59 protein-coding genes, 1 other RNA gene, 1 pseudogene and 1 riboswitch (2 of these 62 cut by a window edge) are annotated in these 57,671 nt (G+C 31.6%); of the genes and pseudogenes, 30 read left to right on the top strand and 31 right to left on the bottom strand.

Translation table 11 applies throughout. The features are described 5' to 3' along the window. Together CKV65_RS00555 and CKV65_RS00550 are read right to left on the bottom strand one after the other, a co-directional pair. Positions 1-901, bottom strand: the 5' portion of a protein-coding gene (locus CKV65_RS00555) for an MFS transporter (RefSeq protein WP_036254565.1). It extends 299 nt beyond the left edge of the window; the window shows 901 of its 1,200 coding nt (coding positions 1-901); the start codon lies at positions 899-901; its stop codon lies off the left edge, out of view. 200 nt (positions 902-1,101) lie between these two features. Further along, positions 1,102-1,413: a thioredoxin family protein gene (locus CKV65_RS00550; protein ID WP_027889952.1), complete on the bottom strand. Its 312-nt coding sequence runs from the start codon at positions 1,411-1,413 to the stop codon at positions 1,102-1,104. Between the two features lie 170 nt (positions 1,414-1,583). Continuing rightward, a riboswitch (cobalamin riboswitch) is annotated at positions 1,584-1,779 on the top strand. 553 nt (positions 1,780-2,332) lie between these two features. On the opposite strand from CKV65_RS00550, the gene CKV65_RS00545 reads away from it, so the two are divergent. After that, complete coding sequence (locus tag CKV65_RS00545; RefSeq protein ID WP_027889953.1) at positions 2,333-3,934, top strand: xylulokinase; 1,602 nt, start codon at positions 2,333-2,335, stop codon at positions 3,932-3,934. Between the two features lie 57 nt (positions 3,935-3,991). On the opposite strand, the gene CKV65_RS00540 is transcribed toward CKV65_RS00545, so the two are convergent. Both CKV65_RS00540 and CKV65_RS00535 read right to left on the bottom strand, forming a co-directional pair. Further along, on the bottom strand, positions 3,992-4,888 hold the full coding sequence (locus CKV65_RS00540; RefSeq protein WP_027889954.1) for an ROK family protein: 897 nt from the start codon (positions 4,886-4,888) through the stop codon (positions 3,992-3,994). Between the two features lie 12 nt (positions 4,889-4,900). Further along, positions 4,901-5,356 (bottom strand): NanQ anomerase/TabA/YiaL family protein, encoded by a 456-nt coding sequence (locus CKV65_RS00535; protein ID WP_027889955.1) that lies wholly within the window; start codon positions 5,354-5,356, stop codon positions 4,901-4,903. A 129-nt stretch (positions 5,357-5,485) separates the two neighbouring features. Between CKV65_RS00535 and ssrA the strand changes: the two genes are divergently transcribed. The 3 genes from ssrA (at position 5,486) to CKV65_RS00520 (ending at position 7,311) form a co-directional block, all read left to right on the top strand. Beyond that, positions 5,486-5,835, top strand: a transfer-messenger RNA (tmRNA) gene (gene ssrA / locus CKV65_RS00530). 115 nt (positions 5,836-5,950) lie between these two features. Next, positions 5,951-6,463 carry a helix-turn-helix domain-containing protein gene (locus tag CKV65_RS00525; protein ID WP_157738437.1) on the top strand — a complete coding sequence of 171 codons (513 nt, stop codon included), beginning with the start codon at positions 5,951-5,953 and terminating at the stop codon, positions 6,461-6,463. Then, the gene (locus tag CKV65_RS00520) at positions 6,418-7,311 is read left to right on the top strand and encodes an IS3 family transposase (RefSeq protein WP_157738436.1); all 894 of its coding nucleotides are present in this window, start codon (positions 6,418-6,420) and stop codon (positions 7,309-7,311) included. The genes CKV65_RS00525 and CKV65_RS00520 overlap by 46 nt, the downstream gene beginning before the upstream one ends. A gap of 52 nt (positions 7,312-7,363) precedes the next feature. Here the strand turns inward: CKV65_RS00520 and CKV65_RS00515 are convergent, their stop codons facing one another. The 11 genes from CKV65_RS00515 to CKV65_RS00465 all read right to left on the bottom strand — a co-directional run bounded on the left by CKV65_RS00515 (position 7,364) and on the right by CKV65_RS00465 (position 16,807). After that, complete coding sequence (locus CKV65_RS00515) at positions 7,364-8,239, bottom strand: DMT family transporter (protein ID WP_027890369.1); 876 nt, start codon at positions 8,237-8,239, stop codon at positions 7,364-7,366. A 118-nt stretch (positions 8,240-8,357) separates the two neighbouring features. After that, a complete protein-coding gene (locus CKV65_RS00510; protein WP_027890370.1) occupies positions 8,358-9,407 on the bottom strand; it encodes a glycosyl hydrolase family 18 protein in 1,050 nt (349 codons plus the stop codon). Between the two features lie 81 nt (positions 9,408-9,488). Continuing rightward, entirely contained in the window at positions 9,489-10,340 is an 852-nt protein-coding gene (gene sdaAA, locus CKV65_RS00505; protein ID WP_331715169.1) for an L-serine ammonia-lyase, iron-sulfur-dependent, subunit alpha, read from the bottom strand. Positions 10,341-10,372: 32 nt separating this feature from the next. Beyond that, on the bottom strand, positions 10,373-11,035 hold the full coding sequence (sdaAB, locus tag CKV65_RS00500; RefSeq protein ID WP_027890372.1) for an L-serine ammonia-lyase, iron-sulfur-dependent subunit beta: 663 nt from the start codon (positions 11,033-11,035) through the stop codon (positions 10,373-10,375). Positions 11,036-11,061: 26 nt separating this feature from the next. Continuing rightward, positions 11,062-11,550 (bottom strand): hypothetical protein, encoded by a 489-nt coding sequence (locus CKV65_RS00495; RefSeq protein WP_027890373.1) that lies wholly within the window; start codon positions 11,548-11,550, stop codon positions 11,062-11,064. A gap of 247 nt (positions 11,551-11,797) precedes the next feature. Beyond that, a complete protein-coding gene (trhA, locus tag CKV65_RS00490) occupies positions 11,798-12,460 on the bottom strand; it encodes a PAQR family membrane homeostasis protein TrhA (protein ID WP_081654861.1) in 663 nt (220 codons plus the stop codon). A gap of 167 nt (positions 12,461-12,627) precedes the next feature. After that, positions 12,628-13,275: a phosphate signaling complex protein PhoU gene (phoU, locus tag CKV65_RS00485; RefSeq protein WP_027890375.1), complete on the bottom strand. Its 648-nt coding sequence runs from the start codon at positions 13,273-13,275 to the stop codon at positions 12,628-12,630. A 21-nt stretch (positions 13,276-13,296) separates the two neighbouring features. Next, positions 13,297-14,052, bottom strand: a complete 756-nt coding sequence (gene pstB / locus CKV65_RS00480; protein WP_027890376.1) for a phosphate ABC transporter ATP-binding protein PstB — start codon at positions 14,050-14,052, stop codon at positions 13,297-13,299. Further along, positions 14,053-14,931 carry a phosphate ABC transporter permease PstA gene (pstA, locus tag CKV65_RS00475; RefSeq protein ID WP_027890377.1) on the bottom strand — a complete coding sequence of 293 codons (879 nt, stop codon included), beginning with the start codon at positions 14,929-14,931 and terminating at the stop codon, positions 14,053-14,055. Continuing rightward, the gene (gene pstC / locus CKV65_RS00470; protein WP_027890378.1) at positions 14,931-15,848 is read right to left on the bottom strand and encodes a phosphate ABC transporter permease subunit PstC; all 918 of its coding nucleotides are present in this window, start codon (positions 15,846-15,848) and stop codon (positions 14,931-14,933) included. Before pstC ends, pstA begins: the two co-directional genes overlap by 1 nt. Before the next feature lie 74 nt (positions 15,849-15,922). After that, positions 15,923-16,807, bottom strand: coding sequence for a phosphate ABC transporter substrate-binding protein (locus CKV65_RS00465; protein WP_027890379.1), 885 nt, complete (start codon positions 16,805-16,807; stop codon positions 15,923-15,925). A 293-nt stretch (positions 16,808-17,100) separates the two neighbouring features. On the opposite strand from CKV65_RS00465, the gene CKV65_RS00460 reads away from it, so the two are divergent. Next, entirely contained in the window at positions 17,101-17,502 is a 402-nt protein-coding gene (locus tag CKV65_RS00460; protein ID WP_027890380.1) for an ATP synthase subunit I, read from the top strand. A 31-nt stretch (positions 17,503-17,533) separates the two neighbouring features. After that, entirely contained in the window at positions 17,534-18,025 is a 492-nt protein-coding gene (locus CKV65_RS00455; RefSeq protein WP_027890381.1) for a YajQ family cyclic di-GMP-binding protein, read from the top strand. 50 nt (positions 18,026-18,075) lie between these two features. On the opposite strand, the gene CKV65_RS00450 is transcribed toward CKV65_RS00455, so the two are convergent. From CKV65_RS00450 to CKV65_RS00415, 8 genes are all read right to left on the bottom strand, one after another. Further along, positions 18,076-18,564 carry a GNAT family N-acetyltransferase gene (locus CKV65_RS00450; RefSeq protein ID WP_231922686.1) on the bottom strand — a complete coding sequence of 163 codons (489 nt, stop codon included), beginning with the start codon at positions 18,562-18,564 and terminating at the stop codon, positions 18,076-18,078. Then, the gene (locus tag CKV65_RS00445) at positions 18,548-19,936 is read right to left on the bottom strand and encodes a phosphoethanolamine transferase (RefSeq protein WP_231922684.1); all 1,389 of its coding nucleotides are present in this window, start codon (positions 19,934-19,936) and stop codon (positions 18,548-18,550) included. Before CKV65_RS00445 ends, CKV65_RS00450 begins: the two co-directional genes overlap by 17 nt. Before the next feature lie 507 nt (positions 19,937-20,443). Next, positions 20,444-21,715: a type II secretion system protein GspD gene (locus CKV65_RS00440; RefSeq protein ID WP_036254814.1), complete on the bottom strand. Its 1,272-nt coding sequence runs from the start codon at positions 21,713-21,715 to the stop codon at positions 20,444-20,446. 37 nt (positions 21,716-21,752) lie between these two features. Next, a complete protein-coding gene (locus CKV65_RS00435) occupies positions 21,753-22,355 on the bottom strand; it encodes a hypothetical protein (RefSeq protein ID WP_027890385.1) in 603 nt (200 codons plus the stop codon). Between the two features lie 53 nt (positions 22,356-22,408). Next, the gene (locus tag CKV65_RS00430) at positions 22,409-23,872 is read right to left on the bottom strand and encodes a hypothetical protein (protein ID WP_027890386.1); all 1,464 of its coding nucleotides are present in this window, start codon (positions 23,870-23,872) and stop codon (positions 22,409-22,411) included. Between the two features lie 114 nt (positions 23,873-23,986). After that, on the bottom strand, positions 23,987-25,339 hold the full coding sequence (locus tag CKV65_RS00425; protein WP_027890387.1) for a phosphohexomutase domain-containing protein: 1,353 nt from the start codon (positions 25,337-25,339) through the stop codon (positions 23,987-23,989). A gap of 124 nt (positions 25,340-25,463) precedes the next feature. Further along, a complete protein-coding gene (locus CKV65_RS00420; RefSeq protein ID WP_027890388.1) occupies positions 25,464-26,822 on the bottom strand; it encodes an MATE family efflux transporter in 1,359 nt (452 codons plus the stop codon). Between the two features lie 76 nt (positions 26,823-26,898). Next, on the bottom strand, positions 26,899-27,657 hold the full coding sequence (locus CKV65_RS00415; RefSeq protein WP_027890389.1) for a YdcF family protein: 759 nt from the start codon (positions 27,655-27,657) through the stop codon (positions 26,899-26,901). Between the two features lie 126 nt (positions 27,658-27,783). Between CKV65_RS00415 and CKV65_RS00410 the strand changes: the two genes are divergently transcribed. Next, positions 27,784-28,134, top strand: coding sequence for a cupin domain-containing protein (locus CKV65_RS00410; RefSeq protein ID WP_027890390.1), 351 nt, complete (start codon positions 27,784-27,786; stop codon positions 28,132-28,134). Between the two features lie 61 nt (positions 28,135-28,195). On the opposite strand, the gene CKV65_RS00405 is transcribed toward CKV65_RS00410, so the two are convergent. Beyond that, entirely contained in the window at positions 28,196-29,518 is a 1,323-nt protein-coding gene (locus tag CKV65_RS00405; protein WP_027890391.1) for a UDP-glucose dehydrogenase family protein, read from the bottom strand. Positions 29,519-29,672: 154 nt separating this feature from the next. Here CKV65_RS00405 and CKV65_RS00400 point away from each other — a divergent pair, with 154 nt between their 5' ends. The 4 genes from CKV65_RS00400 (at position 29,673) to CKV65_RS00385 (ending at position 33,024) form a co-directional block, all read left to right on the top strand. Then, positions 29,673-29,927, top strand: coding sequence for a TIGR03905 family TSCPD domain-containing protein (locus CKV65_RS00400; protein WP_027890392.1), 255 nt, complete (start codon positions 29,673-29,675; stop codon positions 29,925-29,927). Positions 29,928-29,936: 9 nt separating this feature from the next. Further along, the gene (locus tag CKV65_RS00395; RefSeq protein WP_027890393.1) at positions 29,937-30,707 is read left to right on the top strand and encodes a histidinol-phosphatase HisJ family protein; all 771 of its coding nucleotides are present in this window, start codon (positions 29,937-29,939) and stop codon (positions 30,705-30,707) included. An 81-nt stretch (positions 30,708-30,788) separates the two neighbouring features. Beyond that, positions 30,789-32,000 (top strand): hypothetical protein, encoded by a 1,212-nt coding sequence (locus CKV65_RS00390; protein ID WP_027890394.1) that lies wholly within the window; start codon positions 30,789-30,791, stop codon positions 31,998-32,000. A gap of 58 nt (positions 32,001-32,058) precedes the next feature. Beyond that, positions 32,059-33,024, top strand: coding sequence for an AEC family transporter (locus CKV65_RS00385; RefSeq protein WP_027890395.1), 966 nt, complete (start codon positions 32,059-32,061; stop codon positions 33,022-33,024). A gap of 34 nt (positions 33,025-33,058) precedes the next feature. Here the strand turns inward: CKV65_RS00385 and CKV65_RS00380 are convergent, their stop codons facing one another. Beyond that, positions 33,059-33,694, bottom strand: coding sequence for an HAD family hydrolase (locus CKV65_RS00380; RefSeq protein WP_027890396.1), 636 nt, complete (start codon positions 33,692-33,694; stop codon positions 33,059-33,061). Between the two features lie 200 nt (positions 33,695-33,894). Here CKV65_RS00380 and CKV65_RS00375 point away from each other — a divergent pair, with 200 nt between their 5' ends. From CKV65_RS00375 to CKV65_RS00330, 10 genes are all read left to right on the top strand, one after another. After that, positions 33,895-34,527, top strand: a complete 633-nt coding sequence (locus CKV65_RS00375) for a precorrin-2 dehydrogenase/sirohydrochlorin ferrochelatase family protein (protein WP_027890397.1) — start codon at positions 33,895-33,897, stop codon at positions 34,525-34,527. Continuing rightward, entirely contained in the window at positions 34,502-35,782 is a 1,281-nt protein-coding gene (gene hemA, locus CKV65_RS00370; protein WP_027890398.1) for a glutamyl-tRNA reductase, read from the top strand. The genes CKV65_RS00375 and hemA overlap by 26 nt, the downstream gene beginning before the upstream one ends. Next, positions 35,782-36,720, top strand: coding sequence for a hydroxymethylbilane synthase (gene hemC, locus CKV65_RS00365; RefSeq protein WP_081654862.1), 939 nt, complete (start codon positions 35,782-35,784; stop codon positions 36,718-36,720). The genes hemA and hemC overlap by 1 nt, the downstream gene beginning before the upstream one ends. Before the next feature lie 21 nt (positions 36,721-36,741). Continuing rightward, the gene (gene cobA, locus CKV65_RS00360; RefSeq protein WP_027890400.1) at positions 36,742-38,247 is read left to right on the top strand and encodes a uroporphyrinogen-III C-methyltransferase; all 1,506 of its coding nucleotides are present in this window, start codon (positions 36,742-36,744) and stop codon (positions 38,245-38,247) included. A gap of 12 nt (positions 38,248-38,259) precedes the next feature. Next, positions 38,260-39,240, top strand: a complete 981-nt coding sequence (gene hemB, locus CKV65_RS00355) for a porphobilinogen synthase (RefSeq protein ID WP_027890401.1) — start codon at positions 38,260-38,262, stop codon at positions 39,238-39,240. A gap of 18 nt (positions 39,241-39,258) precedes the next feature. Next, positions 39,259-40,584 carry a glutamate-1-semialdehyde 2,1-aminomutase gene (hemL, locus tag CKV65_RS00350; RefSeq protein ID WP_027890402.1) on the top strand — a complete coding sequence of 442 codons (1,326 nt, stop codon included), beginning with the start codon at positions 39,259-39,261 and terminating at the stop codon, positions 40,582-40,584. Between the two features lie 129 nt (positions 40,585-40,713). Further along, positions 40,714-41,745 (top strand): glycosyltransferase family 9 protein, encoded by a 1,032-nt coding sequence (locus tag CKV65_RS00345; RefSeq protein WP_036254811.1) that lies wholly within the window; start codon positions 40,714-40,716, stop codon positions 41,743-41,745. Continuing rightward, positions 41,738-42,751: a Stealth CR1 domain-containing protein gene (locus CKV65_RS00340; RefSeq protein WP_027890404.1), complete on the top strand. Its 1,014-nt coding sequence runs from the start codon at positions 41,738-41,740 to the stop codon at positions 42,749-42,751. Before CKV65_RS00345 ends, CKV65_RS00340 begins: the two co-directional genes overlap by 8 nt. Before the next feature lie 21 nt (positions 42,752-42,772). Then, positions 42,773-43,801 carry a GDP-mannose 4,6-dehydratase gene (locus CKV65_RS00335; RefSeq protein ID WP_036254812.1) on the top strand — a complete coding sequence of 343 codons (1,029 nt, stop codon included), beginning with the start codon at positions 42,773-42,775 and terminating at the stop codon, positions 43,799-43,801. A gap of 156 nt (positions 43,802-43,957) precedes the next feature. Then, positions 43,958-44,608 (top strand): hypothetical protein, encoded by a 651-nt coding sequence (locus CKV65_RS00330; protein ID WP_027890406.1) that lies wholly within the window; start codon positions 43,958-43,960, stop codon positions 44,606-44,608. Positions 44,609-44,668: 60 nt separating this feature from the next. Here CKV65_RS00330 and CKV65_RS00325 read toward each other — a convergent pair whose 3' ends face one another. The 3 genes from CKV65_RS00325 to CKV65_RS00315 all read right to left on the bottom strand — a co-directional run bounded on the left by CKV65_RS00325 (position 44,669) and on the right by CKV65_RS00315 (position 46,916). Beyond that, positions 44,669-45,541: an IS3 family transposase gene (locus CKV65_RS00325; RefSeq protein ID WP_095197667.1), complete on the bottom strand. Its 873-nt coding sequence runs from the start codon at positions 45,539-45,541 to the stop codon at positions 44,669-44,671. Further along, positions 45,517-46,029 (bottom strand): helix-turn-helix domain-containing protein, encoded by a 513-nt coding sequence (locus CKV65_RS00320; protein ID WP_095197666.1) that lies wholly within the window; start codon positions 46,027-46,029, stop codon positions 45,517-45,519. The genes CKV65_RS00325 and CKV65_RS00320 overlap by 25 nt, the downstream gene beginning before the upstream one ends. Positions 46,030-46,100: 71 nt before the next feature. Beyond that, entirely contained in the window at positions 46,101-46,916 is an 816-nt protein-coding gene (locus CKV65_RS00315) for a polysaccharide deacetylase family protein (protein WP_027890660.1), read from the bottom strand. A gap of 91 nt (positions 46,917-47,007) precedes the next feature. Here CKV65_RS00315 and CKV65_RS00310 point away from each other — a divergent pair, with 91 nt between their 5' ends. From CKV65_RS00310 to CKV65_RS00280, 7 genes and pseudogenes are all read left to right on the top strand, one after another. Further along, the gene (locus CKV65_RS00310) at positions 47,008-48,084 is read left to right on the top strand and encodes a glycosyltransferase family 4 protein (protein WP_027890659.1); all 1,077 of its coding nucleotides are present in this window, start codon (positions 47,008-47,010) and stop codon (positions 48,082-48,084) included. A gap of 13 nt (positions 48,085-48,097) precedes the next feature. After that, on the top strand, positions 48,098-49,072 hold the full coding sequence (locus CKV65_RS00305) for a glycosyltransferase family 9 protein (RefSeq protein ID WP_027890658.1): 975 nt from the start codon (positions 48,098-48,100) through the stop codon (positions 49,070-49,072). Further along, positions 49,069-50,112 carry a glycosyltransferase gene (locus tag CKV65_RS00300; protein ID WP_027890657.1) on the top strand — a complete coding sequence of 348 codons (1,044 nt, stop codon included), beginning with the start codon at positions 49,069-49,071 and terminating at the stop codon, positions 50,110-50,112. The genes CKV65_RS00305 and CKV65_RS00300 overlap by 4 nt, the downstream gene beginning before the upstream one ends. Continuing rightward, complete coding sequence (locus CKV65_RS00295; protein WP_027890656.1) at positions 50,105-51,052, top strand: WlaTC/HtrL family glycosyltransferase; 948 nt, start codon at positions 50,105-50,107, stop codon at positions 51,050-51,052. The genes CKV65_RS00300 and CKV65_RS00295 overlap by 8 nt, the downstream gene beginning before the upstream one ends. A gap of 15 nt (positions 51,053-51,067) precedes the next feature. Then, the gene (locus CKV65_RS00290) at positions 51,068-52,039 is read left to right on the top strand and encodes a glycosyltransferase family 8 protein (RefSeq protein WP_027890655.1); all 972 of its coding nucleotides are present in this window, start codon (positions 51,068-51,070) and stop codon (positions 52,037-52,039) included. Positions 52,040-52,051: 12 nt separating this feature from the next. After that, positions 52,052-53,101, top strand: a complete 1,050-nt coding sequence (locus CKV65_RS00285) for a glycosyltransferase family 52 (protein WP_027890654.1) — start codon at positions 52,052-52,054, stop codon at positions 53,099-53,101. Between the two features lie 78 nt (positions 53,102-53,179). Beyond that, a pseudogene (locus CKV65_RS00280) lies at positions 53,180-53,533 on the top strand (transposase); the annotation flags it as partial. A gap of 32 nt (positions 53,534-53,565) precedes the next feature. Here CKV65_RS00280 and CKV65_RS00275 read toward each other — a convergent pair. Next, positions 53,566-54,561, bottom strand: a complete 996-nt coding sequence (locus CKV65_RS00275; protein WP_051177574.1) for a glycosyltransferase family 8 protein — start codon at positions 54,559-54,561, stop codon at positions 53,566-53,568. 27 nt (positions 54,562-54,588) lie between these two features. Continuing rightward, on the bottom strand, positions 54,589-55,803 hold the full coding sequence (locus tag CKV65_RS00270) for an O-antigen ligase family protein (RefSeq protein ID WP_051177573.1): 1,215 nt from the start codon (positions 55,801-55,803) through the stop codon (positions 54,589-54,591). A gap of 103 nt (positions 55,804-55,906) precedes the next feature. On the opposite strand from CKV65_RS00270, the gene CKV65_RS00265 reads away from it, so the two are divergent. After that, on the top strand, positions 55,907-56,704 hold the full coding sequence (locus CKV65_RS00265) for a Cof-type HAD-IIB family hydrolase (RefSeq protein ID WP_027889551.1): 798 nt from the start codon (positions 55,907-55,909) through the stop codon (positions 56,702-56,704). A gap of 76 nt (positions 56,705-56,780) precedes the next feature. Beyond that, a complete protein-coding gene (locus CKV65_RS00260; protein ID WP_051177572.1) occupies positions 56,781-57,386 on the top strand; it encodes a hypothetical protein in 606 nt (201 codons plus the stop codon). 58 nt (positions 57,387-57,444) lie between these two features. Here the strand turns inward: CKV65_RS00260 and htpG are convergent, their stop codons facing one another. Continuing rightward, positions 57,445-57,671, bottom strand: partial view of a molecular chaperone HtpG gene (gene htpG / locus CKV65_RS00255; protein WP_027889550.1) — the 3' portion only. Its footprint extends 1,723 nt past the window's final position; only the last 227 of its 1,950 coding nucleotides appear in the window; the start codon falls outside the window, past its right edge — the gene reads right to left on this strand; the stop codon is at positions 57,445-57,447.

Genomic DNA, 57,671 nt, shown 5'->3' with positions numbered 1-57,671 from the left:
TATTGACAAGTCCAACAGAAGCAACATTAACCGTAAATGGTATCGCAAATAATGCTATGCCTTGTACGATGTAAACAATAGGCAATTTTCTTATGCCACCTATACCAGCTAATCTACCTGAACCTAAATTACTGATAATCGTACAAAAACCGAATAAGCTCAAAACAAGACTGATATACATATCTGGGATATGCAAATTATTTTGCAAAATAGGAGTTAAATACGTATACATCGTATATGTTCCAGCAAAACTACAAACGAGCACTACCATGCCTAATTGAATACGCTGACTTTTAAACAAAGCAAACTGATGTAATAAATTTGATTTTTTGCCTGCTTCTACATTCGGCAAACTGCGCCATAACAATACTAAAACTATAAAACTAAATACACTTAAAAAGATAAATGTACTGCGCCAATTTATCATCTGACTTAAAAAAGTACCAAATGGTACACCAAATACAGCAGCTACACTAAAACCTGAAAATATCCAGCTTATAACTTTTGGTCGATTGCGCACACTTACTAATTCATTTGGAAAAGTCATAGAAATTCCCAATACTGTACCTGAAACAATAGCAATTATAATACGAGATACCAATAACATAGTGTAATTTACAGCCAAACCGCACATTATATTGCTCAAGATAAAAATAGCCGTCAACCCTATTAAAAGATAATAACGATTATACTGGCTAAGACAAGCGGTAACAAGTGGCGTTCCAATAGCATACGCTATTGCAAAAAAAGAAATCAAATTACCTATCATTACTATAGAACAGTCAATTCCAGCGGCGATATCTGGCAGGATACCGATAATTACAAATTCGCTTGTTCCTAAAATAAAACTTAATAAAATGAGTGCAAATACTGGTAATGTAAATGATTTTTCTCCAGTCAAAATATCATGCTCCTTTATAATAATATAGTTAACTACGATATCAATAATATATCACAAGGATGTGTGCATGATATAGATATAATATTATCTAAAAAATAAGTTGATAGTATCTTTTACTTATACAAAAAAATAGCCAAATACTAAATTGTATCTGGCTAATCATTATTTTAAAGGAAGTATAGGGGAAATATATATTAAATTTATTGCATATGAGCTTGTACTAATGCTCTAAATTTATCTTTAGAGAAAAAGCCTGATTCGCGATGGATTATTTCACCATCTTTGACAAATAATAAAGTAGGTACAACCATTACTTCATATTCTTCAGCTAATTTTACATTTTCATCAATATCTATTTTCAAAATATCATATGGAATTTCTGGAGCAACTTTTTCTAAAACAGCACCTAACATTTTGCAAGGACCACACCATGTTGCAAAGAAATCCACGATAAAAGTACCTTTACCTTCTAAAAGTTTATTAAAAGCATTTGCATCTGCATGAATTAACATATCAAAAAACCTCCCAAAATTTATTTAAATCATTTCATATCATCTTTTGTTGACTTTATTATAGACTTTTTTATATATCGTTTCTGTGACTACATCACAAAACCTAAAAAATATTTAAATCATATCTAAATTGACAGATATCAATGTTAGTGATATTATGAAGGAGAACTTTATAGTTTAACGAATCAGGTGTCCATTTGGACTTAATAGGGAATTCAGTACACATACAAAATGTAAAGCTGAAACGGTCCCGCCACTGTATGAGGGAGACTGTTCAAAATCATGTCACTGGAAAATTTTTTCTGGGAAGGCTTGAACAGGACAATGAACTCGAGTCAGGAGAACTGCCTGATTAACAATCACCGTGAGCAATCGAAAGATTGCCGTACCTGCGAGCGATGGGAAGGGGATTAGACAAAAATCATTTTTGATTTTATAATGCGTCTATTCACCTCTTTTCAAAGCGAAAAGGGGTTTTGTTTTATCGTTTTTACTTTATATCTTCAGCAAATATAAAGTATTCATTGCTCATTTCCAAACTATTTTATTGTGTTTATTGTATTATGCGTCTGGCGTGCCTTAATCGGCACGCTTTTTTTATATCTTCATAAACTACTATTATCTAATCTTTCCAAATACAATCACTTATTATCCATTCTAGTTATCATACAATTTCTAATGCGTATAACAACAATAGTAAAATAAACACTATTTAGCATAAAAACTATCATAATGAATTTTATCAAGTTATTTCTCGTATTATAAGCAACTAATATTTATAAAAAATTTTTACAAAAATAATTTAAATTAATTATCAAAAAAATTGCAATAGTTATTTATATGATGTATAATATTATCAACAAATATTTATCATACAACTTTCGACATCAAAAATATAAATTTCATGGAGGAAATAGATATGCAAACAAAAGAAAATATCATCGCGAGTATACAAAACGGCTTGACAACACTCGGTATTGAATTCGGTTCCACTCGTATAAAAGCCGTACTCATCGATAAAAGCCATGAACCAATTGCTGTAGGCGCTTATGATTGGGAAAACAGTTTAATTGACGGTATCTGGACTTATAGCGAAGCTGAAATTTGGCAGGGCTTACAAGGCTGCTATAAAAACCTTGTAGAAGAAGTTCAGAAAAAATACGGCGTTACTCTAAAAAAACTTGCTGGTATCGGTTTTAGTGCTATGATGCACGGTTATCTTGCTTTTGATAAAGATGACAATTTGCTCGTTCCATTCCGCACTTGGCGCAACAATATCACAGGTCAAGCATCTCATGAACTCATTAAATTATTCAATTACAATGTTCCACAAAGATTTAGCATTGCTCATTTATATCAAGCAATCTTAAACAACGAAGAACACGTTAATAAAATCAAATTCTTCACAACTTTAGCTGGTTTTGTTCATTGGAAATTATCCGGTCAAAAAGTTCTCGGTATTGGTGATGCTTCCGGTATGTTCCCTATCGATATCGCTAAAAAAGATTACAATGAAAAAATGATGGCAGATTTTGATGCTCATATTGCAGATAAACATTTTGATTGGAAAATCAAAGACATTTTACCAAAAGTTCTCATTGCTGGTGAAAATGCAGGTTATTTAACTGAAGAAGGCGCTAAAATCTTAGACCCATCTAGCACTCTTGAAGCTGGTTGCCCAATGTGCCCACCAGAAGGCGATGCTGGCACAGGCATGGTAGCTACAAATACTGTTATGAAGAAAACTGGTAACGTTTCCGCTGGTACTTCTGTATTTGCTATGATTGTCTTAGAACACGATTTATCTAAAGTGTATGAACAGCTCGACATGGTAACAACTCCATCTGGCGATTTAGTAGCTATGGCTCATTCCAATAACTGCACAACTGACCTCAATAGCTGGATTAGCCTCTTCCATGAATGCTTAGCAAGCTTTGGCGTAGAAGTTGATGCTAACCATTTATTCTCTACATTGTATAACAAAGCACTTGAAGGCGATGCTGATTGTGGCGGACTTTTGGCTTATTGCTATCATTCTGGCGAACACATCACAGGCTTTACAGAAGGCAGACCTTTATTCGTTCGCAAACCAGACAGCAAATTCAATCTTGCTAACTTCATCCGCGTTCACTTATCCACTGCTCTCGGCGCTATGAAAACTGGTCTTGATATCCTCACAAAACAGGAAAATGTTAAAATCGAACAGATTTTAGGTCATGGCGGTTTATTCAAAACTAAAGGCGTAGGTCAAACTATCATGGCTGCTGCTATCGGCGCACCTGTAACTGTAATGGAAACAGCTGGCGAAGGTGGCGCTTGGGGTATTGCCCTCCTTGCAGATTATATGAACAATAAAGAAGATATGACACTTGATGAATATTTAAGCCAAAAAGTATTCAAAGATGCTGTATCTGAAACTATCGCACCAACAAAAGAAGACATTGACGGCTTTGAAGCTTTCATGGAAAGATATCGCAACGGTCTTGCTATTGAACGCAGTGCTGTAGAAAATTTAAAATAATTTAAGATTTAAGCTAAAAAATCCCTTTTAAGCATCATAAACTTAAAAGGGATTTTCTTATTTTATTTGCGATAATAAATTATATAAAGCACCAGTCATGCCAGCATCATTTTTTAATTTTGCAAATTCAATCTGCGTACTTTCATAGACATTTTTTGCTAATCGCATTTTCAAAGCTTCATTAATAATTGGTCTTAAATATTCGCCCTGTGCCATTATGCCACCGCCCAAAATCACCATTTGCGGATTTAACACAGCAGCGATATTTACAATGCCATCGGCTAAATGGTTCATTAAATCTTCTATTGCCTTTTGCGATACTTCATCGCCTGCTTTAGCCCATGCAAAGATTTTTTCACCGTTTAAATCTGTTTCATTCATTGATTTTACCTTTGCTACATCTTTTACAAGACGCGTTGTAGAAACTAATTCATGCATTGTGCCACCAGGAATTTTCATATAAGCAATCTCACCTGCACTATTGCTAACACCGTGGATTACTCTTCCCCCATAAACAGCACAACCGCCAATACTTGTGCCTATCGTCATACAAAAAAGAGAAGATTTCCCTTTGCCTGCACCTAGCCACATTTCACCAAGTGCCGCACAATTTACATCATTTTCTACACTGCATTTTATATTAAATTCATTTTCTACAATAGTTTTAAGTGGCGTATTGCTGTAATCTGGTATTGCTTCCGGCATGACATAGACCACAAGCCCAGATTTTGCATCAACAATGCCTGAAGTAGATATACCTACACCACCAATATTTTCAGCTTTGATATATTTTCGGATTATATTCTTAACTTTTTCTACAATACCCGGTCCGCCATACAATTTTGCTTCAGTTGGCATAGAATTTTTTTCAATGAAATTGCCATTTTCATCAGCCAAACCGTATTTTATAGCAGTACCACCGATATCTATACAAATATAATGTTCCTTATCCATAAATAAGCTCCATTAATCTTCCACTTTAATTTTAAAAATAGCTTTTTTCAAATGACAAGCTTCATCTGCTATGACACCTGTACGATGTGCATCTTCTGGATAACAGATTAGAAAATCGCCTGGATTTAATTTCACGCTTGCTTTATAATCTCCATCTAATGCCTGGAAATCATTATCCGCCTTGTATTCTCCAAGCTGCATATTATCGATAAAGTTCACATCTATAAATTCTTGTCCTTTAAGCATTACATGCACATCTATATATTTTTTATGTGCTTCCCAAAAACGGTCTTCACGCAATACTGTATCGTATTCATTCACATTGACAAAAAATTCATCACCATTTATCTTATATGAACCTTCTTCATAGCTCAATAAATCATGTTCTTGTACATACTTAAAGAATGCTTTTACTTTTTCTGGTAAGAACGCATATCTTTGCACTTGATTTAAATTGCCAAAAATCATCAAAATCAACTCCTTTTTTGTTTCATTATATCATAATATCATAAATAATATGGTATACTATAATTAGTCAAAAAATCAAAATCACATTGATTTTATATAAAATTTATGCTATAATATATTAACTCTCTCGGGGATGCAATGGTTTCGACGGGAGTAGTTGGTGCATGGTAAGCGAGCCGGGGGGTCATCAACCCGTTAGTAAGGTGAAACTTTTATTTAAATATAAAAGCTAACAAAGAATACGCTTTAGCAGCTTAATGCTAACCTCTTTTCGTTCTTTTCCCGCGTGAGCGAAAAAGAGGCCAACAGCGGGATACCTTATAATCAATTCTCGGAGATTTTAAGGGAATTTCATCGAGATATAAAAATTGTAGCCTGTCTATAGGCGACAGTTTTCGAATTTAATATATGGACTGCGCTCGGAGAAAGCTGTGTAGCAGTACTTTCGGACAGGAGTTCGATTCTCCTCATCTCCACCAAAAGCAATAAATGGTTAATCATGATTAACTTATATCGGATATAAAAAAGAGTAGGCAAATGAACTGCACCCCAAAAGTTGGACAAAAAAACAACTTTTGGTGGTGCAGTTTTTTTATGACTAAATACTCAAATGAATTTAAAGTTAAAGCAATTAAAATGGTTTTAAAAGGAGATTCTATTTATCATGTAGCTAAAATTCTAAACATGCCAAATACAGCTCCTCTTCGCAGATGGATATTTCATTATGAAAATGGTGGCATTTCACAACTTCTTCATAAAAATCGTAAATATACTCCTATCTTTAAGCAAAAAGTTATTGAATATAAATGGCTACATCATTTATCATTAAATCAAACAACAGCCAAATTTTCCATTCCTAATACTGGTACAATTTCTACATGGGAAAAATTGTATAGCTCTTATGGATTTTCTGGCTTAGTTTCTAAGAAACGAGGTAGACCATCTATGAAAAAATCTAAATCTAAAAACAAAGTTAACAAACCTAAAAAAGAACTTTCTTATGTTGAAAAATTAGAACAAAAAGTTTATCAATTAAGGATGGAAAATGACCTATTAAAAAAGTGGCATGCCTTAATGAAGCAATGGGAAAAGGAAGGAAGACACTAGTTCTAGTAATTGCTAAATTAAGGAAAAAATATACTCTAAAAGCCCTATTAAACTATACAAAATTAGCTAAAAGCACATATTATGATGCATTAAAAAAATTATCAAAAGAAGACAAATATAAAGGATTAAAAACATTAATTTATAATATCTGTAATAAAAATCATGGAAGATATGGATATAGAAGAGTAACTTTGCAGCTGCATAAACAAGGAATAAAAGTCAATCATAAAGTAGTTATGAGATTAATGAAAGAAGAAAATTTAACATGCAAAGTAAGAGCAAAGAAATATAAATCATATAGAGGGCAAGAAGGGAAAATAGCCAAAAATATATTAAATAGAAATTTCAAAGCAGAAAAACCAAACGAAAAATGGGCAACAGATGTAACAGAATTTGCATTATGCAATGAAAAAATATATTTATCACCAATAATAGATTTATATAACGGAGAAATAATAAGTTATAAAATATCGAAAAGACCAATACTAAAGCAAGTATTAGATATGGTAAAAGATGCAACAAGAAAGATAAAAGAAACAAAAGGAATAATTCTACATTCAGACCAAGGATGGCAGTATCAGAATAGAAGATATCAGGAGTTATTAAAAGAAAAAGGCATTATCCAAAGCATGAGCCGAAAAGGAAATTGCTCAGATAATGCCGTAATAGAAAATTTCTTTGGTTTGCTAAAAAGCGAATTATTCTATTTAAAAAAATTTAAATCCGTTGAAGATTTTATAAAAGAGTTAAAATCTTATATAAAATATTATAATACAAAACGGATAAAGATAAAACTAAAAGGACTTAGTCCCGTAGAATACAGAACTAAGTCTCAATTAATAGCTTAATTAATATGTCCAATATTTTGGGTGCATATCAAATAGCCTACTCTTTTATTCTTTATTCATTTTTAACTGTAACTAAAAATACGCCAATAAAAATCAACATACTGCCAATCCAAAAATTCCATGTTATCTGTTCGTCTAAAATAAGCCAACCTAAAAAAGTACCTACAACTGGCTGAAAGAAGAAGAACAATCCACTTGCACCGGCTTCCATTAAAAGCAAACCTTTATTCCATAATAAAAAAGCAATCGCTGTAGAAATCGCACCCATATATACAACACAGCCAATTATATCTGGTTGTAGTATTTTATCCCAAGGCAAACTGCTGACATTGGGCAAATTAACTGGTGTTAAACAGATGATAGCAGTGAGTACTGCATAAAAATTTATCTGTATTGGAGAATATCTGCTCGGTATCAATTTCAACATTACAGACATCAATGCCCAAGTAAGTGCTGCAATTGTAGAACATAGTGCACCTAATTGTTTACTCATGTCCATGCCATCTAAACCTGCGATTAAAAGTACACCTACTGTTGCTAAAATTATTGATAAAATTTTGCGTACTGTCATCTTTTCTTTTAATATCCATGTAGCAAAGATGAGCATGAAAGCTGGTGTCGCTGATGTTATCACAGACCCCATCTGTGCTGAAGAAAACATCGTCCCGTACTCTTGAGTTACTATCGAAATAGTATGCCCGATAACACCAATGCTAAGTAAAAGTAAAATATCTTTACGCGCTATTTTTAAATTTTCTCGCTGATAAATAATGACTCCTAAAAGAACAATAAAAGCTATTATGTATCGCATCCAAACAAGTGGAATAGGTGGTATATATTGTACAGCAATTTTTACAGATACAAACATTCCGCCCCAAATACTAGCTGCTAATGTCAAAAATATGCCACCTAACAGTCTTTTTGGCATAAAAAAATTCATCTTCCTTTCTATTATAATTAATCTAATTAGTGCAATACAAATACATAAAATTATTCATATTGCACTAAATCAATACGTATAAAAAATATTATCATCAAGCTAATGCTCAATCATTATATTTCTTTTTTAATTCTTTGTCTATCATCGGCCAAATATCTTTTGTTTCAAAGCCTTTACGCCACGAAGCCACGCCCGCTAATTTGTATTTATTTACCAATGCTACTTTTAATTGCAAAGATTTTTTATCCTCTTGCCAAACATGATACGTCTTGCCATTTTCTCTATACGAAAAATAATTCTGTCCAAGTGTTGGAAGCCATATGGTTTTTACATTTTTTTCTTTCTTTAAATTATTTGCCTGCATCATATTAAGCGTTGAAGCTGATACTTTTCCATCATCACTTTGTTCCCATAAACGCATATAAAGCGGTATACCTAGTATTATTTTTTCTGGTGGCACTTTCTCTAATAAATTTTTTACACCATTTTCTACCCAACCGATTGAAGCTACTGAACCTGCTGTTTTAGATAATCTACCGTGTTCATCATATGCCATTAAAACGAGATAATCCACCGTTTTTCCCAGCACTTCTCGGTCATAGCAACTTGACCAATTCGGTGTATTTGAAGCTACTGTTATATCCATGGAAACGAATATTCCTTCTTTATGAAGTGCACTTGTAGCTTCTTCTATAAAAGAAGATAAAGCCTCTCTATCTTTATCATAAATATTTTCAAAATCGAAATTATAGCCATCAATCGGGTATCGCTGTGCATAAAAAACAAGCTGTCTAATTATATATGCTCTCGCTTTTTTATCATTGAGCCATTTATGCGTCATTTCCGCATTGAAATCGTTCGTTATCAAAGGCCAAATCTTATAATTTTTCTTTTTTACATCACGCGCATATAAAAAATCGCCATTATCCTTTATATGTCCATCGGCTCTCTCTATCACAAACCATGAGGGGGATACGATATTCACCCCTGATAATTTTTTAATCTGTGATAAATCATTTTCATCATCTAGTACAGGTTGCCAAACAAGATTTATTTTTCTATTCGTATCTGAATTTTTACTAGCACAAAAACCAACTGAAAAATTTGCTAAACACATCATAAAGCAAATGCACATCAATAAAAATTTTTTTATCATAATCGCTTTCCTTCATATAATAATATTATGTATCTACAATTTATTTTAGGCACTTTCTAAAAAAAGAAAGTGCCTATTTTATCATTCATCATATATCTTTTTTCTTAATGCAAGACCAGTACATGTCGTAGCCAGTCCCCCTTGCGCCGTTTCCCTAATAGCTTCTGGCATCATTTTACCGATACGATACATAGCGTCGATGACTTCATCTACAGGAATTACAGATTTTATACCTGAAAGAGACATATCCGCCGCTAAAATTGCAACTGTTGCTGCAAAGCCATTGCGTTTAACACATGGAACTTCAACAAGTCCAGCTACGGGGTCACAAGCTAGTCCCAATAAATTTTTTATAGCAAGTGCTACCGCATTTCCAATCTGCTCAGCATCACCGCCAGCTAAATCAACAAGTGCACCAGCCGCCATTCCCGCCGCTGAACCACATTCAGCTTGACAGCCACCTTGCGCGCCGGCAATCACAGCATTATTTTCAATTACCATGCCAATACCTGTTGCAGTAAATAAACTTTGACAAATTCTTTCATCTGTATGTTTATAATACTTTTGTGCCGCAAGCAATACACCCGGTACTATACCGCATGAACCTGCTGTCGGACAAGCGGCGATTTTCCCCATTACTGCATTCGTTTCAGCTACTGCTACAGCATATGAAGCTGCATCTTTTACAAAATCACCACAATATCCATGTTCATACATAAATAATTTTTTGGCATCACCGCCAACCATTCCACTGACAGATTTTTTCGTATTATTGACGCCATTAAAAGCAGACTCTTTCATTACTTGCCAAATTTCACTCATACTTTTATTGACTTCTTCAATGGATTTTTGACTGTGTTGTGCTTCATATTCAACAATTATTTCAGCAATAGATTTTTGCTCTGTTTTTACTAAATCAACTAAATCCTTCATACAGGAAAAATTTATCATTTCTTCAACTCCAATTAAATAGCATCAATTCGTAAAACTTTTTCTACATCAGGAAGGGTAGAACAAACACCAATCGCTTCATCAGGAACAGCATTATCCACTTCAATATTCATAAGTGCTTGTGCACCACGTTCTTTGCGCGATACTTTCATATAAGCAATATTAATATTATACAATGCTAAAGCCGCTGTTACGCCATTTATTACACCTGGTCTATCTTTGTGTACTACAATGAGTGATGGATATTTTCCACTTAAATTTACCTCAAAATCATTTATATATGAAATAACAATATTTCCCCCGCCAATAGAAGCGCCTTGCACGCTGACAACATGACCAGATATTCCCGTTAATTTTATAATAGCTGTATTAGGATGCACATCATCTAAATTAACTTTTTCAAAACTGTATTTTATATTATTTTCTGTCGCAATCTGTAACGCATCTCTAATTCTTTCATCATCTGGTTTAAAACCCATAATACCCGCAATTAAAGCTCTATCTGTACCATGGCCCTTATACGTTTGAGCAAAAGAGCCATGCAATTTTATTTCTACAGATTTTACAGGTTCTACTAAAATTTCTTTTGCCATAAGCCCTAGTCTTACAGCTCCTGCTGTATGTGAACTAGAGGGTCCTATCATAATCGGTCCAATAATGTCAAATGCACTGCGCATAAAATAAAATCCTCTCTACACTTATTTTAAAATTTAAAATCCTTATTTTCATCACCTAGTGGCTTATCTTTATTCGGTTCTTTCTTAAATATATCTACCATTGATTTTGCATCATCTTTTGCTTTTTGAAAAATATCCTTATATTTATCTGTAAAATCATCTAAATCTGGCATACCATCTTTTATCCAAGCATTTGCTGCTTTACCTACTGCATACGTTACACCCATGCCAATTGGAATTTGAAGTGGTGGAAATGGTATGAGCGTTGCTAAACTTTGGCCTACAAATGTGCCACCTAAAGCACTTATGAATGCACAACTCGCTGCTTCATCAAAATTTTTACCATATAAATTAGCAATACGCTTAATTAAATAAACTTCATTTGCAGCTAAAGCAATCTGTCCCACTACTGGAGCAACTACAATTACACCCGCACGACCTGCTGCCCAACGGCATAAGGACTCAACTTCTCTATCTATTTCTTCCTCATTCATAATCCATTTTTCTTCTGACATAATTATCCCTCCTTAAAAGTATTCACTACTATTATATTAGCTTTATTTCCTGATTTTTCCTTTAAAAAATTTTATCAATAATTTACTAAAAAATATTTTATAAAAATCTTATCATATCTAATAAATAAAATAAATTAATTGATATTATGACAAAACATCAAGTTTTAATCATGAAAATACTATTTCTATTATTAAAATGCAAAGACCTTAGGAAATTAATCCCAAGGTCTTAATAAAATTTTATTCATTATAATTCTAGTGGCAATACATAGCAAAAAATTGTTATAAAATGTGCCACACTGCCCAAGATTACGAATACATGCCAGATAACGTGATTGTACGGTATTTTGCGCACTAAATAAAATATAGCGCCAATACTATAAAATACACCGCCGATTACAAGCCACCAAATAGCTTCCACCGATAATGTATCAAGCAGTGGTTTTACAATTGTCACTGCAAGCCAGCCCATCACCAGATAACAAATCGTACCTATAACACGAAAACGATTGTAGAAGAATATCTGAAAGACAACGCCAGCAATCGCAAGTCCCCATACTATGCCAAACACAGCCCAGCCCAAAGTGCCATAAAGTGCAATCAAGGCAAAAGGTGTATAGTTTCCAGCAATCAATAAGTAAATTGCAGAATGGTCAATACATTTAAATACCGATTGCACCTTTTGACTGCAAAAACTAAAACTATGATACAGTGTCGACGCAAGATAGAGTAAAATCATCGAAACGCCGTAGACAATTATACTTGTCATATGCAATGCGCCTTTATCATAGCCATAAAAAAGCATAGCTATAAGCCCTATTACGGCTAAGATTGTACCTATTCCATGTGTAACAGCATTGAGTATTTCTTCTATCTTCTTTGTAGGTTTATAAACATAAGTTTCGTTCATAAATCTCAATCCTTTCTATTTTGAACTCAATTTTTCACATACATTATATCACAATTAAAACTCATTAATAACTATTATTTTTATATTAAATTAATAGGTTTTTATCTAAAAAAAGAAGGAATACACGCTTTTTGCCTATATTCCTTCTTCATATCGTACGATATTTTTTATTTTAATTCATTCTTAGCTATATAGATAACCCATTCAGCAATATTTGTTGTATGGTCTGCGATGCGTTCTATATATTTTGCAATCAATAGATAATCAATATACTGTTCTGCATTATCAGGATTTTCTTTTATCAATTCTATCGTATCTTTACGATAACGTGAGAAGTATTTATCTACTACTTCATCTCTTTCTATGATTTTTTTAGCTAAATCAGCATTATTTTCACTAAAGCAAGCTAAACAATCTTTGAGCATATCACGTGTTGCTTCAATCATAGAAGCAAAATAATCTGGGATTTCAACATCTTCAAGTTCTGATAAAACAGCTGTATATTTAGAAATATCACTACAGTGGTCGGCGATGCGTTCAATGTCTATAATCATTTCCATGATGGAAGCAATTTCACGCCAATCTGTTGCAACTGGAGCTTGAGTTAATACCAAAGTCAAACATTTTTGCATGATATTGTGTTCTTTTTCATTGAAGATTTTATCATCTTTTCTGATTGACTTTGCTAAAGCTACATCTTTATCATCTAAATTTTTAATAACCTTATTGAATGTTTCTTCAAGCTGTGCACCTACAACTCGCACATCATTTACAAGACTATTAAGTTCATTTGTGTAATTGACTCTTATTGCCATTTATAAAATACCTCCACTATATCAGCCAAATCGACCTGTAATATATTCTTCTGTTTTTGGATTTTTAGGATTAGCAAATAATTCTTTTGTATCGCCAAATTCAATTAAATCCCCGAGCAAGAAAAATGCTGTTTTATCTGAAATACGGCTGGCTTGCTGCATATTGTGTGTTACGATTACAATTGTATAATCTTTTTTTAATTCCAATGCTAAATCTTCAATTTTTCCTGTAGAAATAGGGTCAAGTGCTGATGTCGGTTCGTCCATTAAGATTACATCTGGCTGTACTGCAAGAGTTCTAGCGATACATAAACGTTGCTGTTGACCACCAGAAAGACCAAGAGCAGATTTATTTAAGCGGTCTTTGAGTTCGTCCCAAATAGCTGCTTGGCGCAAACTGCGTTCTACAATTTCATCAAGTTTACTTTTCTTGCTTATGCCATGAATTCTTGGACCATAAGCTACATTATCATAAATGCTTTTTGGAAATGGATTTGGCTGTTGGAATACCATACCTACACGGCGACGCAAAGTAATAGGGTCAAGTTCATTGTATATATCCTGCCCATCAAGTTTAATAGTGCCTTCAACTTTACAACCTTCAACGAGGTCATTCATGCGATTTAAAGTTTTTAAGAAAGTAGATTTACCACAACCGGAAGGGCCGATTAAAGCTGTAATCTCATTCTTTTTAATCTGTATATTAATATCTTTTAAAGCTTTGAAACTGCCATAATACAAATCCAAGCTTTCTACATCAAATTTAAAATCAGTCATTTATTTTTTTCCTCCTGCTTTTTTATCCAGATAACTACTCAAATAACGAGCACCTAAACTAAAAGCAAATACCATAACCATCAAAATAGCTGAAGATAAATTAGCAATATCTGCTGCATTAGGAGCTAACGCTTCTGTACGCGATGCCCAAATATTAAGTGCTAAAGTTTCACCCGGTCTAAATGGATTGAGTGGGCATGTCGGTGAAAAAATATTCCAGTTTGTCCAAACGATATCTGTACTCATACCAGCTGTGTACAAAAGTGCTGCCGCTTCACCGAAGCCACGACCAGCAGCTAAGATAACGCCTGTCATTATGCGTGGCATACAAGCTGGAAGCATTACATGGTAAATTGTCTGCCAAAGTGTTGCTCCCATGCCCAAGCTACCACTTTTATATCCTGGTGGCAAAGATTTTAAAGCATCTTCTGTTACAGTCGTGATGAGAGGTAAACTCAAGATAGAAACTGCAAGAGCACCAGCAAATAAATTCCATTGAGAATGAGTCATTACGATAAATACGAGATAACCAAACAAACCAACTACGATAGATGGAAGAGAAGACAATGTTTCAATACACATGCGGATTGATTTAGTAACTTTACCTGGTTTAGCATATTCTGCCATATATGTACCAGCTGCAACGCCAAGTGGAACGCTTATCAATAAAGATAAAAATACTAAATATATTGTGTTGAAGAACAGATTACCTATACCATTACGCGAGAAAGAAAACATATCTGGCGTAAAATTACCAAAACCCTGTATCAATACGTATAAAGTAAATGCCAATAATAATAGGAGGAAGAAACCAGCAACAACATAAAATACGCCGGTCATAAATTTATCCATCATCTTGGCTCTTTGTACTGTTGTCATTATTTTTTACCTCCTTGAGCTTCAGCCGATTTAGCTGAAATATAATGGATAACGAAGATAAATAACAAAGAAACTATAAATAGGAGCAGTGCCATGGACCATAACGCTAAATTATATTCGCTACCTTCCATCGCACCTCCCATATCAGAGGCAATTGCTGCGGTAAGGTTACTTGTTGGGGATAAAATAGATTCAGGAAAGGCTTTCATTTTACCAATAACCATTGCAACTGCGAGTGCTTCACCAAAAGCACGTGCAAGACCGAGTACAATTGCAGTCATAATACCAGAAATAGCGGCTGGAACAACTACTTTACTGATTGTCTGCCAGCGAGTAGCACCAAGCCCATAAGAAGCTTGACGAGAAGAATTAGAAATACTTCTAAGTGCATCAGCAGATAAACTTGTTATTGTTGGATAAATCATTACGGCAAGTACGATACCTGCTGCTAGTACAGAAAAACCAAATTGTAAATCAAATAAATCTTTGATAAATGGAACTAAGATTGTAAGACCAATCCAGCCGTATACAACTGAAGGAATACCTACAAAAATTTCAACAGCTGGCTGTAAAATTTTTCGACCAAGTCCCGGTGATATTTCGACCATGAAAATTGCACTTGCCAAAGAAAATGGCGTTGCTATAACGAGTGCTAAAGCACAAGTTACAATTGAACCGAAAATAAATACAGCTGCACCGACGCTACCACCACCAGTAGCATTATCAGCTGGTTTCCATTCAGATGAAAATAAGAATTCACCAATACTGTGGTCATATATCGTAAATGTTCCTAACCCTTTATAGCACAAGAATGCGCCAATAGCGATAGTTATGATAATCATCAGCAAGCCACATGCTGTTATGATACAGCGCCAAATATTATTTTGGCGGTATGCTGCTGTATTTGTCGCTTCCATGAAAACACCCTTTCGTCAAATTCACGAATAAAAAAAAGGCGAAAACGAAATCGCCTTTTTTCATTTTTTAAAGATTATCTTTGAACCTGCATTTTGCTAGTTACACCATAACCCTGAGCTTCGATAGCTTTACCGTATTCGTCAGACATGATGAAATCGAGGAAAGCTTTTACAGCACCAGTTGGTTCACCTTTAGTATACATATGTTCATAACCCCAGATTGGATAAGTACCATTGTAAGTATTTTCCAAAGTAGGTTCAACACCATCAACAGCAACAGTAGCAACATCTTTGTTGTTTACGAGATAGGATAATGCTACATAACCGATTGCACCTTTATTGTCTTTAATGCTCTGTAAAAGAGTACCAGAGTCATCAGTTTCTAAGGATTTATTAGAAGCTTCTTCAGCACCGCCTAAAGCGAATTCTTTGAATAATGCACGAGTACCAGAAGTAGAAGGACGAGTTACGAGAACGATTGGTTCATCTGGACCGCCAACTTCTTTCCAGTTAGTAACTTTAGCAGTGAAGATATCTGTTAATTGTTGTTTTGTTAAAGATTTTACTTGAGCTGCAATATCTTTGTTGATTACTGGAGCCATAGTTACAACGCATACTTTATGGTCAACTAAGCCATCAGCTACAGCTTTATCAAGTTTAGTATCAGCAGCTACATCAGAGTTACCGATATCAACGGAACCATCAGCAACTTGTTTAAGTCCTGTACCAGAACCGCCACCATTTAATGTAATAGAAACTTCTGGATGAAGTTCTTTGAATTTGTCAGCTGCATCTTTTGCAAGTGGTAATAATGCAGAAGAACCAGAACCTGTTACACTACCGCTAATAGAAGCGCTATCACCACCAGATTTGTCTGATGCACTATCGCTACCACAACCTAAAATACTTAAAGACATCATTGCTACGACGCCAAGAGACGCCAACTTTTTCCAATTCATTTTAAATCCTCCCCAGATTTAATTTAAGTTCTTGTTTAATTTCTGTGTTTAAGTATAGCGAAGCAATGTAAAGTTACAATGACAGTTATGTAAAATTTAAAATAAAAAATCACGCTCAAATTTACATTTATATTTATATGTAAAGGAATTGTAAAAATTGTTATCTAATGTAAATAAATTAAATCTACATTAAAATTTAACATGCAATAAAGTATTCGCTTGACAATTGACTTTTTGACTAATATACTAAACTTGGAATATATTTTTTTGTTTTTTATCTAAAGGAGTATTTTATGCATTGCCCTAAATGTAACCATGAATTGGATAATAATGGTAACTGCCCATATTGCCAAAGTATGCAGAATGTACAAACAATGTCCAGCAGTGAAGCTAATAATTACAGCGGTGTAACAATCGAAGAAGAAAATAATTTTCGCAAAGAAAATTCTTATCAAAATAGACAAAATCAAACTAATACAAATTATCGCCAATCGTATCGACCAAACGGTATGAAAGTTCGCTATATCCGCTTAGGCGGTAATTCTACTTCTAGTTGGCTTACAAAAGGACTAATAGCTATTGGCGGTCTTGCCATTTTAGGCTTTTTCTTCTTTGTAGCTTTGCCTGTAATCTTAACCGTTTTAGGTGCAGGTATCGTGGCTTGGCTTATCTTTCGTTTCTTTAAACGTTATTAATAATTTATAATATAAATGGAGTTGATTATACATGGCTAAAGATAGTTCATTCGATATCGTATCTCAAGTAAATATGCAAGAAATGAGTAATGCTGTCAATCAAACAGAAAAAGAAATTTCTCAGCGTTATGACTTTCGTGGTAGCACAGCTAGCATTGAACTTGAAGAAAAATCTATCAAAATCGCAGCTGAAGACGATTATAAATTAAATGCTATCGTCGATATCTTGCGTGCTCGCATGGCAAAAAGAGGTATCCCTCTTCGCTGCTTAGAACCTGGCAAAATAGAAGATGCTGCTAAAGGCACCGTTAGACAAAGTATCAATATCGTTCAAGGCATTTCCAAAGAAAAAGCTAAAGCGATTATCGCTGCTATAAAAGCAACAAAACTCAAAGTAAATACGCAAATGCAAGGTGACCAAGTAAGAGTTTCTGGCGCTAAAAAAGATGATTTGCAAGCCGTTATCCAGACATTAAAAGCTGGCGACTTTGGCATCGATTTACAATTCATTAATATGAGATAAAAGAAACGCTTATATTACTACAAATAATTAGTAATATAAGCGTTTTATTTTTATAAAAATTTCTCCATTACATAGTTTTTAAATAAAATATTTTGTTTTTCAACATATTGCTCTTTATTTACGATATAACCTCTATCTAGAAAAAATTTTTTAGCAGTTATAGATACATGACTATATAAAGATATTTGACCTTGTTTTTTAGCATGATTTTCTATTTTATCCATTAATCTAGTTGCTATTTTTTGTCGCTGATAATCTTTTGCTACATATAATCTATCTACATAATTTTTATCTAAATCGACAAAGCCCACTATCTTTTCTTTATCTATAGCCACCAATGTGTAATGGCTTAATAAACTCAAATGCCAACTTTTTTCATCAATTTTTTCAGGTGCCCATATTTTTACCTGCTCTTGTGTATAATCTTTACTGTTTACACTATGCACAGTTTCTCTAAATAAAAAAATAATACTTTTTAAATCACTCTTTTGATAATTTCTTATATACATAATCGCCTCGAAATCATTGCCAATTATCATAATCTTTATCTAAGAAAATTCTCTTTCGCTCTTGATTATAATATGGATTTATAATACTTCGCGTTTCCTGAAATTCTGGTGTTTTTATCCCTGTAATATCTAAAATAGTATGAATTAAATCATCTGTCATATATTTTTTATCTACAGAAGCTCTAATCTGTGCATCTACTAGAGGATATTTCTGCTTAAATTTCTCTGTAGTATAAATAACAAATGGTATTTCTAGCATAGATTTAGTAGGATTATCATCACTATGACCATTGAAGTTTTTCAAATCATATACTTCTTCACCGTGGTCTGGCATATAGATAACTATAGCGTCTTTATCTTTAAAAGCTTCCATAATTTGGGTTACAATCATATCATTATATAAAATAGCATTATCATACTGTGCTCTTTTCGTTTTTGCTTCCTGTGTTTTTATTATTCCTATTCCTTTTGTTTCATCTACATCAGAAAACTTCGTAAAATCCGGTGTATATCTATTTTCATATTCGCCATGACAACCCATTAAATGCAATACATAAAAATTTTTATCACTATCATTATTCATAGCTTCATATAATAAAGGCAGTAATTCACCATCAGCACGATAAGATTTCTCATATGATTGTCTAATTCCTGTAAATTTTTTATAATCACAACGATTAGCATAAGCCAGTGCCACATTTGCCCATTGACCAGAAGTTTCTTGATTAGAAAGCCAATACGTTTTATAACCTGCTTTTTTCATGATATCGAATAAATTATTACATTCATACCATTTATTCGTAGCTTCATAATTATGAAAAGTAAATACTTCGCGAAGTGAACCAATAGTATAAGCATGTGAACTGATTACATCTTTAAAAACATAAAGTTCATTATTTTGAGCCATCTTATCCATCTTTGGAGTAGTTTCTAATGGATAGCCATATAAACTCATATGACCTTTTGACGTTGATTCACCTAAAATAAATACAATATTTGGTATATCTCTTCCTTTGTCTAGTATCTGCACATTATTTTGCATATTTGTATAAATTTCACGAAAAGCTATCGCATCTTCCACAGCTTGCTCTACAGGTGCTATAAGCCTTGTAAAAGTCAAACATTCTGTGAGATTTTTCCCAGGTATGATTGCATAAAATAAACTATATAAACAAAAATAAGGTAAAAACAATATAACTAATTTATTATTTAATTTTACTTTTTTACTTATATAATTTAATACATATATACATAAAGCTAAAGCAATTATAAAAATCAAATAACTCCAAGAAAAATACATAGTAATAAATTCTATCGTTTCATGAAGATTTGTACCAATGATTACACTTATTATCCCTGCTGTAGTGAAAGTATAATATTTGCTAATTATAAATAATTCCATCAAAGATAAAATCATACTTATACTTAAAATAAAATACTTCAAGTATTTTTTTAACCTACCATGTAAAGAATTTATAATTAATCCCATGAAAATAATCACGCTAAAAGGTTTAAATAAGCCACCTATTGCGTTTTCATATTGATTATACAAACAAAATAAATATAAATATGGCATAAAATTAAATATCATCATTAAACTAATAAAGAAAAATTCTTGCTCTATTACCTTAAATATTTTTTGCCAACATAAATTTATTACTTTCGCAGGGCTTGATATTATATCTTTAAAACCATTATATATTTTTTTCAAACTTAATTTAAATCTATCTATTAAAATCAATTACACGTCCTCTTAAAAAAATCCTTAGTATACTGTTTTATTATACTAAGGATTTCACATTTTACTATATGTTTTTTTACTTTCTCTTAATTATTTGTTATTTTTAGGAAAATCTACTACTTTTTACGATGATACAAGATATATGCTCTATTTTAATATAATCAATTATCATTTTACTTCTTTTGCCGTTAAAAATATCATGATTTCTGAATCTGTTTTAGAATTTTGAATATGTTTAAATAAATTTCCCAGTATCGGTATATCCCCAAGAAATGGAACTTTACTCATCTGTTTTGCTTCATCTTTGCCGATTAAGCCACCGATTACCATTGTCTCGCCATCTTTTAACCGCACGGTAGTATCAGCTGAACGCTTCTGAAAACGATATGCCTTCATATCTTCTACATATAAAGGCGAGCTCACTTCTGTATGCACTTTTACTGTTATGATGCCATCTTCATTGACGCGCGGTGTACATTTTAAAATTATGCCAGCTTCGCGGTATTCAATAGATGTAGTCGTTGTAGCGTTTGTCGTGGCAACAGTTGGCACAGGCACTTCACTGCCAATATTTATCACCGCTTCATTGCCCTGTATAGTGGTGATATTCGGTCGTGCTAAAATATTGGCTTTTCCTTCACTTATTAAAGCACTTAGTTTTGCTTCATAATAAAATTCATATGGATAACCATCTACTCCTTTGCCAAAACGAATTACACCTGGCACTATATCTGAACCATTCCAACTGCGCTGCACTTCATCAACAGGCAAATAATCCGTCGTTTGACTATAACTTCCATCATCATTTTGCGTTGTATGCGTTATCGTTTCATACGTTATATCATGCGATGGAGATTGCGGCAGCTTTGACCATTCCCATGTTATGCCCAAATCCTTAGCTGCATCTTTTTGTACAGCAGTAACCTTTGCTTCCAATGAAACTTGTCGCGGTGCTTTATCATTTTGCTGTATAAAGTTTAAAATTTTATTGTATTCTTCATTTGTAGCATAAAATATTAAGGTATTTTCATTTCTATCTATGACTACATTATTATATTCTTCTTTATTTTCATTATTTACTTTTGTAGCCTGTCCCTTATTAATCAATAGATTTACCATTTTAGCTGCTTTATCTAATTCTAAATAATTTATCTTTATACTTTGCAAAGTCTTTTGTTTATTATCCTTACTTATATAAATAACGCCATCATTCATATCATATGTATAATTGTTGCTCTGTGCAATTATGCGTATCATTTCCTGTGGTGATAAATCTGAAAGTTTAACTGCTACATCACCTTTTACTGTATCATCTAAAACTAAGTTTAAATTACCGCTTGAAGCAATCGCTGTTAAAACCTGCCTGATATCTGCACCCGTTACATCTATAGAATTTGCATTTGCTATACTGCCTATATTCAAGACAGCCCATAAAATCATTACATATATAAATCTCACTTTTACCTCGATTTCTTCACTAAAAACTATTAAGCGGGCAGTTTATAGACATTCCCTCTGTTGTCTGCAATACTATGCTATTTTTATTTATTTCAGTAACTACCATATCATTTACTTTATCGCCTGTTTTTACTCTCATATCTTTCCCATCTATTTTCAATAGTGCTGTTTTTTGCTGATTGATATCAAAAATAGCTTCTAACTCATATTTATTTTTTACTGATTTTGTCTTTTTCTCTTCTTTCTTTGAATTTACTGACTTTTTTTCTTGCGTATTCACTACCTTATTTGAAACTTGATTTTTTATATTTGGCTTTTCTTCTTCTTTCACAACTAGTACTGTATCTTTTTCTTTTTCGTGTTCGAAGCTAAATGGATTTTTTAGCTCTGTAAAATCATTGTTTACCGTATATAATACTTTACTTTCTTGAACGGTATCTTGCGTATTTATACTTGCTTCATCTAATACTTTTACTTCACCAGTATCTTTTAAAAATAGTAAATATACCATAACAAAAAAGAATACACTTAAAATAATATATGAGGATAATCTTTTTTTACCTATTGTATTGTATATTAATTTCAACTTTTCTTTAAATTTAACTATAATAAAAACCTCCATAAATGGAAAAAGAGGATACTTTTCGTATCCTCTTTAACTATATACAATTTTAATTATTTAGCTTGTTTGCTAGCTTTTAATTCTTGTAATTTAGGTCCCATGATGCGTTTGTAAGCTTCAACACCTGGCTGGTCAAAAGCATCTACATCGGCAAATTCGCCTTCATATGCAACGGACATTGCGAGCATATAAAGAAGTTGACCTAAATAATAAGCATTCATTTTTGGTAAGCTGAATAATGCATTAAAGCGTTTGTTAGAAGCAAGAGCATCAGCATTAGACTGACGAGCAACTTCAAGTGCATCACCCATAGTTACACCAGAGATATCAGCAAGTTTTTTAGCTTCTGGGAATACGTTAGGAATTACTAAATCATTATCCCAGTTTTCAATGCGGATAAACTGAACAACTTTATCCAATCTACCTTCTTGATGTTGCTGAGTCTGAGAGTGCATATCGCGAGTACCGAGTGCTACGACTGGAGTACGTCCATAGCAAACTTCTTTGCCTTCTTTATTGAACTGTTTTCCTAAAGATTCAGCTAAAAGTTGGATGTACCACATAGATAAGGATTCATAATAATCACCATACGGCATCATAACTTCGATATTGCGACCATATTTTTCGGAAGCAATGTATTTGAGTGCTGCATTGAGCATTGCTGGATTTTCCCAAACATTTTCATTTTTGCAAGCTTCATCCATATCTCTTGCACCATGGAGGAATTCATCAATATCGAAACCAATGCAAGCTGCTGTAGAAAGACCAACATCAGTGAATACAGTGAAACGTCCGCCTACTCCGTCTGGTACAGAAAATTGTGGCCAATTGTGGTCCATAGCCATCTGTTTTAATAATGTAGGTTTTTCTGTATTAGGGTCTGTTACTGCAACGATTTCAACTTCGATATCAGGATTTTTCTTCAAAGCATCATAGATTACCATGAAGTTAGACATAGTATCGAGTGTTCCACCAGATTTAGAAATTACAATAAGCATTACTTTGTAAGTGCGTTTGTAATGGGATTTTGTAATAGCTGCACTGGAGTTAATATTATCAATTAAATCTTTCGTACGGCGAGGGTCAATGTTATTACCGCTGAAATAGAATTTTGGATAGCCGTCTCTTTCTTCAACGGATTTACTATTCCAGAATTCACCACACTGAACATCAAATAATACTTTGTTACCGAGGTAAGAACCACCGATACCTAAAGAAACAACAACATCAATGCGATTTCTTACGGATTCGCGAAGTTCTTGTAAACGTTTCATAGATTCAGGAGAATTAAGAGTACCTTCTTGAATGTATGGGCATTGGCTGAACCATACTTTTTCAGGCTGTCCGTCTTTGGATAAATGGCCTTTAATATAGCCTGTTTCACGCATTACATTCATAGCTTTATGCGCTTCTTTTAATTTATCGCTAAATGCTTCAATATCTGCTTTAGTAACTTTACCTTCACCAAATAAATTATCATAATCAAAAGTAAAGCCAGATTTTAATTTTAGACTCATTTCTTGAGTTCCCCCTTAAATTATACAGTCAAATGAAACTATCCAAAAATCATAAAATAATATTTGGACAGTTTCATTATATCATACTTAACGTTAAAATACGAAAAACTACAATTAAGCACGAATAACAGCTAATAACTCTTCTGTTTTTTCTTTGAGTAATGCTTTATCGCCACGAGTTTCTACATTTAAACGAATAACTGGTTCTGTATTGGAAATACGTAAATTAAATCTCCAATCAGCATAATCTACACTCAAACCGTCAACTTTTGTAACTTCACCAGTAGGGCCATATTTAGCTTCAATAGTAGCCATAACACCTTTAGGGTCAGCAACTGTGCTATTGATTTCACCACTGATTGGATAACGTTCCATACGTTCTTTAATAAGAGCAGACATTGCACTACCGGATTGAGATAATAATTCTGCAACTAAGAGCCATGTAATCATACCGCTATCGCAGAAAGAAAATTCTTTGAAATAGTTATGTGCGGACATTTCGCCACCATAAACAGCATCTTCTTTACGCATACGGTCTTTAATGAACGCATGACCACTCTTGCACATGATAGGAGTTCCGCCAGCTTCTTCTACAATTTCAATTGTATTCCAGATGAGGCGAGGGTCATAAATAATTTTAGCTCCAGGATTTTTGTTGAGGAATGCTTTTGCTAAGAAGCCTACAATATAGTAACCTTCAATCATATCTCCATTTTCATCGAAAATAAAGCAACGGTCAAAGTCACCATCAAAAGCTACACCAAGATCAGCTTTTTCTTCACGTACAACTTTTGCAGTTGCTTCACGATTTTCTTGTAAAATAGGATTTGGTACACCGTTAGGGAAAGAACCATCTGGTGTATTATGAACTTTAATGAAGTTGAATGGCAAGCGTTTTTCAAGTTCATCGATAATTGGGCCAGCTGCACCATTACCAGAGTTTACTACAACTTTAAGTGGTTTTAATTCGCTGAGGTCAACATATGTTAAAAGATGGTCGATATAATCTTTCATGATGTCAACTTCAACTACTTTTGCTGGAGTTTCAGCTTTAGTGCCTAAATCGCCAGCCATAACTTTTGCTTCAATATCTTTAAGACCTGTATCTCCACTTATTGGACGAGCTTCTTTGCGAACTAATTTTAAGCCATTGTATTCTTTTGGATTGTGGCTAGCTGTAATCATGATACCGCCATCTAATCCAAGATGTGCTGTAGCGAAATAAATCATTTCTGTACCGCACTGTCCAATATCAATTACTTCGCAACCCATTTCTGTAAGACCGAGTTCCAAAGCTCTTTGAATAGCTGGACCAGAAAGTCTGATATCATGGCCAACTGCTACTCTTTTTGCATTGAACAAAGTAGGGAATACACGTCCAATTCTATACGCTAATTCTTCATTAACTTCTTCCGGTACTTTACCACGAATGTCATAAGCTTTAAATGCTGTTGATTTTAATTCCATATTCTCCACCTCTACGAAAAATAAAATAATATTATATACTATAATTCGCTATTGATATTTCTTTTTCCTTTGTCCAAAATACAGAAAAATTATAAAATTTTTCTATAATATAGAAATCAAATTTCTATATTTTAGCTATATTTTGCAAGGCAACTTTTTTCAATAACGATTTACGTGTTATATAAAAAGTTATCATGAGAGGTACACATGAACCTATCCAAGCCATCGGATTAGCCCAGCAAGCTCCAATATAGCCAAACTGTCCAACTAAGAACAATCCAGCCATTGCTCTCATAATAAGTTCCATAATTCCAGCAAATGTCGGTATAAGACTTTGACCTAAACCTTGAAGAGTAAAACGATAAATAAACAACAAAGATAAAATTAAGTAACATGAACCATTTACAATTAAGTAAATATGACCATAATCCACAACTTGTTGTTGTCCTTCGCCTACGAAAATTTCTATCATTTCAGGTCCCATAAGAATATTAAATATACCGATAAAAATACTGAAACCACCTGACATTAATATACATTTATTAACGCCACTTTTTATTCTATCGAATTTTCCAGCTCCATAATTTTGTGCAGTATAAGCAGCCATTGCCATACCAAATGACATTAAAGGCATCATGGCAATCATATCTATTTTTTGTGCAGCTGCATAAGCTGCTACTGCTATTTCACCTAAATTATTGAGTGGCACTTGTAAAATAATTGCGCCAATAGCTATTATAGATGATTGAAACCCCATTGGCAAACCCACACGCAAATGTTGCCAAGCAACTTGGCGAGAAATCTTCAAATCCGACCATTTAAAATGTAATTCAGGAATTTTCTTTTTAATGTATATGACACAACCACTGCCATTTATAAATTGTGCCAATACCGTTGCAAAACCAGCACCAGCAATACCCCAATTAAATACGCCAATAAATGTAATTTCTAAAATAATATTTAAAACACAGCCCAAAATTAAAAAATAAAGAGGTGTTTTACTATCACCTAAAGCACGAATTAAATTTGAAGAAGTATTAAATAGCATTGTAGCAAATATCCCTAAAAATATTATGCTTAAAAATACAGTTGCCATGTCTAAAACTTCAGCTGGAGTCTGCAAAAACATTAACATCGGTCTAGCTATAAATAGTCCAATAATTGTAGCAATAATCGCAATGGTTAAACTTAAAACGGTACAAGCCGCTGCGCTCTTGCGCATACCTTCTATATCTTTTGCACCAAATCTCTGACCTGTACAAATGGTTAAACCACCAGTAAAACCAATTACAAATCCTATCATTAAAAACATCAAACAACCGCTACAACCAATGGCCGCCAATGCACGCACACCTAAAAAACGACCTACAATTAATGTATCACTAAGCAAATACAGCTGTTGGAAAATATTTCCTACAATCAGCGGTAATGTAAACATTAAAATTAATTTTGCCGGACTTCCTGTAGTCAAATCTTTTACCATAGAAATCACCTCATTTGCCTATATAAATTTATCTCTAAGTAAATTTTAAATCACAATAAATTTATTGTCTATAAAATCATTCAATGTATTTCGTGACAAATGTACGCAAATTTTCTTGAAAATATAAAGCCGTAAATTCTAAAGCTTGTGACGATGGTGCTAATTTATTGTAATGAAAAACCTGTTCTTTATTTACCATATAATCACATGGATAAGGTACTATTTCCACACCCATTTTTTTAAAATTAGCTACCGTTCTTTCCATATGAAAAGCCGATGTTACAACAAGTGGTTTACTATATCCTCTCGATTTTAATAGATTATATGAATACTGTGCATTTTGTGTTGTGTTTAAGCTTTTATTTTCCAACAATATCATATCTTCTGATACACCAAGTTCTTTTAAAATACGCCGTGCAATATCAGCTTCTTTGCCACTATCTGCATGTATTTGACCACCAGAAACAAGAATTGGTATACCTAATTTTTTTTGCAAACGAACAGCAGTTAAAAGTCTATTTGCAGGAATACTACATAATGTACCCGTGCCAACAACATCTTTTGTATCGCTCGTCGCTCCGCCCCCTAAAACTACAATTATATCTGCACTAGGCAAATTTTCCGGTGGGTCATATTTATCTTCTAAACTGCCAATGAGCATACCGCCAACATATGAAGTCGAGGCAAGATAAAATAAAAATGTTACAAAGGTTATTGCTATCGCCAGACGAGTTTGTCGTCTTTTTTTACAACAATATGCCAAAAATAAAAACATTAAAAAGAATATTCCAGGTGGCAATACCCAGCTTGCTCCAAATTTCAAAAACTCAATCATAAAAATCCTTTCTCATTTTTAAAATTATAGCTCAAATAGCTACAAAGTATTATATTGCACAGCACAATATTTAAAAATTTATGGTAAAATATTATTAGTATATTATAGCACAGGGAGGCTTTATCAATGATTTTATCTGAACACCAAATTGTTCGCAAAGAAAAAGCAAATGGTGGCAAAGGCCACATCATCATCGAACATCTTTTATCACAAGACCAATTACAAAATCAATGCGGTATGTTTGCTCATGTCACATTAGAAGTTAATTGCTCTTTAGGCTATCATGAACATCACGGTAACGGCGAAGCTTATTATATCACAAAAGGCACTGGTCTTTATAGCGATAACGGCACTATGGTCGAAGTCAAAGCAGGCGACGTTGTTTTCTGCCCTGATGGCGAAGGTCACGGCATTGAAAATACTTCTCCTACAGAAAATCTTGAATTCACTGCTTTAATCGTAAATACTCCTAAATAAGAAATAAACAGCAGCTAATCATAAAAATTAGCTGCTGTTTTTATTTTACCATATTTTTCTTTTATGCACCAATTTGATAATATTTTAGATTATGATTGATTACTGTTTTTGCTTTATAAATATTTCTGCCATCAAAAATAATATCGCCTTTCATTCGGTCTGCAATTTCCATAAAGTCTGGACTTTGGAATTCTTTCCATTCCGTTACAACGATTAAAGCATCGACATCATCAAGTGCATCGTATTTATTTTTTATATACATGATATTATCAATATCTTTTAAATAAAAATTCTTTGCTGTCTTCATAGCTTGCGGGTCATATGCTCTGATAAATGCACCGCGTTTTGTCAATTCTTCAATCAAACGAATAGCTGGTGCTTCACGCATATCATCCGTACCTGGTTTAAAAGCCAATCCCCATACAGCAAAAGTTTTACCTTTTAAATCTTCACCAAAAACATCAACGACTTTATTTACAAGTACCATTTTCTGGCGAGCATTTACATTTTCTACAGAAGATAATAATTCTGGTTCATAATTATACTGACGGCTTGTTTTTATAAGCGCTTTGACATCTTTTGGAAAACAACTGCCACCATAGCCACAACCAGGATTTAAAAAGCTATAACCAATTCTTGAATCACTAGCAATACCACGTCTTACTTTATTGATATTTGCTCCAACTTTTTCACTGATATTAGCAATTTCATTAATAAAAGAAATTTTTGTAGCTAACATAGCATTTGCTGCGTACTTTGTAAGCTCAGCACTTTTTATATCCATTGTTACAAAAAATTCACTAGAGCGAATAAATGGTTCATATAATTCTTGCATTACTTCAATAGATTTAGGATTTTCTGAACCAATAACAACTCTATCTGGATGCATAAAATCTTGACAAGCATTGCCTTCTTTTAAAAATTCTGGATTAGAAATAACATCAAAATATAAATCACTATCACGTTTTGCAAGTTCTTCTTGAACAACACTGCGAACTAAATCACCTGTTCCCACTGGAACTGTTGATTTATCGACTATATACATATCATGCACCATGTATTTACCTATTTCACGTGCAGCATTTATTACATATTGTAAATCAGCACTACCATCTTCTCCCATTGGTGTACCAACAGCAATAAAACATATATCACTTTTTTGTAAAGCTTCTTTTATATCTGTTGTAAAACTTAAATTTCCTCGTTCTTGAGCAGATTTTACCATTTTGTCCAATCCAGGTTCAAAAATTGGTATAATCCCTTTATTTAAATTATCAATTTTTTCTTTAACTACATCTACACAAATAACATTATTACCTGTAGCTGCAAAACAAGTACCAGTAACTAAGCCTACGTAACCTGTTCCAATCATAGCAACTCTCATTTATCACACCTCTATAATTTATTATTCATTTTAATTTAATATACTTATATAGTTTGCAGTATTTTGTTTCAAATATCAAGAAATTTATTTACAAAATACATTTTTCCAGCCTATAATACATAATTATAAACTAAAAAAGGAAAGTGATTATATTATGAAAAATTTTTCCTATACAACTTCAGGAACTTGCTCTCAACAAATAAATTTCAGCTTAGATGAACAAAATCATATCCATAATCTAGAATTTATCGGTGGTTGCAATGGCAATCTTCAAGGTATCAGCCATCTCGTTGAAGGTCAAGATGCTCAAACAGTAATTAATAAATGCAGTGGCATTCATTGTGGCATACGCCCAACTTCTTGCCCTGACCAATTATCTAAAGCATTAACTTTGGCACTGCAAAAATAAGGTGATATTATGCTTTTTGATACACATCTTCACACAAAATTTTCAGCTGACTCTGATATGCTTTTAACTGATGCTATAAACAGTGCAGAAAAACAAAATATAGGGCTCATCATCACAGAACACCTTGATTTTGATTATCCTGGTGAGGATTTATTTGAATTTGACCCTATAAAATACATGAATGAATATCTACCATATCGCAGTGATAAATTATATCTAGGCGTTGAAGTGGGTATGCAAGAACATACACTCATTCCTAGCAAAAAATTTATAGAAAAAGCTCCATTTGACCAAATAATCTGTTCTATTCATCTTTTAGATGGAGAAGATTTATATTATAAATCCTGCTATAAACAAGATAAACAAACGACTTATATAAATTATCTTTCTGCAATGGCTAAACTTATAGCTCAGCATGATTTTGCTAATATTTTAGGTCATATCGATTATATCTGTCGTTATGCACCGTATTCACCTGCTGATATCACCCTTGACGAATTTGGTGAAGCAGTCGATATCGTCTGGAAAACCGTTCTCGATAAAGGCATAGTACCAGAATTAAATACTAGACGATTTGATAATATCAATAATATAAAATTATTATTAAAATTATATGAACGATATGCTGCACTCGGTGGAAAATACGTATCTATTGGCTCCGATGCTCATACAAAAGAAAATGTCGGCTTTAAAATTCACGAAGCTGCTGATTTTATGGAACAATATAATTTAAAACCTGTTTACTTCGTCAACCGTCAAATGCAATTATGTAAATCATAATACATATCTATACTCAGATATGGTAAAATAGTATCAATCTTATAACGATTAACTTAATTTCATAAAGAAAAGAGGGTTAGTATGTCATTTAAAAAAGTTATTTCCACTGGATTGTGTTTATCTTTGCTATTAACTTCATCTTCAGCAGTTTTTGCCGAAACATTAAACACAACTAATACCACACAACCAGCTTATGATTACACATTACCAGATGCTTCTACACTTCAATCTAAATTACAACTTGTAGAAAGCTCTGTATATGGACAAGCTCAAACAGGTGCTCTTCTCTCTCGCATCAGCCGTTTAGAAAATGATTTTTATGGTAAAACATCGGGTACTAATACTGCTATCAGTGACCGTATCAACACATTATACGCTACGATGTTTGACAACAGTGTTCGACCATCCGCTATAACTCAAATGAACGGTATTGAATGGTTTTTAAGTGGACACGTTTCAATAAAATCTATAACAGATAGAATAACGGCATTAGAAACAACACTTTATGGTAAAGCGGCTTCTGGTACTTTGCAAAAACGCATGAACGATTTAGCACTGCTTGCTTATGGCAATTCCGATGCAAAAACCCCACTCGTGTCAACAACTATACCTGCTGATACTTTGATTAAAATAAAACTCGTCACACCGCTTAACAGCGAAACAACTAAAGCAGGCGATGTTGTTAAATTTCAGGCAGCAGAAGATATCGTTTACAATGGCAAATTAATAATTGCTGCTGGTTCCCCAGGGGAAGGCGTTGTAACTAAAGTAAAAGGCGCTCAAAATTTTGGTCGAAATGGTGAAATAGATGTTGATTTCCAACAAATTCAATCATTTGATGGTTCCAATATCAAAACATTTCTTGGCGATAAAGCTAAATTAGAAATAAAAAATCTAGCTTATGCTGCTGGCGCTAGTGTAGCCGGCATTGCAGTTTTAGGCCCTATCGGTATAGTTGGTGGTATATTCGTACAAGGTAAAGACGTTGATTTACCAGCAGGTACTGAAACATATATTCAGACAAAAGAAGCAGCAACAATTTATGCTATTCAGACGAACTTAAAAGACAATCTAAAAGTCAATACACCAGAAATTACTAATAATGAAAATACAGAAGAAACTGCTGATAATTCTACAGAAAATACTTCATCAAACACTACTGTCACCACAACTAATACAGAAACATCATCCGACAATGATATAGATTATGATACTTCCTCTAATAATACATCATCAAATAGTTCATCAAATGAAGTATCAAGTGACAGTAATCTTTACGAATACGAATATTAACATTCTAATATAGACCAGAACATTCTGGTCTATATTCAATTTCTAGGAGGGATAATTTTTGGACGAGGCACAACTTCGCTTCTTTTTTGTATTTACTGACTTAATAGCTCCACTCGTTGTCGGTTATCTTTGTCGCCGTTTTAATGTAATTTCTGATAAATTTTGTAACAAATTAATAAAATTAAATATCCGTATAATCGTTTCCATCTTATCTTTTTTAAGCTTTTGGACTTTAAAAATATCTTTAGATTTATTGTGGCTACCTATTTTCGGTATTTTAGCATGCGTAGTTCCTGGGATTATCGCTAAATTTACATTTGCCTCTAGTTATAAAAATTTAAATGACCGAGGTGCCTACATGATGGCATCTATGCTATCTAACATCGGCACATTATCAGGATTATGCGCATTTATCGTCTACGGAATTCAAGGATTCGCTTATCTGCAAATTGTTGCCATGTTTCAAACATTATTCACTTTATGTGTTTGTTTTCCACTAGCTAATTATTATCACAATAAAGCAATCAGTAGAACTCGCAAACATAATGCCCAAATTAGCATAAGAGCTTTATTATTTAACCTAAATCAACTGCCTGTTTTAGCCATGATTATCGGTTTTATATTAGCTATTAACGATGTTGCTAAACCTCAAATCTGTTATGATATTTTCAATTTGCTCGTACATATCGGAGCTTGGGCAGGATTACTTCCTGTCGGTTATATCACAAAATTTGATAAAGCAAAATATTTTCTGCGCAAAACAATAGATATTGCTGTTGTTAAATTTATCGTATTACCAATCATAGCATACTTCGTCGTAATCAATATTTTTGATGACCCTGTTTTAATCGGCAGTATGATTATAGCATTCTCCGCTCCAACAGCCATAAATGCTGTTCTAGCTTGTAGCATTTATAAACTCAATGTAAACATTGCAATATCATCTTTCATATCTACAACAATTATTTTCTTATTTATTATATTTCCATTGTATTTCTTTGTTATTAAAGATTTACTTATGTAAAAAAAGCAGACTGCAAATCGCAGTCTGCTTTTCATTATTTTTCATTAATTTTTTCCATTAAGGCAGGAATTTCTTTTATATCTTTAATAGTATAATCTGGATTTTCCACTTTACCAAAACCATAACTTGCATAAATCATTGGTATATTTGCTACTTTGCTCGCTTCAAAATCTCCTTGAATATCACCAACATAAATGGCTTCTTTCATATTATTACGTTGCATCAATATTTTTATATTTTCACCTTTTGGTAATCTAGTATCATCAAAACAAATAAAATCTTTAATCTTATCAGTAAAATTACCATATTTCATAGTTAATTCAATATAACCTTTTTGACAATTACTAGCTATATATAAATTATATTTTTCAGCCAATTTATTAATCGTTTCTGTTACACCATCATAAAACACACCAGAATTTTTCAATAAATATTCATCTTCATATTGGTAACAAGCATTACATACTTCTTTTCTTTTTTTATCATCTAAATTAGGAAGCATTAAACGACCAATTTCATCCATTGTTTTGCCAAATAATTGTTTTAATCTATCGCCATCAAGGTTAGCTTCTATACCTGCTGTATCGCGAATAGCTGCATTCCAACTTTCTGCTACAACGTCAGTTGAATCCCATAAAGTACCGTCAATATCAAAAATAATATTCTGCATAAAAAAACTCCTTATTTTCAAAAAATTTATATCTTTATTGTAGGTGAAAAAACATAATTAATCAATAATTGATAAAAACAAATTTTATTTGTATACAGCTTCACTGTCCTATATAATATTGACTTAGAGTGTTGATAGAGTATATTTATTGCGTTATAATAAAAAAATGAATTCAATTCATTTTTTAGAGAGGTGTGTATGTGTATCCAATTAATTTAATTTTAGATGATAAACCCTGCGTCGTAATCGGCGGAGGTCATGTAGCTTTGCGTAAAGTAAAAGCATTATTAGAAGCTAAAGCAAAAGTTACTGTTATTTCACCAATTCTTGTAAATGAATTAAAAGTTATGGCTCAAAATAATCAAATTATCTGGTTACAAAAATATTATGAAACAGGTGATTTAAATGGTTTTGAGCTCGTTATTTGCGCTGTTGGTGAAGATAATGCAAGTCAACAAATTTATACAGATGCTCATAAAGCCCGTATTCTAATTAATGTAGTGGACAAATTACCACTTTGTGATTTTGCATTACCAGCTAAAATCCGACGTGGCAATTTACTTATAACTTTTTCCACTAATGGCAAATCACCAGCATTATCACGGTATCTTCGCTGTAAAATGGAAAAAGAATTTGATGATACTTATGCCTTATGGCTGGACAGATTATCCATACTTCGCAATGAAGCTATTGCCAAATTACCGACAAGTGATGACCGTGAAATTTTTTGGCGCAGTGCTTTAAGCGATGAAGTCATGGAATTGGTTAAACAAAAAAAATACGATGAAGCGGAGGGTATTATCCGAGATGCAATTGATAGTTTTAGGCCTTAACCATAAAACTGTACCAGTAGAAGTACGTGAACGGTTTGCTATCTCTGCTGATAATATTCAGCAAGGATTACACCATTTAGAAGATTATGAAGGTATTTCTGAAACCGTAGTTTTATCTACTTGCAATCGCAGTGAAATCTATGCAGTAGTAGATGATGCTGAAGAAAATTTTCATTCTGTTAAGGAATTTTTCTTTGCGCTATCTGGTTGTCATGATGCCAAGGACGAATATTTTTATTATTATACTGATAAAAAATGTATCGAACATTTATTTTCTGTTGCCTCTAGCCTTGATTCTTTAATCGTAGGCGAAGGTCAAATATTAAGCCAAGTAAAAAAAGCTTATGCCATTGCTAGAGAAGCCGATGCAACTAATACTATTTTAAATACATTATTTCATCGTGCTATCACTACTGGTAAACGCGTTCGCACTGAAACCAGAATTGCCTTTAATGCGGTATCTGTAAGCTATGCAGCAGTTCAATTAGCACTGAAAATTTTCGGTACTTTAGAAAACAGCAGTGCTTTGATTTATGGAGCAGGACAGATGGCTGAACTCACAGCTCGCAATTTAATCGGCAAAGGCATAAAGAAAATCTACGTTGCTAACCGCCATTTTGATAAAGCGCAAGCTCTTGCTGAACAATTTAATGGTCAAGCTGTAGGTTTTCGTGAAGCTATGCGTAAAGCCAATGATGTTGACATCGTTGTAACATCAACTGGCGCACCGCATTATGTAGTAAAGCCATGGGAAACTCAACTTTTCATGTCGCGCCGCCAAAATAAACCACTCGTCATCATCGATATTGCTGTTCCGCGTGATGTTGACCCTGATGTAGCTGAAATAAAAGATGTAGAACTTTACAATATCGATGATTTAGAAGCCGTTGTCGAAGACAATATCAAAGAACGCGAATATGAAGCATTTCAGGCTCAAAAAATAATTGATGAAGAAGTTACATCTATTTTAGAACGTTTTCAATACTTATCCTGCCAACCTATAATGGCTCGTTTATCCAATAAGGCAGAACGCATTCGCCGCCGTGAAGTAAAACGCGCTATGACAAAATTGCCAAATATCAATGAAAGCGAATACCGTGCTATCCGTCATATGTCCCAAATGATTGTACGCAAATTGTTGCGTGAACCAATGACTATATTAAATAAATCTGCTGGTACTGCTGACGAAAAATATTATATCGATGCTATAACAAAACTATTCAAATTAGAAGTATTAAAAGAGAGTGATAATTGATGCGCCAGAAAATTACTATTGGCACACGCAGTAGTAAATTAGCCTTATGGCAAGCTGAATATGTAGCGGATTGTCTGCGCAAACAATACCCAGATATTCAAGTAGAACTTTTACGTATAACGACAAAAGGCGATAAAATCCTTGATGTTCCCCTCGCCAAAATCGGTGGTAAAGGCTTATTCACCAAAGAATTAGAAGTAGCTATGTTAAATAGCGATATTGACCTTGCTGTACACAGTTTAAAAGATATGCCAACAGCTTTACCTAAAGGATTATCTTTATCCGCCATAACTAAACGCTTTGATTTTAACGACGCACTTGTTAGCCCTGTATACAAAACATTAGAAAATTTACCTAAAGGTGCTAAAGTCGGCACATCTAGTTTGCGTCGCAAAGCACAGATATTAAACGTTCGTCCAGATTTAAATATCTGCAATTTGCGTGGCAATGTAAATACCCGTTTGCGCAAACTCGAAGAAGAACATTTTGATGCCATAGTTCTTGCCGTTGCTGGTTTAAAACGCTTAGGCTTTGGCGATAAAATAACCCAAATTATTCCAGCAAAAATCTGTTTGCCAGCTGTTGGTCAGGGCGCTCTTGCCATTGAAACACGCAGCGACGATGATGAAATCAAACAAATGCTTGCTTTTTTACATGATGATAAAACAACTGATGCTACTACAGCTGAACGCGCTTTCTTAGCTAGAGTAGAAGGTGGTTGCCAAGTACCAGTCGGAGTTTATGCACAAATCGATGAAGACGACAAATTAGTCGTTGAAGCAGTTATCGGCTCACTTGATGGAAAAACATTAATTCGCGATAGCTTAATTGGTAAACGCGAAAATGCAAGTCAATTAGGTACTAAATTAGCAGAAATCATCTTACAAAAAGGTGGTCTTGCTATTATGCAAAGTCTCGGTCTTTGCTGTGAAAAATAACTCTTTTGGAGGTTTTTATAAATGAATGGAATGGTTTATCTAGTCGGAGCAGGTCCGGGAGATTATCGCCTCATCACTTTAAAAGGAAAAGAATGTCTGGAAAAGGCTGATGTCGTAATTTGCGATTATCTTGCTGATAAAAGATTGCTCGCATTTGCACCAGAAAATGTAGAATATATTTATGTAGGAAAAAAAGCTGGCAATCATGCTATGCGTCAAGAAGATATCAGTCAGTTAATCGCCGATAAAGCTAAAGAAGGAAAATGTGTTGTTCGTTTAAAAGGTGGCGACCCATTCGTCTTTGGTCGTGGCGGGGAAGAAGCCGAAGTATTAAAAAACAATGGCGTAAAATTTGAAATTGTCCCTGGTGTTACTTCTGCAATAGCTGCACCTGCTTATGCTGGTATTCCTGTAACCAATCGCAAAGTAGCTGTATCTTTTGCTGTCGTAACAGGTCATGAAGACCCAACAAAAGGCAAGTCAGACATCAATTGGGAAAAATTATCTACAGCTGTAGATACGTTAGTTTTCTTAATGGGTGTGGGCAACTTACCTCATATAACCAGCCAACTCATAAAATACGGCAGAAGTGCTGATACTCCAGCAGCTCTTGTGCGTTGGGGCACAAAAGCTCAACAAGAAGTCTTGATTACAACTGTTGGCAAAGCCGCTGAAGATGTAATCAAACACAATTTAAAACCACCTGCTGTCTTCGTTGTAGGAAATGTCGTAAATTTACGTTCCACTATTCAATGGTTCGACAATAAACCTTTATTTGGTAAAAATATCTTAATCACACGCGCTCGTTCTCAAGCTTCTAAACTCACAACAGCTTTAGAAGAACTCGGTGCTAATTGCATTGAAGCACCTGCAATAAAAATCGCTCCACCTGATGATAATTATGTAAGCTTAGATAATGCCATTACTAAAATTCACGATTACGATTGGATTATCTTCACTAGCACTAATGGAGTAGAAAGATTTTTTGCTCGTTTAAATGAAAAAAATTTAGATGCTCGCTGTCTTTCTAATGCTAAAATCGCCGCTATCGGAACAGCAACTGCCGATAAATTAAAAAATTACGGTATCATTGCAGATAAAATCCCTACAATGTTTAAAGCTGAAGGCATTTTAGAAGTTCTGCAAAATGATATTCAAAAAGGCTCTAAAGTATTAATTCCACGCGCTCAAAAAGCCCGTGAAGCTTTACCTATAGGACTTCGCCAAATGGGAGCTATCGTAGACGTTGCTGAAACGTACTGCACAAAGATGGCAGATACAAACAAAGACGATATCAAAGACTTATTAAAAAACAATCAGATAGATATGGTTACATTTACTAGTTCTTCCACCGTTGAAAATCTGTTAAAACTTATTGACGATGAAAAAACTTTATTAAATAACGTTAAAACAGCTGTCATTGGTCCTATTACTGCTAAAACTTGTAAAAATAATGGATTAAAAGTAGATATCGAAGCCGATGTTTATACTATTGATGGCCTAGTAAATAAAATAAAAAATTTTTAGAAGGTGTTTTTAATGAAACTCAATACTTTAAGACCACGTCGTTTGCGTCAAAGTAGTGCTATTCGCGATATGGTTCGTGAAAATTCCTTATCTGTAAAAGACTTAGTTTATCCTATTTTCGTCGTTGCTGGTGAAAATGTAAAAGAAGAAATACCTAGCTTGCCAAATGTTTATCATCTCTCTGTTGATAATGCTGTAAAAACAGCTAAAGAAGTTTACGAGCTCGGTATTCCAGCTATTGAAGTATTCGGTCTTCCAGAATACAAAGATGAAATCGGTTCTAGTGCTTGGGATTTAAACAGCCCTGTTCAACGTGCTATGCGTGCTATTAAAGAAGCTGTTCCACAACTCGTCATAATCGGTGATGTTTGCCTCTGCCAATATACAACACACGGTCATTGCGGTCAGCTTTGTGGTCATGAAGTAGACAACGATGCTACACTTAAATTATTAGCTAAAGTAGCTGTAAGCCAAGCAAAAAGCGGTGCTGATATCATTGCTCCTTCTGATATGATGGACGGTCGTATCGCTGTTTTACGTGAAGCCCTCGATGAAGCAGGTTTCCAAAATGTTGCAATTATGTCCTATACTATAAAATACGCTTCTGGTTATTATGGACCATTCAGAGATGCTGCCGATTCTGCTCCACAATTCGGTGACAGACGCGGTTATCAGATGGACCCTGCTAACAGCCGTGAAGCTATGAAAGAATTAGAACTTGACCTCGCTGAAGGCGCTGATTACATCATGGTAAAACCAGCTTTATGCTACCTCGATATCGTTCGTCAAGTTCGCGATAGAATTAACCGCCCAGTTGCTGTTTACAATGTAAGTGGTGAATATGCAATGGTTAAAGCAGCTGCTCAAAATGGCTGGATTGATGAAAAACGCATTGTTTTAGAATCTCTCCTCAGCATGAAACGCGCTGGTGCAGATATCATCATCACATATCATGCTATTGATGTAGCAAAATGGTTAAAAGAAGAAAACTGATTTATTGGAGTTGAAAATATGCTTAATCTGGAAAAATCTTCCGCTGCTTTTGCTGAAGCAAAGACATTGATGCCTGGCGGTGTAAACAGTCCAGTTCGTTCTTTTGCTCGCGTCGCTTGTGACCCACCTTTTATCGACCATGCAAAAGGCAGTAAAATTTATGATATCGATGGCAATGAATACATCGATTACGTTGGTTCATGGGGTCCAATGATCGTAGGTCATGCTCATCCTGATGTCGTTAAAGCTATTCAAAAAGCCGCTGAGCGTGGCACAAGCTACGGCGCACCAACATTATTAGAAAGCCAACTTGCTAAAAAAGTAATGGAACTCATGCCATCCATTGAAAAAATCCGCATGGTAAATTCTGGTACAGAAGCAACTATGAGTGCGCTTCGCGTAGCACGTGGCTATACTGGACGCGATAAAATCGTAAAATTCATCGGTTGCTATCACGGTCATGGTGATAGCTTACTCGTAAAAGCAGGTTCTGGTGCTGCAACATTCGGTCAACCAGACAGCCCAGGTGTTACAGCAGGCACTGCTAAAGACACACTCACTGTTCCATATAACGATGTCGAAGCATTCAAAAACTTAATGGACACTCATGGTGATGAAATCGCTGCTGTAATCGTTGAACCTGTAGCTGGCAATATGGGTCTTGTACTTCCAAAACAAGGCTTTTTATCCACATTGCGTCAAGAAACACAAAAACACGGTACAGTATTAATCTTTGATGAAGTTATGTGCGGTTTCCGTGTAGCATTAAATGGTGCTCAAGCAGCTTATGGCATCGTTCCTGATATGACTTGTCTCGGTAAAATCATCGGTGGCGGTCTTCCTGTTGCAGCTTATGGCGGTAAACGTGAAATCATGGACTGCGTTTCCCCAATAGGTCCTGTTTATCAAGCAGGTACATTAAGCGGCAATCCACTTGCTATGACAGCTGGACTTGCTACATTAAACATCATTTCCGCTGAACCAAGCTGGGGCAAAGCAGATTACACACGCGAACTCACTATTAAAACAAAACATTTACTCCAAGGCATAGCTAAAGCCGCTAAAGACGCTGGTGTTAAAATTCAAATACACCAAGCTGGTTCAATGTTTGGTATTTTCTTCAATGAAAACGATGTTTACGATTATGCAACTTCTGAAAAATCCAATCAAGAAGCATTTGGTGTATGGTTCATGGAAATGTTAAATCAAGGCATTTACCTTGCTCCATCTCAATTTGAAACACTCTTTATGTCTGGTGCTCATAGTGATGATGATATCGTAAAAACAATTGACGCTGCTGAAATCGCTATGCAAAAAGTTGCTCAATTTCTTCAAAAACAATAGACATATGATTAGTAAATAACTATTTACTAATCTAAAAAATACTGCTAAAATCAAATACAGAAAAATCTCCATGAAATTTATGAGAATTTTTCATGGAGATTTTTTATTTCTAACCGATGAGGCTATATTATGAATATCTTAATTGTCAAACTCAGTGCTATTGGCGATGTCATACATGCACTTCCTGTATCATATGCACTGCGTCAAAAATACCCTACAGCTCATATAACTTGGGTAGTTGAACCAACTGCTTATGAAATAGTCAAACACAATCCATGTGTTGATGAAGTAATATTGTTTCAAAAAAAATCTTTTAAAACATTTAAAGGCTTTAGAGAAAATTTTAAACCATTTTATAAATTACTTCATCAACGAAAATACGATATTTCTATCGATTTGCAAGGATTATTCAAAAGCATGGCAGTTGTATTAACAGCTAATGCAAAAAAGAAAATCGGCTATGTAGATATGCGCGAAGGCAGTAATTTAATAAGTAAAGCCATAAAAGGTCCTCACTTTAATGGTCATATCGTAGACAGATATTTAGATACTGTTAAATATTTAGATTGCGATACAGATAATATTATTTTCCCTTTAAAAAATACGGCTGAAGAAATAAATTATGTAAATAATTTATTGATGGACAACAAAATAGATGATAATAAATCATTTATTGTATTTGCTGTCGGCACAAACTGGGTAAATAAATGTTGGTCAACAAAAAACTTTGCTATTTTAAGTGATTTACTTTCTGAGCATAGCATAAAAACAGTTTTAATCGGTTTTGGTAAAAACGATGAACAAAAAGCACTTGAAATAACTCGTCAAAATACATCAAATAATATCGTAAATTTGGTAGGTAAAACATCATTAATGCAAACAGCCGCTTTAATAAAAAAAGCAAAAGCTGTCGTTGGTGGTGATACTGGCAATCTTCATTTAGCTGCCGCTTTAAATATTCCCGCAATCATGTTAATGGGTCCAACTGACCCTAATCGCAACGGTCCATATAAACAAATACACAATGTTATTTTAGCAGGACATGACTGTGATGGTTGTTGGAAGCGAACTTGTCGTAAAAATATAGATTGCTTATCTACCATAACACCAAATCTAGTTTTAAAAAAAATATTGAAAATCGAGATGTTTACTAATGAATAATGATAACTATCCTATTGATTTTGTCGTAACTTGGGTTGATGGAAACGATCCAGTATGGCAAGCTGATAAAGCCAAATATTCACCAAAAAAAAATGAAGATAGCCGAAATATCCGCTATCGCGATTGGGACAATATGCAATATTGGTTCCGTGCTGTCGAAAAATTCGCTCCATGGGTCAATAAAGTTCATTTTGTAACATACGGTCATCTACCAAAATGGTTAAATACAGATTGTCCTAAACTACACATAGCTAAACACACAGAATTTATTCCACCAGAATATCTACCTACATTTAACGTTCGCCCTATAGAATTAAATTTGCATAGAATAAAAAGTCTTGCTGAACATTTTGTTTATTTTAATGATGATATGTTCTTATTAAAACCCGTACCTAGAGAATTATTTTTTAAAGATGGCTTACCTACTGATTTTGCCATTGCTAGTACCTTAAGTGTTACAGATAAATCTGATACCGTTCAATTTGCAAAATTTAACAATATTGTTATACTAAATACTCATTTTGATAAAAAAGAACAAGTTAATAAAAACTTTAATAAATGGGTAAATTTAGCATATGGATGGAATGCACTAAGAAATTTAATATTGATGGGTGAACATCATTTTAAATGTTTTGCTAATAACCATTTAGCTTTCTCTTATCTAAAAAGTACTTTCAATGATTTATGGAGTAAAGAATTTGATGAATTAAATGAAACTTGTAAGCATAAATTTCGTACTAGATTAGACGTTAATCAATGGTTAGTGCGCTATTGGCAACTAGCCAAAGGTGATTTTACACCAATTGGTCGCCATGTAAAAGGAAAAGTATACGAAGTATATAATGGCGTTGCTCAAAATCAAGAATTATTCAATATAATTGAAAATCAAACTATGCCAATGATTTGTATCAATGATAATGAAAATATTGATTTTGAACCAATGGAAAAACGTTTAAAACAAGCTTTTGATAAAATTCTTCCAGATAAATCAAGTTTTGAAAAATAATAAAACTAAGGAGGAATATCTATGATTGATTTAAAAAATCAAACATTTTTTATTACTGGCGTTGCTGGATTTATTGGTTCTAACCTAGCTAAAAAACTTTTATCTACTATAAATAATATAACAATCATTGGAATAGATAACTTAAATAATTATTATGATGTAAACTTAAAAAAAGCACGTTTAAACGAGTTATATAAACATAAAAACTTTATATTTATCCAAGAAAATATTAAAGAAAAAAATATTATCTTAGACATATTCAAAAAATACAAACCTGATATTGTTATTAATTTAGCAGCTCAAGCTGGCGTTAGATACAGCCTCATTAACCCTGATGCTTATGTAGAATCTAATATTATTGGATTTTTTAATGTATTAGAAGCCTGTCGTTATTATAACGTAAAGCATTTAGTATTCGCTTCTAGCTCCAGTGTTTATGGATTAAATAAAAAAATACCATATTCCACTCAAGACAGAACAGACAAACCTGTTTCCTTTTATGCTGCTACAAAAAAATCTGATGAATTAATGGCTTATACCTATGCCAAATTATATAAAATCCCAATAACAGGTTTAAGATTTTTTACTGTATATGGTCCAGCAGGTAGACCAGATATGGCTTATTTTAGTTTTACTAAAAAATTAGTCAATGGAGAAGATATTCAAATCTTCAACTACGGAAATTGCAAAAGAGATTTTACTTATATTGATGATATTGTTGAAGGTATTATCAAGGTACTACAAAAAGCACCAAATAAAGATGAAGATAACGTTCAATATAAACTTTACAACATAGGCAATAATAATCCTGAGAATTTATTAGATTTCGTTAATATTTTGCAACAAGAATTAGTCAACGTTGGTTTATTACCAAAAGATTACGATTTTGAAGCTCATAAAAAATTAGTACCAATGCAAGCTGGCGATGTAGAAATAACATATGCCGATATTGACGAATTAATTAAAGATTTTAATTTTAAACCAAGCACAAATTTAAAAGATGGATTAAGAGCTTTTATAAAATGGTATAAAGATTATTATATAAAATAAAAATTATATATATCTATAAGTAAAATATATTAAATCATAAGTATGGTTTAATATATTTTACTTTGCTAATTAATAATATTGTCTAAAAACCCAATTATATCATATAATTATAATCTGAATTTTATCTGAAAAAATTTTATTTAAGAAGTGATTTTTATGTTAAATTTTTACAAAAAGTTTTCTTTAGAAACATTTATATTGTTCATTTTACTTATCATTTTATTAGCTCTGTCCCCATTCATTCCTAAAGAATACAGCTATGAAAACCATTTATTTGAAAATTTAGAAGTTGTTGTTTTAATTATCGGTTTTATTTTATCTTTAGGAAAAACTTTATTTACACCCTTATATGATAGCATCAAGTTTTACATTGCTTTTAGCATAATATTTATATTAATGGCAATGCGCGAACTCAGTTGGGGCAGAGTTTTTTATCCTATTGGCATAGGTAATAGTGGTGAAGAAATTTTTATTAAAGTACAAGAGCTTTGGTATTTTGATATATTATATCCATTAATAACTATATTAGTAATAATTACTTTAGGTTTATTATTATATTTTTATTATCAAAGTACAATTAAAGGTATTGATTGGAATGTACCAGCAGTAGAAACAGTTTTATTTATCATTTTAAGTATCTTAAGCCAATGTGTATTTGACCGTGAATTAATACCTTATTTAGCACCATATAACCAAAATCTTGAAGAGTTTTGCGAACTATTCGCCTATATTTCTCTAATATTTATTTGTCTTAAAATAAAATTTACTAAACACTACATTCGCATAAATTATTTTAAAATGTTTTAAAAAAGACTCGAAGAAATATATTCTTCGAGTGATATGCACCCAAAATATTGGACATATTAATTAAGCTACTAATTGAGACTTAGTTCTGTATTCTACGGGACTAAGTCCTTTTAGTTTTATCTTTATCCGTTTTGTATTATAATATTTTATATAAGATTTTAACTCTTTTATAAAATCTTCAACAGATTTAAATTTTTTTAAATAAAACAATTCGCTTTTTAGCAAACCAAAGAAATTTTCTATTACGGCATTATCTAAGCAATTTCCTTTTCGGCTCATGCTTTGGATAATGCCTTTTTCTTTTAATAACTCCTGATATCTTCTATTCTGATACTGCCATTCTTGGTCTGAATGTAGAATTATTCCTTTTGTTTCTTTTATCTTTCTTGTTGCATCTTTTACCATATCTAATACTTGCTTTAGTATTGGTCTTTTCGATATTTTATAACTTATTATTTCTCCGTTATATAAATCTATTATTGGTGATAAATATATTTTTTCATTACATAATGCAAATTCTGTTACATCTGTTGCCCATTTTTCGTTTGGTTTTTCTGCTTTGAAATTTCTATTTAATATATTTTTAGCTATTTTCCCTTCTTGCCCTCTATACGATTTATATTTCTTTGCTCTTACTTTGCATGTTAAATTTTCTTCTTTCATCAATCTCATAACTACTTTATGATTGACTTTTATTCCTTGTTTATGCAGCTGCAAAGTTACTCTTCTATATCCATATCTTCCATGATTTTTATTACAAATATTATGAATTAATGTTTTTAATCCTTTATATTTGTCTTCTTTTGATAATTTTTTTAATGCATCATAATATGTGCTTTTAGCTAATTTTGTATAGTTTAATAGGGCTTTTAGAGTATATTTTTTCCTTAATTTAGCAATTACTAAAACTAATGTCTTCCTTCCTTTTCCCATTGCTTCATTAAGGCATGCCACTTTTTTAATAGGTCATTTTCCATCCTTAATTGATAATTTTCTTGTTCTAATTTTTCAACATAAGAAAGTTCTTTTTTAGGTTTGTTAACTTTGTTTTTAGATTTAGATTTTTTCATAGATGGTCTACCTCGTTTCTTAGAAATTAAGCCAGAAAATCCATAAGAACTATACAACTTTTCCCATGTAGAAATTGTACCAGTATTAGGAATGGAAAATTTGGCTGCTGTTTGATTTAATGATAAATGATGTAGCCATTTATATTCAATAACTTTTTGTTTAAAGATAGGAGTATATTTATGATTTTTATGAAGAAGTTGTGAGATGCCACCATTTTCATAATGAAATATCCATCTGCAAAGAGAAGCTGTATTTGGCATGTTTAGAATTTTAGTTACATGATAAATAGAATCTCCTTTTAAAACCATTTTAATTGCTTTAACTTTAAATTCATTTGAGTATTTAGTCATAAAAAAACTGCACCTCCAAAAGTTGTTTTTTGTCCAACTTTTGGGGTGCAGTTCATCGAGTCTTCTCTTTTTTATTTAAAAATTTTTCTTTTAAATCGTTTAAAATCGCGTTCCCATTTGCGCATAGCAACAAAAATCACATTTATAGAACTTACCTTTAATTTAAACTCCCACATTTTCTGATGTGATGGAATAGGAATTCGCGGCAAAGCAAATAAATTTATATGCCAAAGTGATACATTATCAAAAATAGCAAATGCCATTTTATAATCAGCTTTTTTTACTACTTCTATAACTCTTTTATCAAAAAATCCATATGGATAACAAAGATAATTCATCGGTTTATCTAATAATTTTTCAAAACCTTGTTTAGAATTTAAAATCTCTTTTTCTAATTCTTCATCTTTGCATTCCGTTAAAAATGGATGATTTAATGTATGTGGCTGAATATCCATGCCAGCTTTAAGCCATGAATGAAGTTCTTCTTGTGTCATTGTTGTCGTTTCTTTTTTGCCAAAATTTTCCCATTTATTAGGTTTTCCAATCCAATTATAAATTGGAAAAACAACTGCTTTCATATTGTATTTTTGCAAAAGCGGCAAAGCCTTAGTATAATTATCATGGTAGCCATCATCGAATGTGAGCATCACACTCTTTTTCGGTAATGGTTTATGTTTAGTATAATGTTCATATAACATATCAGGTGTAATTGTCGTATAATTATTTTCTGCCAAAAATTTAAGTTGTTCTTCAAACTTTTCTTCCGGTAAAGAATTTCTATCGCCTGGCACATTTGCAATACGATGATACATCAAAATAGGTACATAATTTTTAAATTTAAAATATAGCAATACTAAAATTACACAAAAAATTACTCCAACAAACATACAGTTTCTCCTTCTGTCTTTTCTTTATAAGTTATATTATAATATTATTATATCTTACCTATCATTTGAAAGGAAATATATTATCAACTTTATGAAAACTATTTTACTAATTGTACCTCGTTTAAATATCGGTGGTGCAGAAACATATACCGCACTCGTAGCTGAAAATTTACTACAACGTGGTTATAAAGTTTTCACTGCTTCTGGTGGTGGCGCATTAGCTAATAAACTTTCTCAAAAAGGTATTAGAAATTTTTGGTTACCTATAAGATCTTCAACATCACTATCAGCCTTTATTTTAAAACGTATTATAAAAAAATATAAAATTGATTTAATTCATGCCAATTCAGCAGCAGCTGGAATTACTGCATTAAAAGCAAAAAAATATTTCAAAGACATACCTATAATATATACTGCTCATGGCGTTTTAAACAATAATCATAAAGAATTTATACTAAATAATTGTGACAAAATAATATGTGTAAGCAAATATCTTCAAGAAGATTGTATAAAAAAAGGCTTCGATAAAAACAAACTTACCACAATTTATATAGGTATAGACCAAAATAAATTCAATTCTACCGTTGATGGTTCTTATATAAAAGAAGCACTTCATATCCCTAAAAATGCTTTCGTATTATCATTAGTAGCTAGAATAAAAAATCTGACCAATAAAGGTCATTTAGACATGTTAAATATATTAAAAAACCATAAAGATACTCAAAATTGGCATTTAATAGTAATTGGTAAAGGCAAAAGTCTACATAAACTAAAAAATATGATAAAACAATACAATCTAGAAAAACAAGTTCATTGTGTTGGTCATCAAGTTAATGTTACTCAATATGTAGCAGCTAGTGATGTCATTGTTTTACCATCATATTTTGAAACTTTTGGTCTTTCTTTAGCTGAAGGTATGGCAATGGGAAAACCAGGCGTAACTTATAATATTGGTGGTTGTCCTGAAGTCGTTCAAAACAACAAAACAGGTTTTGTCGTAGATTACAAAAATGAAGAAGCCTTTTATCAAAAACTATTATTGTTGAGTAAAGATAAAAAGCTTTATACTCAAATGGCAACAAATGCTAAATGGGATATAAAAAATAGATTATCATGTGATGCAATGATGACACAATTAGAACAGCTATATACTGAATATATTAAATAAATGAGGCTATTTTATGAAAAAATTTTTAGTAATAAATACATCTTTTTTTGGCGATACATTATTAACTAATCCATTATGTCGAAATATTAAATTAATATATCCAGATGCAAAAATAACTTTTATCGTAAATAAGCCATTTTATGAAGTTGCCCTATACTCTGATGGCGTAGATGAAGTAATCCCTTATGATAAAAAAGGTATTCATCATGGTTTAAAAGGTGCTTGGAAATTTTATAAACAATATAAACAAAAATTTTCATCTGGTTTTGATGCTGCTTTTGTCATATATGGAAATGAACGTGGTATTATTTTAGCTAAACTATTCGGTGCAAAAAAAATATATGCTGAAAATAATAGCATATTAAATATCTTACTTGATAATCCTAAAAACATTGATTACCATAAGGAAACTAAAGTTCAAAATAAAAACTGCATTCTATTAGAGCAATATTCTAAACAAAAATTTAAAGAAATTCCGATGAAGTTTATTCCTCCACAAAAAGCATATGATAATGTACAAAAACTCTTAAATGGTATAAATATTGATAATTTGATTGCGATTTGCACTGTTTCAAAGAAAAAAGAAAAAGATATGCCTATTAAAACATGTATAGAGCTAATTCAAACCTTAAATGCACAAAATAAAACTCCTATTTTACTTGGAGCTGGCAAACCATCAAGAGATTATATTGAAGAACTTTATAAAAATAATTGTACTAACTTCATAAATCTAGTGGATAAAACTAGTATTAGCGAATTAGGTGCTCTTTTAACAAAATGTAAATGTTTAATTAGTGTAGATACAGGCACAATGCATCTAGGATTAGCTGTAAATGTCCCTACTGTCTGTCTATTTTATATTTCTACTCAAGAACATTTAAATGCTTGGGCTCCTACAAAAATTTATAATTGTAAAGTAATCACAAAAGATTTTTCAGCAGATAATATCTTAGATGAAACATACAAATTATTGGAGGGCAGACTTTGAAAAAAATATTAAGTATTGTTTCAGGAAATCCATCCGGCTCTTTAAATATAGCTATAGATATAAGCAATTATTTAAAAACACAAGGATATGAAGTAATAGATATCTTTCGCAAATATAATAATACAGATTTAAAGGGTATCATTGTTATAAAAGATAGATGCACTTTAGATTATATTATTTCCTTAGGAAAATTTATACGCAACACAAAACCCGATTTAATTATTGTTCATGGTTATAGTACTCATATCTGGACTAAATTAGCTTTAGCTTATTCTAAATTGAATATAAAACTAATCCATGTCGAACATAATACTGAAAAATATACACCATTTAGACGTTATTTGACACAAAAACTAGATAAATACACTAATAAATACATTTGTGTTTCTAAAGGCGTAGCTAATCATTTAATAAAACAAGGTATAGATAAATCAAAAGTTCAAGTAATTTATAATGGTATAGATATAAAAAAATTTGATTTACCAAAAGAACCACATAATATATTCACTGTTGGTATGGTTGCCCGCTTTAGTAAACAAAAAGACCAAATGACTTTAATTAAAGCCATAGAATATTTAGTTAAAGAAAAAAAAGAAAAAATTAATTTATTACTAATGGGTGTAGGAAAAACCAGAAAAAAATGTGAAAAATATATCATTGAAAACAATCTAAATGAACATATTAAAATCATAGAAGGTAATTTTAAAGATTTAATCGTAAAAACAGACTTATTTGTTTTAGCTACACATTATGAAGGCTTGCCGTTAGTATTATGTGAAGCAATGGCATCACATACGCCAATAATAGCAACAAATGTCCCAGGAGTTAACGAAATTATTATTAATAACAAAACGGGTTTATTAGTAAAAGAAAACGATGTTTATGATTTAGCCAATAATATATTAAAAATGAAAAAAGATTTAGTCCTCAGAAAAAATTTTGTTCATCAATCAGACATCTTTATAAATAAAAATTTTAATTTACAACTCATGTATAATAATTATATAAATAAAATCAAGGAAATGATTTATAATGAATGATATAACAATAGTAACTGCCTTTTTTGATATTGGACGAGAAAAATTCAAAGGATATGAGCGTGGAAATAATAAATATATTAATTATTTTAAATTTTGGGCTAGAATAAATAATAATATTATAATATATACTAATGCTAACTTTGAAAAAGAAATAAAACAAATTCGTGAAGATTTTGGGTTATTAGAAAAAACAAAAATAGTAATAGTAGATAATTATACAAATTTTGATAAAAATTTATACAAAAAAATAACAGATGTAATGAATAATGAAATTTCATTAAATTTTCATAAAGATATAAAAAAACCTGAATCATGGAGTGCAGATTATAATTTTATTATGATGCTAAAAAGCTATTGTATTGTAGATGCCATAGAAAAAGGTTATGCAAAAGGTACAATAGCTTGGTTAGATTTTGGCTTTAATCATGGTGGTAAAGATGGATTAATAAATGAAGAAGAATTTAATTTTAAATGGGAGTATAATTTCCCAAAAAAAATAAATTTATTTTCACATCAAAAAATAGATGATAATATACCCATATTTGATATTGTTAGAAGTATGGATGTTTATATTCGAGGAAACATAATTGTAGCTCCTGATTATTTATGGCAAAACTTTTTATATTTAGCTAAAAAATCTATGAATAGTTTACTTGATTGTGGATTATGTGATGACGATCAAACCATCTGTTTAATGGCATATCGTTCTCAAAAAGATATTTTTTTTATACATGATGTTGAAAATTGGTATGATGGATTAAAATGTTTTGGAGGCAATCATTTAACAGTAAAATCTGAAAAAAAGCAAGAAAATAAATCCTATATAAAATATAAAGAACGAGCTAGACTTTTTATGTTAGATGGTAAATGCAAATTAGCTTTTACTTATTATAAACAATATTTAAAAGAGAAAATACAAATTAAATTATTTAATAAATAACAAAAGGTATATAAAATGATTACATTAGTAAAATCAAAAATAATATTCAATGCAAAAATAGATATAAATTATAATAAATCTATTAATATTGCTTATGGTATAGATAATAATTTTGTTAGACCTTTAGGTATATCTATGACATCTATAATAAATAATAATCCATCTAATAATATTATCTTCCATATCTTTACCGATTATTTAGATACAAATTCACAATCATTATTAAAAAATTTTGCTGAAATAACCAATTCTATTGTTATAATCTATTTAATAAATACATCAATATTTAATAAATTATCATATACTAAACAGTTTACTAAAGCTATGTATAATAGATTTATTATGCCTAAAATTTTGAATGATACCGTAAAATATTTTTTATATATTGATGCTGATACTCAATGTTTTAATACATTAGACACTTTATTTAAAATAGATTTAAATAATAATACTGTCGCTGTAGTAAGCGATTTACACTATGTAAAAAAACAACAAATACCAGCTTTAAACCTAAAAAATAATAACTATTTTAATTCTGGATTTATGTATATTGATGTAAGAAAATGGAATACAGAAAATATAACTGAAAAAGCAATGAATTTTTCCTCAAATAATTCCAATAAATTAAAATGGCAAGACCAAGATGCTTTAAACATCATTTTGGATGGAAAATGTTTATATTTAGATAAAAAATACAACTATCTTTTAAATATGAAACATAAATCTTCTACAATGCCTAATGATGTTATTTTTGTTCATTATGTAGGTAGATACAAACCTTGGGCTGAATGGTGTTTACACCCACTTAAAGAAAATTTTCTATCTGTAGCTAAAAAATCACTTTGGAAAGATATTCCTTTAACAAAACCCACTACTTATAAAACTATGAAAATGATGGGACGTTCTTCTATTTTATATGGAAAATATATCAGTGGTATATATTGGTATTTAAAATATGCTATTTATAAAATAAAAAGTAAATTGTAGAGGAAATATTTTATGAAAAATTTATTTGTAGTAAATACACCATATCATTTATTAACTTGTTTTATATTAACTCATAGTATTTATAAAAAAGATGAAAATTACTTAGTATTAATGCATCCACATGGGTATGAAAAATGGAAAACAAATAAATTAATGACATATATGTCAAGTACAAATTGTGGATATAAACAAGTTTTCTTATTATTAAATTGGTTATCTAGTAAAAACAAAAAAGAGTCTTATCGTAAACAAGCTAACTATGTAAAAGAAAATATTAAACCTTTAAACATTGATAATGTCTTCATAGGAGTAGATATATCTCCTGCAAATCAATTATTAGTAATGGCTGTAGGAAAAAATGAATTTTATCGTTTTGAAGATGGTGTATATTCATATATCAATGAAAATCGAAGACGTAAAAAAAGCCATGCTTTATTTCATAAAATAAAAACATATTTATTAAAATGGATATCAGGAATACATGGAAACATGTATATCAATACAGAAGCAGAAGGTGAAAATCCTGCTGGAAAGTTAGATATTATGTATCAACCATGGCTTTTACAAAGAAAATCTCCTGCAACAAAAGAAATAACTATTGAAATGATAAATGAAGCAATGCAAAACTTAAAATCTCAACAATTATTAAAAGAAGTTTTTCAAGAAGATTGTATATTATATCTAAGTCAACCAATGGTAGAAAAAGGATTATTTACAATTGAAAATGAAGCACAATGTTTAAAAAAAATATTACTATCCATAAAAAATAAAACGGTTTTATATTATAAACCTCATCCTAATGATAGCAAAGAAAAACTAGAATATTATAAAAATAATTTTAAACAATTAAAAATATACAATGAAATAGAACCAGCAGAATTATTATTTAATTCAAATTCTAAATTAAAAGCAGTAGTAAGTTATCAATCTTCCGCATTAATGAATGTAGATAAATTTGCGAAAACAGATATAAAAGCTATAAGTTTAGCAGATTCTTTAAATGTAGCCATTCATCCAATATATAGAAATATTATGAAAAAAGCTGGCATAATTTTTTATTAAAAAAAGTAGAAGATACTTTGAACTGCACCCCAAAAGTTGTTTTTTGTCCAACTTTTGGGGTGCAGTTCACTAAAGCAAGTATTAGATATGGTAGAAGATGCAACAAGAAAGATAAAAGAAACAAAAGGAATAATTCTACATTCAGACCAAGGATGGCAGTATCAGAATAGAAGATATCAGGAGTTATTAAAAGAAAAAGGCATTATCCAAAGCATGAGCCGAAAAGGAAACTGCTTAGATAATGCCGTAATAGAAAATTTCTTTGGTTTGCTAAAAAGCGAATTATTCTATTTAAAAAAATTTAAATCCGTTGAAGATTTTATAAAAGAGTTAAAATCTTATATAAAATATTATAATACAAAACGGATAAAGATAAAACTAAAAGGACTTAGTCCCGTAAAATACAGAACTAAGTCTCAATTAATAGCTTAATTAATATGTCCAATATTTGGGGTGCATATCACTTATCTTCTACTTTTTAATTTAGCTAATAAATATAATATATAATATTTAATACTTTTTAAATAATAGTTATGATTATATAAATCTCTAGAATAAATTCGTAAACGGCGATAATGCTTAGGATATACAGGTAAACTATTTTTCCAAGGCGTTTGATTTTCATAAATTTTATATAAATCTCTATTATAATCATTTGACATAGAACTTACTTCCCAGCCTAAATCCCAGGGCTTAGGTGATGAGGTAAAATGAAGTAATATAATTTCTTTATTACTAATACTATTTTTATTCCAAGTATAAAAACCATTAAAATAATTAAATTTTCTAGGAAGATACAATATTTTTTGCGTTAATATTAAATTTAAAGCATCTTGGTCTGGAAATTTAAAATCATATACCTTACTTGATAAAATATCTATAAGTTTATTAAATATATTATATTCATTCCATTTTTGTATATTAATTAACATCATTCCAGAATTAAAATATATATGATTTTTTAAATTTAAATTATTGTTGCGAGATTCATTCATATCTTTGGTATCAGAAACAGCTGCGATAATATTATCTTTTAAATCAAAAGATAATAATTTTTTAATATCATTTAAACAAATAATATCTGCATCTACATAAAGTATTTTTGATAAATTTTTGTTAAATATAGGTAACAAAAATCTAAAATACATAGATGTTGGAAATGCCTTTTGTGTTGGTAAATTAATAAAATAATTATCATCAATAATATAAATACTAATATTAAAATTATATTGTTGAGCTAAAAGTCTCAACATACTAATAGAATCTACATTAATATTAGAAGAAATTATATGAAAATGAAAATTTTGTTGCAAATTATTTTTTAAAAAAGATACAATAGAAGTAGAACAACAACGAACATAATTATTATCAATACCATAACCTATATGAATTATATTATCAGTATTTATTAAAAATGAATAATTAATAATATTTTTAAGAGATTTTTCAAATTTATACATAATATATCCTCAAATCATAATATATTTCTAAGCTTTAAATTTTAAAACAATTAAATGTTTATTTAATATAAAATATAACCCAGTAAGTATCCAAAATAAGCTCGTATTACCTCTATATCCTAATTGACAAAATATAGTATCAGTTAACGAATTTATAGTAAATGCTAATAAACAAAATAAAAACGATAAAGAAAAAACATCTTTATTTCGTATATAATTAGTTATAGTATAATAATATAAATATATAAATAATAAAATATAACCTGACGTTCCTAATAAACCCGTTTCAGATAAAAAAGCTAATAATACATTATGTGGATGACCTTGTGTCTCTCTAGATAATGAAGAACGGTAATTTGTCATATATTCTTCATAATAATTTCCAAGACCAACACCTACTACAGGATGGTCAATAAACATTTTCGTAGCAGATTCCCACATTAATATGCGTTCATAATTAGACTGTGTCGCATAATTTGTGCTAGGAATAGTCGATGCACGATTAACAGAAGATGGTGATATATTAAAAATAAATATACTATATAACATTAATAAAACGATAAAAAAAACAGCTTTCACTTTATTTTTTATAGAAAATAAAATAATTAATGGAAAAATAATTGCCAATTCAATCCAAACTATACGAGTATTTTCAAAAATAATAGCTGGAATACCAATTAATATCATCAAGAAAAGAAATATTCTTATTTTCTTTGATAATTGACTTTTATACATACTCAAAGTAAAAACAATAGGTAAAATTAAACTATTTGTAACAGCCAAAAACATATAATGACTATCACAAAACCCAGTAGGTCTCCCAGTATTTCCTAAATAAAATTGATATATAACTACTAGAGAATTAATAAATAATGGAACACTAAAAGACAAAAATAATAAAAACATACGCTTAAAGTTCATAGGAAATAATATTATAGTAAACAATCCTAATAATGGATTAATAAAACGAGATTTATAAATAGATAACGAACCATCTGACAATATAGTAGATAAAAATACCATTAATAAAAAATATACAATAATATACATATAATATTTAAATTCTTTTGTATAATATAATTGTAAAGGAAAAGATTTTTTTAAATAAATGAGAAAAAATATATTAATAAAAAAAGCAGTAGTTATAAAATTTATTTTAGTATCAATTAAAAATGTTAAACCATATAAAAGTAAACAAGAAAAAACAATATTTTCATAAATTTGATAGATTTTATTTTGCAAAATAGCACTCCTTAAAAATAATATAATTCTTTTCTAAATTATGATACAATACTATTATAAATAATGCAAATAAGTTATATAAAGGAGAATATATAGAATAAATATGAAAGCTGTTTTTTTTGATGTAGATGGTACATTAATCGAAGGCACTCATCCTGATTATCGTTATATAAGACCAAAAGTTTCTGAAGCTATTCGCAAACTTCAAAAGCAAGGTCATTATGTGTTTATTGCTAGCGGTCGTTCTTATGCTTTTCTTGATGAAAAAATTCGCAACTTTGGTTTTGATGGTTTTGTACTTTTAAACGGAGCTGTTATCTATTTCCACGATAAAATAATTTACCGCGCACCACTTGATAAAAAATTTGTGCATAATCTTTGCGACGTTTGTAAATCACACGCTATGGAATATACTTTACAAGGTGAAAAAGATGCCTATGTAGATAAAAACTTCACATATTTAATTGACCGATTAAATCAATATGGCATTTTTAAACAACAGTTACAACTAGAATATAATTTAGATGATATTGTAGTTTATAAAATGGAAATAGATTCACCACATCATGAAGACCGAAAATATATCATTAATAATCTACCAGAAAATATGACTTTTGTTGAAGATATGAACCATAATTATTGTCACATAGAAGTTTATGCTAAAAATAATTCTAAAGCTACTGGAGCTTTAAAAGTTTTAGAGCTTTTAAATATCGATAAAAAAGATAGTTTCTTCTTTGGCGATGGTGATAATGATGTAGAAATACTGTCTGAAATCGGTCTTGGTATGGCAATGGCAAATGGCAGTGTAAAAGCTAGAAATAGTGCTAAAATTGTAGTTCCATCAGTATTTGAAGATGGTGTAGCTTATGGTATTGAAAGATATATTTTAGGTAAATAGGATTTTTTTAATTTATCTAGAATAAGATAGAGAGAATATATTTTATTAATAAATTTTTTTAGAAAAGAGGGATAATATGTTTAAATTGGTGAAACTCTTAGTGATGGTATGTTGTTTTGTGGCGATTAGTGGGTTAAATTTAGCTGTATCTTTTGCTCAAAATCCTAATTTCAATCAAGTTTTATATTGGGATAATTATAGTTTTAGTATCAAAGAAGATGGGGATAAACTCATAATAAAACCTAAAAATTTAGCTATTGTAAATCGCAAGGAAGTTCATGATATCGTAGGATATACTGTAAATGATGTACAGATAGCTGATTTAAACGATGATGGTTATCCCGAAGTTTTAGTTTATTTAACAAATGATGGTAGTGGTAGCTATGGTAATTTAATAGGTTATTCTTCTAATAATGGTAAATCTATGAGCCAGATAGCACTATCACCTATTGAAGATATGAAAGCTTTAGCAAAATATTATCGCGGTCATGATTATATGCAGGTAAAAGGCAATGTATTTACAAGAACATTTCCACTTTATTTAGAAGATGATATAAATGCTAATCCAACTGGTGGCATTTGTGAAATACAATATAAATTAGTTGATGGCGAAGCTTGCCGAATTTTAAAACCTGTTAAATACACTATTTATAATATTGTAGATGAAAAAGTAATGAAATAAAATCATAAATAAAAAATCCTACAGATAAATTCTGTAGGATTTTTTTATATAAATTTAATTATTTAGCCATTAATTCAGCAATTTTATTAGCAATCGCAGCTGGATCTTCTGGCATCATACCTTCGATGAGAAGTGCTTGAGCATATAAGAGATTGCAATAATCTTTGAATTGCTGTGTATCTTTGCCTGCTTCGTGAATATTTTGTAAGCGAGCGAATAAATCATGTTTTGGATTAATTTCCAAAATACGTTTTGCTTTAAACATCGGATTATTTGTTTCAGCAA

The sequence above is a fragment of the Megamonas hypermegale genome (assembly GCF_900187035.1).
Taxonomy (GTDB): Bacteria; Bacillota; Negativicutes; order Selenomonadales; family Selenomonadaceae; genus Megamonas; species Megamonas hypermegale.
This window is presented reverse-complemented; position numbering and strand designations above follow the sequence as displayed.

What these genes read in the sequence shown, in the direction of transcription:
- CKV65_RS00550 (WP_027889952.1), bottom strand. Translation starts at nt 1,413, where the DNA reads ATGTTAATTCATGCAGATGCAAATGCTTTTAATAAACTTTTAGAAGGT.
- CKV65_RS00545 (WP_027889953.1), top strand. Translation starts at nt 2,333, where the DNA reads ATGCAAACAAAAGAAAATATCATCGCGAGTATACAAAACGGCTTGACA.
- CKV65_RS00540 (WP_027889954.1), bottom strand. Translation starts at nt 4,888, where the DNA reads ATGGATAAGGAACATTATATTTGTATAGATATCGGTGGTACTGCTATA.
- CKV65_RS00535 (WP_027889955.1), bottom strand. Translation starts at nt 5,356, where the DNA reads ATGATTTTTGGCAATTTAAATCAAGTGCAAAGATATGCGTTCTTACCA.
- CKV65_RS00525 (WP_157738437.1), top strand. Translation starts at nt 5,951, where the DNA reads ATGACTAAATACTCAAATGAATTTAAAGTTAAAGCAATTAAAATGGTT.
- CKV65_RS00515 (WP_027890369.1), bottom strand. Translation starts at nt 8,239, where the DNA reads ATGCCAAAAAGACTGTTAGGTGGCATATTTTTGACATTAGCAGCTAGT.
- CKV65_RS00510 (WP_027890370.1), bottom strand. Translation starts at nt 9,407, where the DNA reads ATGATAAAAAAATTTTTATTGATGTGCATTTGCTTTATGATGTGTTTA.
- sdaAA (WP_331715169.1), bottom strand. Translation starts at nt 10,340, where the DNA reads ATGAAGGATTTAGTTGATTTAGTAAAAACAGAGCAAAAATCTATTGCT.
- sdaAB (WP_027890372.1), bottom strand. Translation starts at nt 11,035, where the DNA reads ATGCGCAGTGCATTTGACATTATTGGACCGATTATGATAGGACCCTCT.
- CKV65_RS00495 (WP_027890373.1), bottom strand. Translation starts at nt 11,550, where the DNA reads ATGTCAGAAGAAAAATGGATTATGAATGAGGAAGAAATAGATAGAGAA.
- trhA (WP_081654861.1), bottom strand. Translation starts at nt 12,460, where the DNA reads ATGAACGAAACTTATGTTTATAAACCTACAAAGAAGATAGAAGAAATA.
- phoU (WP_027890375.1), bottom strand. Translation starts at nt 13,275, where the DNA reads ATGGCAATAAGAGTCAATTACACAAATGAACTTAATAGTCTTGTAAAT.
- pstB (WP_027890376.1), bottom strand. Translation starts at nt 14,052, where the DNA reads ATGACTGATTTTAAATTTGATGTAGAAAGCTTGGATTTGTATTATGGC.
- pstA (WP_027890377.1), bottom strand. Translation starts at nt 14,931, where the DNA reads ATGACAACAGTACAAAGAGCCAAGATGATGGATAAATTTATGACCGGC.
- pstC (WP_027890378.1), bottom strand. Translation starts at nt 15,848, where the DNA reads ATGGAAGCGACAAATACAGCAGCATACCGCCAAAATAATATTTGGCGC.
- CKV65_RS00465 (WP_027890379.1), bottom strand. Translation starts at nt 16,807, where the DNA reads ATGAATTGGAAAAAGTTGGCGTCTCTTGGCGTCGTAGCAATGATGTCT.
- CKV65_RS00460 (WP_027890380.1), top strand. Translation starts at nt 17,101, where the DNA reads ATGCATTGCCCTAAATGTAACCATGAATTGGATAATAATGGTAACTGC.
- CKV65_RS00455 (WP_027890381.1), top strand. Translation starts at nt 17,534, where the DNA reads ATGGCTAAAGATAGTTCATTCGATATCGTATCTCAAGTAAATATGCAA.
- CKV65_RS00450 (WP_231922686.1), bottom strand. Translation starts at nt 18,564, where the DNA reads ATGATAATTGGCAATGATTTCGAGGCGATTATGTATATAAGAAATTAT.
- CKV65_RS00445 (WP_231922684.1), bottom strand. Translation starts at nt 19,936, where the DNA reads ATGGAATTATTTATAATTAGCAAATATTATACTTTCACTACAGCAGGG.
- CKV65_RS00440 (WP_036254814.1), bottom strand. Translation starts at nt 21,715, where the DNA reads ATGATTTTATGGGCTGTCTTGAATATAGGCAGTATAGCAAATGCAAAT.
- CKV65_RS00435 (WP_027890385.1), bottom strand. Translation starts at nt 22,355, where the DNA reads ATGGAGGTTTTTATTATAGTTAAATTTAAAGAAAAGTTGAAATTAATA.
- CKV65_RS00430 (WP_027890386.1), bottom strand. Translation starts at nt 23,872, where the DNA reads ATGAGTCTAAAATTAAAATCTGGCTTTACTTTTGATTATGATAATTTA.
- CKV65_RS00425 (WP_027890387.1), bottom strand. Translation starts at nt 25,339, where the DNA reads ATGGAATTAAAATCAACAGCATTTAAAGCTTATGACATTCGTGGTAAA.
- CKV65_RS00420 (WP_027890388.1), bottom strand. Translation starts at nt 26,822, where the DNA reads ATGGTAAAAGATTTGACTACAGGAAGTCCGGCAAAATTAATTTTAATG.
- CKV65_RS00415 (WP_027890389.1), bottom strand. Translation starts at nt 27,657, where the DNA reads ATGATTGAGTTTTTGAAATTTGGAGCAAGCTGGGTATTGCCACCTGGA.
- CKV65_RS00410 (WP_027890390.1), top strand. Translation starts at nt 27,784, where the DNA reads ATGATTTTATCTGAACACCAAATTGTTCGCAAAGAAAAAGCAAATGGT.
- CKV65_RS00405 (WP_027890391.1), bottom strand. Translation starts at nt 29,518, where the DNA reads ATGAGAGTTGCTATGATTGGAACAGGTTACGTAGGCTTAGTTACTGGT.
- CKV65_RS00400 (WP_027890392.1), top strand. Translation starts at nt 29,673, where the DNA reads ATGAAAAATTTTTCCTATACAACTTCAGGAACTTGCTCTCAACAAATA.
- CKV65_RS00395 (WP_027890393.1), top strand. Translation starts at nt 29,937, where the DNA reads ATGCTTTTTGATACACATCTTCACACAAAATTTTCAGCTGACTCTGAT.
- CKV65_RS00390 (WP_027890394.1), top strand. Translation starts at nt 30,789, where the DNA reads ATGTCATTTAAAAAAGTTATTTCCACTGGATTGTGTTTATCTTTGCTA.
- CKV65_RS00380 (WP_027890396.1), bottom strand. Translation starts at nt 33,694, where the DNA reads ATGCAGAATATTATTTTTGATATTGACGGTACTTTATGGGATTCAACT.
- hemA (WP_027890398.1), top strand. Translation starts at nt 34,502, where the DNA reads ATGCAATTGATAGTTTTAGGCCTTAACCATAAAACTGTACCAGTAGAA.
- hemC (WP_081654862.1), top strand. Translation starts at nt 35,782, where the DNA reads ATGCGCCAGAAAATTACTATTGGCACACGCAGTAGTAAATTAGCCTTA.
- cobA (WP_027890400.1), top strand. Translation starts at nt 36,742, where the DNA reads ATGAATGGAATGGTTTATCTAGTCGGAGCAGGTCCGGGAGATTATCGC.
- hemB (WP_027890401.1), top strand. Translation starts at nt 38,260, where the DNA reads ATGAAACTCAATACTTTAAGACCACGTCGTTTGCGTCAAAGTAGTGCT.
- hemL (WP_027890402.1), top strand. Translation starts at nt 39,259, where the DNA reads ATGCTTAATCTGGAAAAATCTTCCGCTGCTTTTGCTGAAGCAAAGACA.
- CKV65_RS00345 (WP_036254811.1), top strand. Translation starts at nt 40,714, where the DNA reads ATGAATATCTTAATTGTCAAACTCAGTGCTATTGGCGATGTCATACAT.
- CKV65_RS00340 (WP_027890404.1), top strand. Translation starts at nt 41,738, where the DNA reads ATGAATAATGATAACTATCCTATTGATTTTGTCGTAACTTGGGTTGAT.
- CKV65_RS00335 (WP_036254812.1), top strand. Translation starts at nt 42,773, where the DNA reads ATGATTGATTTAAAAAATCAAACATTTTTTATTACTGGCGTTGCTGGA.
- CKV65_RS00330 (WP_027890406.1), top strand. Translation starts at nt 43,958, where the DNA reads ATGTTAAATTTTTACAAAAAGTTTTCTTTAGAAACATTTATATTGTTC.
- CKV65_RS00325 (WP_095197667.1), bottom strand. Translation starts at nt 45,541, where the DNA reads ATGGGAAAAGGAAGGAAGACATTAGTTTTAGTAATTGCTAAATTAAGG.
- CKV65_RS00320 (WP_095197666.1), bottom strand. Translation starts at nt 46,029, where the DNA reads ATGACTAAATACTCAAATGAATTTAAAGTTAAAGCAATTAAAATGGTT.
- CKV65_RS00315 (WP_027890660.1), bottom strand. Translation starts at nt 46,916, where the DNA reads ATGTTTGTTGGAGTAATTTTTTGTGTAATTTTAGTATTGCTATATTTT.
- CKV65_RS00310 (WP_027890659.1), top strand. Translation starts at nt 47,008, where the DNA reads ATGAAAACTATTTTACTAATTGTACCTCGTTTAAATATCGGTGGTGCA.
- CKV65_RS00305 (WP_027890658.1), top strand. Translation starts at nt 48,098, where the DNA reads ATGAAAAAATTTTTAGTAATAAATACATCTTTTTTTGGCGATACATTA.
- CKV65_RS00295 (WP_027890656.1), top strand. Translation starts at nt 50,105, where the DNA reads ATGAATGATATAACAATAGTAACTGCCTTTTTTGATATTGGACGAGAA.
- CKV65_RS00290 (WP_027890655.1), top strand. Translation starts at nt 51,068, where the DNA reads ATGATTACATTAGTAAAATCAAAAATAATATTCAATGCAAAAATAGAT.
- CKV65_RS00285 (WP_027890654.1), top strand. Translation starts at nt 52,052, where the DNA reads ATGAAAAATTTATTTGTAGTAAATACACCATATCATTTATTAACTTGT.
- CKV65_RS00275 (WP_051177574.1), bottom strand. Translation starts at nt 54,561, where the DNA reads ATGTATAAATTTGAAAAATCTCTTAAAAATATTATTAATTATTCATTT.
- CKV65_RS00265 (WP_027889551.1), top strand. Translation starts at nt 55,907, where the DNA reads ATGAAAGCTGTTTTTTTTGATGTAGATGGTACATTAATCGAAGGCACT.
- CKV65_RS00260 (WP_051177572.1), top strand. Translation starts at nt 56,781, where the DNA reads ATGTTTAAATTGGTGAAACTCTTAGTGATGGTATGTTGTTTTGTGGCG.